This window comes from Brevundimonas sp. (genome assembly GCF_035626975.1).
In the GTDB taxonomy this organism is placed as follows: domain Bacteria; phylum Pseudomonadota; class Alphaproteobacteria; order Caulobacterales; family Caulobacteraceae; genus Brevundimonas.
Window position 1 is genome coordinate 1 of record NZ_DASPMQ010000004.1, and the last position, 57,671, is coordinate 57,671.

The following is a 57,671-nucleotide window of genomic DNA, read 5'->3' on the forward strand; positions in this document are numbered from 1 at the left end:
GGCCAAGGAGATCAAGGTGCTGATCTCGGCCTCGACCAGCCAGGTGAACACCGGCGTCAGCCTGGTGGGCCAGACCGGCGAGGCGCTGCAGCGCATCGTCAGCCGGGTCGCCGAGATCGACGGCCTGGTGTCGGAGATCGCCGCCTCGGCCCAGGAGCAGGCCACCGGCCTTCAGCAGGTCAACACCGCCGTCAACCAGATGGACCAGGTCACCCAGCAGAACGCGGCCATGGTCGAGCAATCGACCGCCGCCAGCCATTCGCTGTCGCAGGAGGCCGAGACGCTGGCCGGATCGGTGGCGCGCTTCCAGACCGGCGTGGCGGAGGTCCGGCCGCTGCGCCCGGCCCCGCGTCCGTCCAGCCGCACCGTCACCGCCATGAAGACGGTCGGACGCGGCGGCGCCGCCCGCAGGCTCGATCCCGTGGCCGCCGAAGACGGCTGGGAGGAGTTCTGATGCCGACGCTCATCGCCTTGCCCGCCGTGCTGGACATCCAGTCGGCCGAGGCCCTCAGGGTCCAGTTGCTGGGCGCCCGCGGCCGGCCGCTTGTGCTCGACGGTTCGGCCGTCGAGCGTCTGGGCGGGCTGTGCCTCCAGGTTCTCCTGTCGGCGCGGCAGACCTGGGCGGCGGACGGCCATGGCCTGGTCGTCAACCCGGCGTCCAAAGCCTTCACCGACCAATGGAACGCGTTCGGAGCGCCCGCGATGGCGGCCGGACAGCCGGGAGATCCCGCGTGACCAAGACCGTACTGACCATCGATGATTCACGCACAATGCGGGACATGCTCCAGCTGGCCCTGGTCGAGGCGGGCTATCGGGTGATCCAGGCCGTGGACGGGATCGACGGGCTGGAAACCCTGTCGGCCGAAGGCGCCGACGTCGTCATCACAGACATCAACATGCCCCGCCTCGACGGCTTCGGCTTCATCGAGGGCATGCGCGCCGATCCCAACCACCGGTCGACGCCGGTGCTGGTGCTGACCACCGAAAGCGACGCGGCCAAGAAGCAGCGGGCCCGCGACGCCGGCGCGACCGGCTGGATCGTCAAGCCATTCGACCCGGTCAAGCTGGTCGACGCCGTCCGGCGCGTGGCGGCCTGACCATGACCGACGATCCGTTCGAGGCGATCAAGGTCACCTTCTTCCAGGAGTGTGACGAGCTGCTGAGCGATCTCGAAGCCGGGCTGCTGGCGATCGAAACCGGCGCGGCCGACGACGAGACTGTCAACGCCGTGTTCCGCGCCGTCCACTCGGTCAAGGGCGGGGCCGGTGCGTTCGGACTGGATGACCTGGTCCGTTTCGCCCATGTCTTCGAGACCCTGCTGGATGAAATCCGCTCGGGCCGGAAGCCGTGCGACGATGCCACGGTGAAGACCCTGTTGCGCGCGGCCGACCTGCTGGCCGACCACATCGCGGCGGCGCGCGGCCAGGCCCCCGCCGTCGACGAAACGCGGTCCGCCGCGCTGGTGGCCGAGCTTGAGGTGCTCACTCATGGAGAGGCGAGCCCCGTCGTGGCCGTCCTGCCAGACGCGATCGCCGAGGAAGACGAATTCGGCTTCCGCCCCGTGGCCTTCGACCTGTCCGCGCTGGACGCGCCGGCCGCCCCGTCCGAGGCCGCCGGCACGGTCTGGCGGGTGGTGTTCCGCCCGCACGCCCGGATGTACGCCAACGCCAACGAGACCGGGCTGCTGCTGCGTGAACTCGCACGGCTGGGGTCCGTCACCGTCGCACTGGACCATTCAGCGCTCCCCGGCCTCGCCGATCTGGCCGCCGAGGAGAGCTACCTGACCTGGACGGTCGACATCGAGACCGCGGCCGGCGAAGCCGCCATTCGCGAGGTGTTCGATTTCGTCGAGTCCGATTGCGACCTGAGCGTGACGCCAGTCCCGGCGTCCGACCGCGCCGCCGCGCCGGAGCCCGCCGACGATTTCGACATCGCGGCCCTGTTGGCCAAGGCGATGGCCGACACGCCCGCCGCGCCGCCCGAAGCGGTCGTGATCCCGCCGCCGGCCGCCGCCCTCGCCTCTCCCGCCCCGACTCCCGTCAGCCCGGCGGCCCAGCCGGCCAACCAGGCGGCCCCGGCGGTCACCATCCGGGTCGATCTGGATCGGGTCGACCGTCTGATCAACGTGGTCGGCGAACTGGTCATCCAGCAGGCCATGCTGGCCCAGCGCGTGGTCGAAAGCGGCCTCGCCCGGTCGTCCGGCGTCTCGGTCGGCCTCGAGGACCTGGAGCTGCTGACGCGGGAAATCCAGGACAGCGTCATGGCCATCCGTGCGCAGCCCGTGAAGTCCGTGTTCCAGCGGATGCCGCGTCTGGTTCGTGAAGTCGCCGAGATGACCGGCAAGCGCGTGCGGCTGGTCACCGAGGGCGAGGCCACCGAGGTCGACAAGACCGTCGTCGAGCGGCTGGCCGAACCCATCACCCACATGCTGCGCAACGCCATCGATCATGGCCTGGAAGGTCCCGACGACCGGATCGCCGCCGGCAAGCCGGCCGAGGGCACGGTCCGGATGGTGGCGCTGCACCGGTCCGGACGTATCGTCATCGAGATCAGCGATGACGGCCGCGGCATCAACCGCGACCGGGTGCGGGGCATCGCCGTTTCGCGGGGCCTGATCGCCGACGACGCCATCCTGACCGACGAAGAGATCGACAACCTGATCTTCCTGCCAGGCTTCTCGACCGCCGATGCGGTTTCCGACATCTCGGGTCGCGGCGTGGGCATGGACGTGGTGCGCCGCTCCATCCAGGCCCTGGGCGGCCGCATCACGATCGCCTCGACGCCTGGCAAGGGATCGACCTTCACCCTCAGCCTGCCGCTCACCCTGGCCGTGCTGGACGGCATGGTCGTCACCGCCGCCGGCCAGACCCTGGTCGCCCCGCTGACCGCGATCGTCGAAAGCCTGACCCCCAGGGCCGCCGACATCCACCACGTGGGCGGGCACGACGCGGTGATCCGCTTCCGCGAAGAGTTCGTTCCGCTCATCGACGTGGGGCACGTCATGGGCTTCCGCGCCGCGCCGACGAACCCGTCGTCCGGCGTCGCGGTCGTCATCGAGACCGAAGCCGGGGCGCGGGCGGCCCTGTTTGTCGACGCGATTCAGGGCCAGCGCCAGGTCGTCATCAAAAGCCTCGAGACCAACTACCAGCAGGTCGAGGGCGTCGCCGCCGCGACCATCCTGGGCGACGGTCGGGTCGCCCTCATCCTCGACGTCGACGCCATCGTAGCCAACGCCCGCCGCCGGTCGGGGCGCCCTGATCTCAAACTCGCGAGCTGATCATGTCAGATGCTTTTTCCGCCGCCGCCGTCTCCACCTCCCGGGAGCTGATCGCCTTCAGGATCGGCGAGCAGGAATTCTGCGTCGACATCATGGCGGTGCGCGAAATCCGCGGCTGGACCCCGGCGACGCCGCTGCCGAGAGCGCCCGGCTATATGAAGGGGGTCATCAACCTTCGAGGGGCGGTCCTGCCGATCATCGACCTTGGCGTCCGGTTCGGACTGAACACGTCCGAGCCGACCGCCCGCCACGTCATCATGGTGGCCCGGATCGGCGGCCGCACCGTCGGCCTGCTGGTCGACGCGGTGTCCGACATCATCCAGCTGACCGACGAACAGGTGCAGCCGACGCCCGACGTCGCCAGCGATCACGTGAAGACCTTCGTCAAGGGCATTTTCGCCATCGACGGACGGATGATCAGCCTGATCGAACTGGACCGGATCGTGCCCGAGAATGAAGCCGAGGCCGCATGACCACCGTCGCCGGGCGGGCCGCGCTGGTTGAAGGCGAGTTCGTCTTCACCGCCGAGGATTTCCGCCACATCGCCCAGATCCTGCACAGCCATGCCGGCATCGCCCTCAACGAGGGCAAGGCCGCGCTGGTCTACTCCCGGCTGGCCAAGCGGCTGCGCCTGCTCGGACTCCGCAGCTTCAGGGACTATTGCGCCTTGATCCAGGGCGTCGACGGCGTCGACGAGCGGCAGGCCATGACGGCCGCCCTGACCACCAATGTGACCCGCTTCTATCGCGAGCCGCACCACTTCGATCATCTGCGCGACGAAGTCATGCCGGCGCTGGCCGAACGCGCCCGGGCCGGCGGACGGGTGCGACTCTGGTCGGCCGCCTGCTCGAACGGGCAGGAGCCCTATTCGATGGCCATGACCGTCCTGTCCGTGCTGCCGGAGGCGGCCGATCTGGACGTGCGCATTCTCGCCACCGACATCGATCCGAACATGATCGCCGAGGGTGCGGCGGGGGTCTATTCCGAGGAGGCGCTGGAGGCGGCGCCCGCGATCTTGCGTCACCGCTATTTCGACAAGGCTCCGACCCAGGGACGCGGTCAGTTGAGCGCCAATGCGACGCTGCGGCGACTGGTGTCCTTCAAGGAGTTGAACCTGATCGGCGACTGGCCGATGCGCGGCAAGTTCGATGTCATCTTCTGCCGCAACGTCGTCATCTATTTCGACGACGCCACCCAGGAGCGGGTCTGGAGCCGGTTCACCCCGCTGATGGCCCCGGGCGCCACGCTCTACATCGGCCATTCCGAGCGCGTCAGCGGCCCGGCCGCCGCCCGGCTGCAGACCAGCGGCCTGACCGCCTACAGGCTGGCGCCATGACCGTCACCGTACTCGTCGTCGACGACTCCCCGACCATGCGCGGCCTGATTACGGCCGCCCTGCGCCGCGATCCGGAGATCGAGGTGGTCGGCTCGGCCGCCGATCCGCTGGAGGCCCGCGAGGCGATCAAGCGGCTCAACCCCGACGTCATCACGCTCGACATCGAGATGCCGAACATGAACGGGCTTGAGTTCCTCGAGAAGATCATGCGGCTCCGGCCGATGCCGGTGGTCATGGTCTCGACCCTGACACAGGCGGGGGCCGACATCACCCTGGCGGCGCTCGAACTCGGCGCCATTGACGCGGTTGGCAAGCCCTCGGCCGGGATCACCGTCATGGAGGCCTTCGCGGACCTGGCCGCCAAGGTCAAGGTGGCGGCCCGCTCACGCGTCAGGGCCGGCGGAACCGCGCCGGCGCCGCGGCCGGACGCGAACTATCGCGTGAACAAGAATCTGGTGCTGGCGATCGGCGCCTCCACCGGCGGCGTCGAGGCCTTGCTGACGATCCTGTCTTCCTTCCCGGCCGACTGCCCCGCGACGGTCGTGACCCAGCACATGCCGGCCACCTTCACCGGCAGCTTCGCGGCGCGGCTGGACAAGGCGTCGGCGGCGACGGTCACGGAGGCCACGGACGGGGCCTTGCTGGAGCCGGGACGCATCTACATCGCGCCGGGCGGAGAGGCGCACCTGGAAGTTTCGGGGACCACGCCCCGCTGCCGGCTGGTGAAGGCCGACACGGTCAGCGGACACCGTCCGTCCGTCGATGTCCTGTTCCGGTCCGTGACGCGCCTGCGCCGGCCAATGGCGGGCGTCATTCTCACCGGCATGGGGCGCGATGGCGCGCAGGGTCTGCTGGAAATACGCCAGGGCGGCGGCCGCACCCTGGGCCAGGATGAGTCCAGCTGCGTCGTCTACGGCATGCCCAGGGCCGCATTCGAGATCGGCGCCGTCGAGCGCCAACTGCCCCTGAGCCGCCTGTCCGCCGCCATTCTGGATGTCTGCGCCGACCAGCCGCGCGACGCCGCCACTGTTTCTGTCTGAGGATTTGTTCGCATGCCCGCCGCCGCCGCCATCCATACCCTCATCGTCGACGATCAGGCCTCGATGCGCGCCCTCATCCGCACCAGCATGCAGCAGCTCGGATTCCGCGAATTCCGCGAAGCCGGCGACGGCGAGGCGGGCCTGCGCCAGATGATCACCCAGCCGGCGCACCTGATCATTTCCGACTTCAACATGCCGAACCTGGACGGCCTTGGCTTGCTGCGCGCGGTCCGGGCCCACCCGCCGACCGCGGGCGCCGCCTTCATCATGCTGACCGGCCGGGCCGACCGGGAGCTGGTCGCACGCGCGGTCCAGTTCGGGGTCAACAACTATCTGGTCAAGCCGTTCACCGTCGCCCAGCTGAAGGAGAAGGTCGAAACGGTCTTCGGCCCCCTGACATGACGGCGGCCCTGCGAGAGGCGACCGCCCCCCTTCGTGTCCACGTCGGGCAGGGCGAGCATTACGTAACGACCGATCCGGGCGTCATGCTGACCACGATCCTGGGCAGCTGTGTCGCCATGTGCCTGCGCGATCCCGTCGCCGGGGTCGGCGGGATGAACCACTTCCTGCTGCCGGAAGGGTCGGGCTCCGGTCCCGACGCCGGCCGCCGCTACGGCGCCTACGCCATGGAAGTTCTGATCAACGACTGCCTCAAGAGCGGCGCGCGCCGGGACCGCCTCGAGGCCAAGCTTTTCGGCGGCGGGCGCATGTTCGACTCGCTTCAGGACGTCGGCGGCGCCAACGCGGATTTCGCCGAGCGCTTCCTGCGTGACGAAGGGATCGTCGTGGCGGGCGGCAGCCTCAGGGGAACCGGCGGACGCCGCGTGCAGTACTGGCCCGTCAGTGGTCGGGCGCTCCAGCGTCCCGTCACCGACCACAGCCCGCCGCCGCCGGCGGTCCGCCCGGTCATCGCCCCCGACGCCGGCGCCGTGGAGCTGTTCTGATGACCCCCTCGCAGACCCGCGCCCTGTTTTCCGGCCTGTCGGCCGAACTCGCCGCGATGATGGAGACGGTGGACGGCCTGTCGTCGCTCGTCGCGGATCATGCCCGGCAGACCCCGGCCGACCGCCGCTCGGACGTGCTGGTCAAGGCGCAGGCGGTCGACGATCTTCACCAGACGCTGGACTCCCTTCGCGCGCTGGCGGGAGCGCTTGCCGGCGGGGTGGCGGTCGAGAACGCCCTGGCTGTCATTCCGTTGTCGGCGCTGGCGGGTCGCCTGCGCGCCGCTTCCCTGCCGGCCGCGCCTGACCGGGAGGTGGCCACGCAGCCCGGCGACCTCGTTCTGTTCGACTGATCCGATGACCCGCATCCCCCGCCAGTCCGACAGGGTCAATCTCGAGCACATCACGGTGCTTCTGATCGATGACAACCTTCAGGCTCTCGATATCCTGAGCTCGGTCATCCAGGGATTTGGCGTCAAGGAGCAGATCCGGTGCAGCTCGGCGGTCGAGGCCACCGAGGTGATCCGGCGGCGACCGGTGGATCTGGTTCTCGTCGACTGCGCCATGCCCGAGATGGACGGCTACGACTTCATCCGCTGGCTGCGCCGCGAAACACCTGCCCCCGCGCGGCAGACCCCGGTGATCATGCTGACCGGGCACGCCGCCGCTTCCGGAGTGCGCAAGAGCCGCGACTGCGGCGCCAGTTTCATCGTCACGAAGCCGCTCACCCCGACCGTCCTGCTCCAGCGAATTGTCTGGCTGTCGACCGACGAGCGCGAGTTCATCCAGTCCGAAACCTATGTCGGTCCGGATCGCCGCGTGCGGAACATGGGGCCGCCCCTGAACGTCGCCGGCCGCCGCAAGGGCGACCTCTCGACCCATGTCGGCGTCGCCCTTGAGGCCAATATGGATCAGTCGGACATCGACAGCCTGTTTAAACCGCGCCGGGTGGCCCTGTGACTGCAGTTCGAAATTCCGGCACCAGAAGCAGCCTGGCGAACAAGATGGCAAGGCCCGGAGGGCGCACCACGGCCGAGGCTGTGCGGGAGGCGGAAGCCGGCCTGGACAGCCATCGTGAGGACGGCATGCGATCGCTGGCTGCGACTCTCGCCAGGCTCGAAGCCGTCTGCGCGGCCCGCGAGGAGGGAGCCGAGGCCCAGGTCTATGAGCTCGCCTCGGCCTTTGCCGATATGGCGGGATTCTTCGACACCGGTCCTCTCTACGCCGCCGCCTTCAGCCTGTGCGAAACCAGCGATCGGATGATCGCCGGGGCGTGCTGGCAGTGGCCCTCGGTGGAGGTTCACCTCCGGGCCGTGCGGCTGATCCTGGCCGCCGGTTGTGACGCCAACGAAACGTCGCGCCTCCTTCTGGGCGGCCTCGCGACGATCGTCGCGCGACTTCCGAAGCAGCCCGGGTGACGGCTCGGGACAGAGCTGGCGAGACGCCCGATCCCTGGCGCTCCCCATTGTCTGCTGACGGGCCGGCGCCAACCCCTTCTGGCGCGAAACGGGCCGCCATCGGACCCTTTGGCGCAAGGCGGATCTCCGGGGATTCCCGAGGACCGCTCGACCTGCCGGATCAGGACGCGGCGCCCGCGGCGATCGTCCGGCTATCGGGGTTGATCAGAAATGGCTTCGGTCAGCGACAGGCTACTGAAGAGGATGGTGCGGAAACAGGTCCGGGGGCGCCCGATTTGTTCACCCATCCATCCTAATATTCTGCGTATCGGGTTTGGCCGGGGGAATCGGGGTGCGGGGTCGGTGGCGTTTATTCAGGCATGAAGGGGGCCGTGTCGCGGGCCCGCCAGCCTGGGCGTATGTGCTGCTGTTCGCCCTTTCGCAAGTGATCGGCCACTGGAGCGTGGCCACCTTCGGCGCGGTCGCGATCTGGCTGTCGAACGGCGTCCTGGTGGCGGCCCTGCTGCAGTTGCACCGCCGGCCCGCCGTGGCCGTGCTGACGGCCTGTTTCGCGATCAATCTGTTCAGCAACATCCTGCGGGGCGACGACGCCGTCTTCCTGTGGGTCAACGCCCTGATGAACCTCGTCCAGGCGGGCGTCGCCGCCGTGCTGGCCCGCAGGGTCTGCGGGGCCGCCCTCGACATGCGCCGACCCCGTCGCCTGGCCAATTTCGCGCTGCTGGCCGCCGCCCCCGCCGTCGGCCTGGTGACCCTGATGGCCGTCGGCCTGATGGGGGTGATCCGCCATCCGCCGCTGAACATGTGGCTGTTCTATCTGCAGTCCTACTTCATGGTGGAGTTGCTGGGCCTGATGCTTGTGACGCCGGTCCTGTTGCTGTTCGCGCGCAATCATCGGTTCCAGAGGCTGGCCCGGGCCCGACGGCCGGAAGCTGTCGGCCTGTTCGTTCTTACCGTCGCGGTGACCTCGGCCGTATTCTGGCAGGACCAGGCCCCGCTTCTGTTCGTGGCCCTCCTGCCAATGATGCTGATCGGTCTGCGCCTGTCGCCCAGCTGGACGGCCGCAGCCTTGATCGTGGTGGCGACGGTATCCGGGGTGGCGACCCTGACCGGACACGGACCCGTGCAACTGACCCGGCTGTCCACAACGCCGGGCATGGAGGCTGTCCCGGCCACGATCCAGCGGCTCGGGATCTATAATTTCTTCATGCTGGCCATGGTGTTGACGGTGCTGCCGATCAGCACGGTGATGACCGAACGGCGCCGGCTGGAAACGCGGTTGAAAGCGCGTACCCTGGCCGCCCAGGAGGCCCGCAGACTGGCCGAGGACGCCGGCGCGGCGCGCTCGCGCTTCCTGGCCATGATGAGCCACGAGATGCGCACGCCCCTGAACGGCGTGGCGGGCTTCGCCGACCTGCTGGCCGGCCGGACAGGTCTGGACGCCGAGGCCCTGCACCATGTCCGCCAGATCCGCGACTCCAGCGACGGCCTGCTGATGCTGGTCGAGGACATCCTCGACTTCGCGCGCGGCGACGACGCCCTGACGAACGAGCCCCTCGACCTTGCCGCGGTGGCGCGCGAGGCGGTCACGCCCAGCTTCGCCGCCGCGGAGGCGCGCGGCCTGAAGCTGGGCATCGACGACCGGCTGCCGCGCGAGGCCCGTTTCACCGCCGACCGGCGGGCGCTGCGACAGGCTCTGCATCCCCTGGTCGCCAATGCGGTCAAATTCACCGAACAAGGCGAGGTCGCGGTGCGGCTGGATCGCTCCGGCGAAGGCGTCTGCATCCGCGTTTCGGACACCGGCTGTGGCATCGAGCCATCGGTTTTGCCGGACCTGTTCGAAGCCTTCGCCCAGGGCGACGCCTCGATCCGCCGCAACCATGCGGGCCTCGGTCTGGGCCTGGCGTTGGCCGCGCGGCACGTCCGGCGTCTGGGCGGGCGTATCGACGTCGAAAGCCGGCTCGGCGAGGGCTCGACCTTCATCCTGCATCTGCCCTTCGAACGCGCCGCCGACGCCGTCGAGGATGTCCGCCAGGTGGAGGACGTCGCCGCCCCTGCCAGGGAGGACTCCGGGCGCGCCCCCTGCGTGCTGGTCGTCGATGACCATTCGGTCAACCGCGAGGTCGCCCGCATCATGCTGGAGGCCTTCGGCTGCGACGTCGTGGAAGTCTGCGATGGCCAGCAGGCCCTGGACGCGGTGGCGCGGCGGCCCTTCGATCTGGTGCTGATGGATGTGCGGATGCCGCAGATGGACGGGCTGGAGGCCACGCGTCGCATCCGGGCCATGCCGGGCACGGGGGAGGCCCTGTCCATCGTCGCCATGACGGCCGACGCCATGCCCGAGGATGTGACCCGCTGCCTGGCCGCCGGCATGAACGCCCACATGGCCAAGCCGATCAATCAGACCGGCCTGGCGTCAATGGTGCACCGGGCCCTGACCGGAGACCTCCCCGGCGCGCGGGTGACCGTCGAGACCGAGGCGGCCTGACCCGGCTTCCCGCAGCGGCCGTTCGGCCCCAAAGCCGCCTGACCTCGCCCATGCGCGGGGCGATCTGACCAACGCTCCCGAAAAACCTCGCCGGACGCGGTCCCGGGCTTGCTGGGCGTACGCGGCTCGGGGAGGTCAGGCGCCGGACGCGGGGCCCTTCGGACGGAAGCCGGCCATGACGATTGTGCCGTCTTCATCAAGCAGGATGCTCCAGAGCCAGACGCCCCGGGCGAACTTCACCTCATAGACGTCGTCACCCATCGGCCCGACCTCAATGAAGTCGACGCTTTCCACCGCACCGAACTGGACGATATCGGCGTGGATGTAAGGCAGATCGGCGCGCGTCCTCTCGGCCAGAAACGGGCTCAGCAGGTCGTAGCGGGGCGTTCCGGCCTGGAATTCCGCAATACTGCGCCTGATCGCCGCCTCGCTGCCGGGTTGGGCCGTCGTGCGCAGCATGAGCAGGCGTTCGCTGAGGACATCATCGGGCCCGGAGAGCGGGGTGTCGGCCAGGGAGGTCTTTCCCGCGGCCCGTTGCGCGGTCCGGTAGGCCGACGCGAACGCCTCGGCCGGAGGCGAAGGAAGGTCCGGCTGGACGCCCGCCCCCTCCCAACTCGTGCGCGTGACCGGATTCTCCGCTCGACCGGTCGGCAGGAAGATGGCCAAACCCGCCTGCAGAGGCTGCATGTCGCCCGGATTGGCTCCGCCCCCCGTACTCTCGCCCACCAGCGTCGCACGCTTCAGGGCCTGCATGTCGTAGGCGAACTCCTCCCCTCCGGAAAAGGTCCGCGGCCCCGTCAGGAGGACGACGGGCTTGTCGAGATAGCTGAGCGGCGTCGCCTCCGTCCGGAACACTTCACGCCGGTATTCAGCCGTCCCGGCTTCGCGCCACAGCAGATCGTTGAGATGGACCGGCTCCTTCGCGTCGAAGAAGAAGCTTGCCAGATAGGCGACCGCGGCCGGATCGCCTCCCCTGTTTCCGCGCAGATCGATGACGAGGGCGTCGGTCCCGGCCAACAGCCGCATGGCCTTGTCCGCGGCCGGCCTGAACAGGCCTGCGGGTACGAACCCGGTAAGCTCCACATAGCCGACGTTTCCATCGAGCACGTCCACGCGGGCGAAGCCGAGTTCACTGCGTGGCGGCGGTCCATTGTCCCCGTCCCGTTCAGGGCCCTGCCCTTCGGCGAAGACCCGCAGATGCTTGTCGTGGGCGACATCGTTCAGATCCTCGCTCAGGCGCCGGGCGAAGGCGCCGGGCTCGGTGATCGCGTCATATTCGCCGGCCGCAAGATTCCTGGAAATCACAGTCGCGGCCTGACGTCCCGCGTCCGGATAGACGTAGGCCTCGGTCAGCAGCCTGACGGCCGCCTCCACGACGCCTCGCCTCGCGGTCGCATCGAGCCCCTGCCGGGCTTGCACTGCGCTTTCGGCCCCATCCGCCGGCGCCGATTGTGCGAGCGCCGTCTCGCCGACCGCCAGGGTCGCCGCAAGCGCCAATGCAACTGCATGTCTTCTCATTCCGCCTATCCTTCTCGGGCTGTTCAGTTGGGCGTTGACGTGGGACCTCGGCCTGAAGTCACGTGGGAGGGCGGGCCTCGGCGAGGCGATCTGCGAACGATTTCCGTTCCAGCGCAGTGATCGCATCGGCCAGCACCTGCGACAGGGGGCAACACAGCTCCGCATCGAGGTCGCCCGCCGCCGCGGCCGTTGCGCGCCAGCACGCCTGCAGGCCCGGCAGAAGGTCCCGTCCCGCCGCCGTCAACCGGATCATCCGCTGGCGGGCGTCCGGGCCAGGTTCAGACGACACCAGCCCGTCGCGGATCATGAGACTCACGGTCTGTGTGGCCGCGGGTTGCGAGATCCCCGCGACCTCGGCGATCTGGCTGATGGCGCGGGGCTCGGATGCGATCAGCGCGCGCATGACTGGCGTATAGCGCGGGCGATAGCGCAGGGACTCACGCGCATAGGCCTCAGCGACCGCACCATCGAGCAGTTCAAGCAAATGGCGGAGCTGGGTGCCGAGGCCCTGGTTCATGCTCACTCCATAAGTGCTTATGGAATCGATGTCCCATTAATTGTCGGTAAGGCCGGGCCTGGCGGACGGTCGACAGAACGGGATCCCCCCGACAGAGTCAGGGCTCGATCCAGTCGGAGACGGCGCCTGTGACGGCCAGGCCGAATCCCTGCGGGCCCCTGAAGGTGTTCCGGGCGTGGACCTGAACTCGCCACTCTCCGGTTTCCGGGTCATCCACCCGGACCTTCTCGACATTGTTCGACCGGTCAGTGCCTTGCCAGGCAGGCCGCACGATGCCGGCATTGCCGATGTAGCTCTTCCGGCTCGGACTGATCACCACCAGATCCAGTTCGTGCGAGAGACCGGGGCCGGGCGGGTCGGTCCACGCCATGGTGATGGACAGGGGTTCGGCGGCGTCCTGCACGAGAATCCGTCCGGTCCAGTTCGAGGGCCCAGTCTTCAGATAGGCGGCCACGAGGGCCCTGGGATCGTCGTCGGCGATGTCGACGACCCGCAGCTGCATCGGAGACGCCTGGTCGAGCGGGAAGACGCGCGACAGGACGAGACGGCCGAAGCCCTGATGGAAATTCGGCGAACCGATCCGGTCGTCCTCGCCCGAAACGCCGGTCATCCAGACCGCGCCGTTGACGAGCGCGGCCCGCATCAGGGCGGCGCTGGGCGCGGGTACGGCCTGCTTCGCCAGATACTCACGCAGCAGGGCCGCCGCCCCCGCCACCAGCGGCGCGGCCATGCTGGTGCCGCTCCGGAAGGCATAGAGGTCGGGCTGCGCCGGATAGGGATGTCGGGGGTCGGGGGAGTCGGCGCTCCGGGCGGCGGCGATGCCGACGCCGGGCGCCACCAGATCGGGCTTGATCCGGCTTTCCCCGGTCGGGCCCCGGCTGGACAGCGCGGCCACGATATTCGGGTCTCCCGTCAGGGGCAGGCTCGAATAGGGATCGAGGGTCGGAGGGTTCGAACCGTCGTAGGCGCCCCACGTCTGTCCGGCGTACGGGCCGTCGGCGCGGGGCGAACAACAGGCGCCGACCGTGAGACAGTTCTTGGCGCTGGCGGGAGCGTACAGCGACTCCAGTTGCATCCGGTTCGGCTCGTCGCTGCTCTGACGTCCCGAATTGCCGGCGGCAACGATGACGAGATGATCCGGGTTCGCGCGAACGAATTCGTCCAGTTCGAGCGAGTTGAAGACATAGTTGCTGGCGACCGGCGAACCCCACGAGAGATTGTGGATTCGCGCGCCCTTGTCATACGCCTTCTGCAACAGGTGTTTGATGCCGATGCCGACGCCTTCCAGCGCCCCTTTCGGCCCGCCAAGGCTCTGCAGACAGAGCCGCGCGCCGGGGGCCATTCCGGCCAGCCTGCCGTCGCTCGCCGCTCCGCTTCCGGCGATGATCGACGCGACATGGGTGCCGTGCCCGTCAGGATCGCGGGCGCTCTCGGGCGTGGCGATCAGCTCCAGATCGAACCTGTCTTCGAAGTCCGGATGCTGAACGTCGAAGCCGGTGTCGGCCACCGCGACCAGCTGGCCGGCGCCGGAGAGGCCGACGATCCCGCGGTCGACCGGCTCCGTGTCCCAGGTCGATGCGGTCGCGAACTCCAGCAAGGGTTCGGGCGGCACGTAGCGCTCCATCCTGCTGGTCTTGTTCAAGGCGCCGAGCCTCGCGATGATGCTGTTCATCGTGGCCTCGTCGGCCTGGATCCAGAAGCGGATGCGGTCCGCGGAGAACTGGACGTCGGTCACGCCCTCCATGTCCCCGATCGACCGGGCGACGGCGGGCAGTTCCCGGGCGTCATGGCAGCGGACGTCGTAGGCTTCCGGCTCAGGCTGCGTGACCGCCGCGGCCTCCATCCCCGAGCCCGAACTCGCGGGACCGCGGTCGAGACCGGGCGGGACGGCGGACCGGGACCCGAGGCTCGTCATCTCAGCCCGGACGCCCGGGTCGAACGGCCCGTCCGCCGGACCGCTGAAATCGTCCAGTACGGTGGTGGACAGGAGCGCGTCGTCGAATGCGTCACCCGAGACCAGTCCCGCATGGACCTGTTCGTAAAGGCAATCGCAGAGCGTCTCGCGCATTCCGTAGGGCCTGACCCGACCCGGGAGGGCCTGCTCGAGGTCGGCGGACTGGGCGCCGGTCGCCTTCAGGACATAGGCCAGATTCGACAGGCGGCTTTCCAGCGTCAGGCCCGCATCATCCAGAACCTTACGATCCTGGCTGGTCAATGGCCGCTCCAGCGTGAGGATGACCGGCCCGGCCGTGTCCGCGCCCCCCGCCATGTCGTCGAGCGTCATGGTGTCTTCGTACGCCGCGGCCTCCTCCCCGGCGTCCCGGGATGCGGGATCATTTCGAGTGAGAATAAGGCCCGCGTTGATCAGCTCGGTCTCGACCTCCGACTCGACGAGACCGAGCAGGTAATCGCCCTCCTCGATCGGAACCACGCCCTTGGCGAACCCGCTCCGGGCGAGTTTCGCCTGGTCCTCGTCGAGCGGCAGTATGGTGACCATATGCAACGTCATGGAGCATAGAACCTCCGCAAACCGGCCGCTCCCTTGAGAGCGTCGGGAAGATGTTCGATGGCGTCGAGACGGGCCCAGAAGTCCGGGTCGTCGATCAGGGTCAGGGGATCCAGCGGCACGGATCCGGGCAGCACCGGGTCGGCGAGGGGTTCGAATTCGCCGACCATGTCGGCCTCCAGTTCCTCGAGCGGCAATTCGATCCCGATGCCTTCGCCGTCCGCGAGCGGCTCGAACGCCGCGGCTTCACGCGCGGCATGGAGGTCGGAAAGGGCGGCGGACAGGCGTTGGGTGGCGGTCGCGAGGCTCAGGTCGTTGAGCGGCGACGCGGGATGGCTGAGCTTGATCAGCTTTTCGCCGCCCCCGACCGCGACGCTCTCGAGGTCCCGGGCGGGGTAGAAGCCCCGCATCAGGTCCGCGTCGCCCGACCGCGGATGACCGGCGACGACGACGAGCCGGATATCGGCCTCGGTCGCCGCCAGCAGGCTGCCATAGGGATCGGCCTCCTCGCGGTCGCGGACGACGACGATGTCCGCGAACTTGCCGGCTTCCAGCGTCCCCAGCCGGTCGCCCCAGCCGGCCATGACCAGGGCGTCGCAAGTCACAGCCCTGGTCAGATCCTCCGCGGACAGCGGATGACCCTGCGACCGGGCCGTCAGCCAGGCGACCTTCATCTCGCAGAGCGGGTTGCGGCTCCCCGACGGGGTCCAGTCGCTGCCGAGAGCGAACGCGGCGCCCGACGCCTTGAGATCGGCCACGTTCAGGGTGCGGCCGTACAGGATCGAATTGCTGAAGGGCGACCAGACCACCGAGGCGCCGGCGACGCCAAGGGCGCCCAGGTCGGCGGCCGTGAGGCCGAGGCTGTGGATTCCGACCAGGTTGGGCGCGAGGAGGTCGTTCTCGACCAGCATCCTGAACTGGGCGTTGGCGGCGTCGTTGGTGCCTTCCGCCAGGTGAAAGAAGTATCGGGCCCCGGACTGGATCACCTCCCGGACTTCGGCGATCTCGGTGGGCTTCAGATCCGTGATCTTGTGACGGATGCTGGCGAGGTCGAGGTCATCGGACTGTTCGAAATTACGCACGATGCCGCGGAAGTCGGCGCGCCCGCCGTATTTGGTCACCATGCCCTGTCCGGAGGTGACGCCGCCCAGCAGCAGCTTGGCCTCGACATAGCGGACGAGCGCCTGCCGCAGGCTCTCCTGTTTCGCGACCACGTCCATGACCTGGCCGACCTTGCTCCTGTAGTCGATGTTCCGGAGCCACTGGCTGCGATTCACCAGCGCCCGGTCCGGGGCCCACAGGCTGAGTATGTTGTAGGCCAGATGGTTGTGGAGGTCGGCCAGGCCCGGAAAGATGACCCCGCCCGTCCCGACCCTGGCGACCGCCTCGAAGCCCGGGGGCGGCAGAGCGTCCGAAGGCTGGACCGCAACGATCACGCCGGCGTGGGTGTAGACGCAGCCGTCCGGAATGACCGCGCCATCCTTCATCGTGACCACCCGGCCGCGCAACGCCAGCCGGGGCGCCGACGGCGCCGCGGCGTCGAGCGGCACGATCGCCGGTTCGTCGCTGACCGGCCGGTCGACGTTCATGAAGTCCGACAGGAGGCGCAGATGCTCCTCGCGGTCCGGCGCGTCGGCGGAGCCGGTGTCGTCGAGCGGCTGCATCGCGGCCGGATCGACGAGCGGATTCAGCTCGGCCCGGTAGGCGCAATCGCCGATCTTGTAGAGGGCGTTGTCGCAAAACCGGCATTCGCCCCGGCGCCTCGCCAGATGCCCTGTCCGCGGGTTCAGGGTCAGGGCGCCGCGTTCGACCTCGTCGCGCAGGTGCCCGATGATGCGTTCGCGCTGCTCGCCGAACTGCGCCGGATTGGCGGAGGCGTGAGGCGAGAAAATCACCCGCGCGTCGATCTCCTCGCCCTCGCGGGTTCGCCCGAGGCGCATCCGGATCTCCCGGCGCAGCAGGCTGTTCACGCCCTCGCCGACGACCGGTTCGCCCTTGGTGAAGTGGCGCCCCAACCGCGAGATGAAGGCGTCGGCGGTCGTGTTGCTGAACACAATCACCACCGCCGGAAGGCTCTGGAGCAGCTGGCGCGGGAAATGGGCGCGCTTGTTGAAGCATTCGTCGACGATCGCCCGCGCCCGGTCCTCGCCCATCAGCGGCATATCCTGTTCGCCGGGGCGCAGGCTGGTGGTCCATCGCGCGGATCCGCAGGCGACCATATTGGCGTAGGCGATGTCCTCGCCCACCGCGAGGTTATGGTCCTCCCACCCCATGGACTCCGCCAGGCCATCCAGAAGCGTCTGGTACTGGCGGTACATCATCACCGGGGCCGGAGTGACGTCGATCGGCCCGCCGACCCGGGTCAACGGTCGGCCGGACTGCGGCGTGTCGTCGTCCCGCCCGTCGAGCAGCCGGTCGTACGCGCCTATCGGGATGTCGAGCTTGTCCAGCGCCCGCCAGCGGAAATAGTGGGCGTACTGGAGGTAGTCGTCGAAATAGGGGTGGATGGCGTTCCGGTCGCCGTCCCGCCAGCCCGGCAGGTTGGGGTTTATCCCGACGGCCAGGATGGGCGCCTTGCGGCAGCCGGACAGGATTTCGGGGACCACATGCCGCTTGCCGGCGTACCGGGCCGGCTGCACCACGCCCGGCACGGCGGGCGGACCGTCGTCGGCGTAGTCATAGCTGTGCAGCAGGCCCCATTCGGCGAAATGCGAGCAGGCGTGGGCGTCCTCGGCGCCGTCGTACGATCGCCGCATCGCCTGGCAGGGCATGACGTCGAACAGAAGCTCGACCTCAACCGGGAGGTTGCTGGTCGCCGCGGCCATCTCAGACCACCATCGCCCAGACCGCGATCGCGCTGTTCACGCTGGTCCAGTAGCCATAGGTTTCGTAGTACCAGACCGCCCAGTGCGCCTGCATGTCCAGCTGACGCCGCAACTCCCGCGGGACGCCCGGGGTGGCGTGGTTCGGCAGGTCGCCGTTGATCTGGGGATCGGACGCGTTGCGGATGACCAGCCAGTGCGGGGTGGCGAGTCCCTCCGCCTTCATCTCTTCGACGACCAGGCCCAGCACCGCGTCCCCCATCTCGACCCCGCAGCCCTCGTGCTCGAGGCCGTTGGTCGAGGTCCCGAACTCGAAGAAGTCGGTGGTCAGGATTGGATGGAATTCGGGGAAGTCCCGGCCGTCGATCTTGAGGTCGGGGGCATTGGCGAAGCCCGGCGCCGGCGCCGCCCCGTCATAGCCGGTGTGGGGCGGACCAAAGGCCGGCTCGGCGAGCATGCCGGCGTTCACCTTCAGCAGGTCCCGGGCCGCCTCGAGCCTGTCTCCCGGAATGGCGAACCCGTCACAGCGGTAGCCGGCGCGGGCGAAGGCCTCGTTGGCGAATTCGCGTTGAAGCCGGAATTTGGCGCCGCGCGTGATGATGATGTCGCCCAGTTCATGGGGCGAGCAGGTCGTTCCGGCCACCACCGTCTCGCGTTTGGGCGGGAAGGTCGCCCCCGCGGTCCCGACGGTGATGACCAGCCGGGGACGCACCTCTTCGATCATTTGCCGGAACAGGTCCTTGACCGGCAGGGTGGCTGTGCCGTCGCCGGTCGGCTTGCCGTCCTGGTTGAGGTGCAGTTCGGACTTGAAGCAGACCAGGGTCGTATCGCCGATCGACGTGCGGAAGTAGGACCCCAGCCGGTTCGCTTTCAGGGCCGGCGCCCCCTCGCGGATCTGGTCGCGATAGTCCGACTCGAAGCCCCTGCGGTAATGCTGCCAGCTTCGCGACGGATACCCCGGCGTCAGGACATCCGCCAGCGCCCGGTGCTCAGCGACGGTCCATGTCACAACGAGAATATCGGCGTTCGGAAGCGGATCGTGGGCGTCGGGGCGTTCGGCGTCCGGCCACGGTTGGGGACGGGGCGCCTGCCCCGCCGGCCAGCGCAGGCCCAGCCCCTCGTCCGCGAGGAGGCCCAGGTCCTCGATGCCGACCGGCTCGTCGGCGGCGGTTCCGTAGTCGATGATGTAGCGGGCCAGATCAACGGGCTGGGGCATGGTCAGTCTCCATCCGGAGTTGGAAAGCGGGTGATCGACAGATCGCGGAACGAGATCCGGTTGGGGATGACGGGCTCATAGAGGTGCGGATCGTCGGCCTTTTCCTGCCGCCAGCGCTTGCCCACGCAACGCAGGAAGACCTTCGAATTCAGGGACTCGTTCTGGCTCACTCCGACGCAGACCCAGTCGCGCGGGGGCAGCGCGCCGCCCACGACGTCGACCGGCCGGCGATAGTAGGCGGCGAAGAAGGCGCCCCGCCGCTCCAGCCTCAGCGTCGCGCCGCGCGGAGCCGCGCCGTCTCCGACGGGACCGCCGTACTGGTTGTTGTCGTACTCGGCGCCCAGGTTCCAGTTGATGCGGAACCCGTCGTCCTCGTCGTGCTCCACCCCGACGAAGGGGGGCGCCCCGTGCGGGTCGAAGAAGCTGTCCTTGTCCCGGAAGGTGACGGGCGGCGCGTCACGGTGCGCGCCCGGATCGACGTTGACGACCGCCATCTCCAGCGTCGTGGCCTGACCGACCCTGGCCACCGCGTAGGTGACCTCCGCGGCGAAATCGCCGCTGACGCCGAGCTTGGCCCCCAGGCCGCCGCCGGAATAGTACGGCCATTCCTTGCCGATGTTGATGACGTCCCAGCGCAGCTCCTCCAGACGCCGCGCGACCGGGTCCGGGGGCCGGGACGGGAAGTCGCCGTCATACGGCGCGATGTCGACATGGACGCCGTCGTTCCACGTCACGTGCGCATAGGGGTTCGCCTTGGCGTAGCCGAGCGCGAAGCGGGCGCGGTTCGCGGTTTGCCCGGCGAACGTCTCGTGAAGCTGGACATAGGCCGGGCGCCAGGCGGCGACGTCGAACATGGAATCGACCGCCACCGTGGAAATCCAGTCGGCCGCCTCCACCGCGTCCAGCAGTCCGGGCGGCAGCGCGCCCCCGGCCACAAGGTAGGCCATGCCGGGCCAGCGACCGCCGGCGAGCAGGCTCCGGATCTCGTCGGCCCGCGCGGACCAGCCCCCGTCCCGCCAGAGCTCGGCCGCCGTGACGATCAGCATATCCGCCGCCGGCGGCGGCGGTCCGTCCAGAATGGCCGCCGTTCGCGCCCTCGGGCAGCGGGCCTTCAGGGCGGACAGGATTTCGGCCGAGGTCGAGGCGAAGACCACCCTCCGCTGCACGCCTCGCTGGGCGATCAGCTGGCCGAGGACCTGGGCGGCGGTCGCGTCCCTCGCGGGGTCGTCCGGGTCGCCGCGTAGTTCCAGCACCCAGTCCACGTCGCCGGGCAGCTCGTCGATGATCTCGTCGAGCGCGTCGATCAGGTGACGGCGGCCCGGAACCGCCGGGTTGAGGAAGTGAAACTCGGGATCGCCCGCCTCGACGCCCCGGGGACGGAAAGCGTGCGAGAAATCGCGCTGGCGCAACTCCGACACCGTCAGGGCGCCCACCCTGCCCGGCGTTCCCGTGGCGGCTTCGGTATCGGCGTCCGCGGCGAGGACGATCCGGCCGCTGCCGGACAGCCTCAGCGCCAGGTGCAGGGCGTGGCAGCCGCCGGTGTATCCGCTGATCAGGGCCAACCTGCAGTTCTCGGGAGCGTGGGCCCGGTTGCCCAGATAGGCGGCGAATTTCACGTCGAATCTCCCCGCCCTACCAATCCACCGGGCGCGCGGTCATGGCCTCGAGAGCCGCGTTCACGCGCGCCAGGGGATTGGGATGTTGGAAGTAGCCCGGAGCGTTGGGATGCGGATGGTCGACACGCATCACCCGCACGCCCCAGGCCCCGTCACGGCGGGCGGCGACCTCGACCCCGCTCGCATCGAACAGGTCCTGGGCGAATTTGCCGAGGAGCAGGTAGACGCATGCCGCGTCCGGCCTCTCGGCGAGGCCGCGCAGGAGCCGCGTCATGACCGGGCGCCACATGGCGATATGGGCGACCTGCTCCGGGCCGCCGCCGCTTCTGAACCGGGTCAGGGTCCAGCCGGCGTTGACGAACTGCACGCCGTTGCCGAGCTGCAGCCGGTCGAAATGTTCGGCGATGCCCTCAAGCGACAGCCGGCCGGCCTGCACGTCCTGCCTGACGACGGCCCAGGCGGCGTCGTTCGCCGCCAGCTCGGGCCGGTTCAACCGCAGGGCCAGGGCCGATTGCATCAGATGCTTCAGGCTGACGGCGACCGACCCGGACCAGCTGGTGAGCGCCCCGTCCTCGAAGGCGCGGCCAGTGGCCCGGGTCCGGTTCGGATAGGGATCCTGACCGACCACCAGAACCCGGACGTCGCGCGGGGCCAGGCCGTCGAACGCGCGGAAGATGTGGGCCCCGACCGGAGCCCCGTCGAGGGGGGCGCCCTTGCGGGGCGGGATCACCGGGCCGTCATCGTCATAGGTCAGGGCGGCGGGCACGGCGTCGAAGTCCGGCTCCGCCTCGCCAAAGAAGGTCCGCCATTCCGGCGAGAGGTCGTCGCGCCAGTTGCCCAGCGCCCGCTGCATCTGGTGGCGCAACAGGGCCGTCATCGCGCGACATCCGGGTCGGGCCCGTCCGGCGTCTCGATGTCGAGCACGGCGCACCGGTCGTAGAAGCCGTCTCGGGTTTCGATCCCGAGAGCGTCATGCACGGGATGGGCGATGTAGGCGGCCAGCACGGCCGGGTCGCGAAGGCGGACCACGGCGGCGTACTGCCAGTCCCGCGCGAAGGCCGAGCGGCTGACATTCGGACCGATGCACACCAGCTCGGCGCCGTCGACGGCGTCCGTCAGCGCCGCGAAGCCGTCGCGGACCCGCGCGATCTTCTCGTCCGTGACCCCGGCGGCCAGCGTATAGCCGACGAAATGTATCAGGCTGGCCATTCGGTCAGTCCTTCGGGATGCCGTCGCAGACGCGGTAGGCGTTCGCGATCATCGTCAGGGAAGGGTTGCTGGCGCCGGCCGTCGGCATGAAGGCCGCGTCGACCACCCACAGGCCCTCGACCTGATGGAACTGGCAGTCGGCGTCGAGCACCGAGGCGGCGCGATCCACGCCGGCCCGCAGGGTGCCGTGGTTGTGGCCGTAGCCCGGATTGGCGCGGGTCTGGGGCCGATCGACCCGCAGCACCCCGCCCCCGTCGCCGACCACCGCCTTGACCCTGTCCAGGCAGTAGCGGCTGAGCGCGAGGTCATAGTCGTGGTGCTGGTAGAAGGTCAGGGCGACAGGCTGGCCGAACGGATCACGGCGGTCGGGACGCCCCTGCCTGCCGTCCGCGATCTCCACGCGGTTGTCGTAGATCGACATGGTCTCGCCGGTGAACGAGAACGACACGCCGCCCTCCTCCCGCAACTCCACCATCCGGTCGAGCAGATGCTTGCCCCACAGGTTGCCGGACTTCGCCTCGCCCATCGCCGTCCGGTAGAGCGCCTTCAGCGGCGGATTGATGGTCACCGGGTCGTAGATCGAGAACTTGCCGCCCTTGGTCAGACGCCCGCCGGACCAGGTCGCCTCCGGGTCGTTGATGACATAGAGGTCGCGCAGCTGGAGGCTGCCCAGCGCGGTGCTGGGCTGGAAGGGAAAGTCGGGATCCATGGACCCCCAGTGCGGCTGGCCGGGGAAGGTGAACTCGAGGTCGCCCTTGGTGTGGTAGGTCAGGTAACGGCCGATCAACCCGTTCTCGTTGGGAATCTCCGAGTTCAGCATCAGGCGCGCGGACTCGATCGCCTGGATCGATACGATGACCTTGGCGGCCTTGATCGTCCGGACCGGTCCGCCCGGTTCCGTCACATACTCCACACCCGTGACGCGATGGCCGCGCGAGGTTCCCGGCGCCGGCTCGTGCAGCACCCGCAGGACATTGTGCCCGATGCGCAGATCGCAGCGGCCGGTCGACAGCGCCTTGCGCAGGACCGTGTCGGCAGCCCCCGAGCGGCAGTTGGAGGCGCAGCCGAAGCCCTGGCAGAAGCCGCAGAAGGGGCAGCCGGGTCGGCTGTCGTTGGTGCGGGAATTGATCCCGCGCGGGCTGCGATAGGGGTACATCTCCGCGCGATTGAAGATGGCGCGGATGAAGTTCGACGACCCGTGCTCCCGGATCGGCGGCATGGGGTAATCGTATCCCGGCCGGGTCGGCTCCTGGGCCGGCGTCTGATTGGCCTCGCCCGACACGCCCCAGTCCCATTCGGCGCGCTCGAAATAGGGCTGGAAGGACTCATAGGTCCACGGCCAGTCGACCATGCTTGCGCCGGCCGGTTCGCCGTCGAGGTACTTGGTCACCGCCATATCGGCGTCGGTGTAGCGGGGAAGGTTGGCTTCCCACTGGTTGGTGGAACCGCCGACCATGTTGGTGATCCACCAGCGCTTGCTTTCGACCGGCGCCGCGTCGGGCTTCGAGGTATCGATGTAGAGCTGGGGATCCTCGTCCTGCTTGGGGATCAGGGCCTCGTGATCGAGGAAATGCAGTTCATCCAGCGGGATGAAATCCTCTGCGTTGCTGTGCCCGCCGCGCTCGAGGATGACGACGGAAAAGCCACGCTGCGTCAGCACATGGGCGGCGGTGGCGCCGCCCGCCCCGGAGCCGACGATCAGGACATCGGGGTTCTCAATGGTCGGCATGATGGCCTCCGGCAAATCCGACCGCCACGTCCTGGGGATCGTAGAGGTGGCCGAGCCAGCGCCACATGATGCGGTCGCGGTTGCCGCCCCAGCGGGGGTCCGACCAGCAGCCCTGCAGGCAGTGGCGCCAGATCGTGACGAAGACGCCGCGCTGGTCTCCGTCGAAGCCCGCGAGGCGTCCCTCCTCCAGCGCGGAGACGAGATCGGTCGCCTGGGCCGGCGTCACATCCGCGAGCGGTACGCCGAAGGACGTCCGGGCGATCCGGTCGAACTGCGCCAGCCAACCGGGATACCGGTCCGCCCATTTGGGAAGATCTGTATGAATGTGAATCCCGTCGCTCTCATGCACCCGCGCCAGCAGGCGATCGAGAAAGTCCGCCGCGCCGCTGTCGTCCGCGCCCGGGATGCCACGCTCGACATCCGTCGGCTGGATCGCCCGAAAGAGCGCCCGCAGCCCCGCCAGCTGGTCCGGCGTAAAGAAGCCGGTCTGCGGCAGTCGAAAGCCGACATCCCAGGCCATCAGACGCCCACCTTCGGCAGCAGGATGTCTTCGAGCACGTCCTGGATCTGCGCTTCCAGGATCGGGAAGCTGAAATACTGGGGCCCACGCTCTTCGAAGATGGCGTCGCCATAGGCCGGATAGGTGTCCCAGCCCATGCCCATGAAGGTCCCGACCTCGCGGCCGAAATAGTTGGCGATCATGGCCACGGTGCTGCCGTGGACGCCGCTGCCGCCGGCGGAGGTCCAGATCGTCCCCTCCTTCGCGCCGGCCCACATGGTCCGCGGCTGCAGGACATTGGCGCCCTCCGCCAGTAGCCGGCGGGACACGGTGGCGGCCGAGGTCACGGGCGTGTCGCCCAGGATGCCGGCCCGGTGCAGGATCGAGATTCCGGAGCAGTTGGTGGCGACCACCTTGCCCGCGGCGTGATGACGGCGGACGAGGTCGAGCAGACCCTGGTCCTTGCTCGCCTCGCCGCTGCCCAGCCCTCCCGGAATGAACAGCAGATCGAACATCTCCCCGTCGGCCACGGCGCCGTCCGTCATCACCCGGGTGCCCATCTGCATTTCGACGAGCTCGGGGTCGGCGGCGTTCTGGCGCAGCAGCCGGACGCCCAGCGAGCGCGTCGGCGTCTGTTGTCCCAGCACCATCGATGCGTGCTTGAGGATCTCGTAAGGGACGAGCGTGTCCTGCTCGCCGCAGCGGTGATAGGCGATCACGCCAATCGTCTTGATGTCCGGCACCGTTCTCTCCTCCAGCTGGATTCCCAGCTCCTTTTCGAGCGTTGCGATCAGCATGAGCCAGGGACCGAGGTCGCCCGGTCCGAACCGTTCCATGAGTTCGACCAGCAGCGCGTCGTCGCTCCCGTCGAGCAGCGCGCCGATGCGGGGCAGCGTCTCGTCGTTCTCGCGTCGGGCATGGGCGCGGTAGAGCGAGACGAAGCCGTCCAGCTCGGCGCGGAAGTCGGCGTAGGCGCCGGTTTCGCCGTCCCTGATGCGTTCAAGCGAAGCGCTCATCGCGCGGAAATGCGCGCGGCCGCGATCGTGGTCGTCGAAGACATATTCGGCGTCGCGGCGTGGCAGTCCGAACGCGAAGGCCAGCGGCAGCAGGACACGTTCCTCGACCTTGTGGTGATAGCCGTCGATGAATTCGTGGAGCAGAAAGGTCAGGATCCCCATTGCCTTCAGCGGGGCCTCGCCGGTGTCGGCGATCCGTTTCGACAGGACCGCCGCGGCCACCACCAGTCGCCGGCCGATCAGGTGATCGTCCTCCATGATCGTCTCGGCCAGCCGGCCGCTGGCGACGCCGGTGACGGGGCCGGCGGCGACCGGCTTGAACATGAACTCCCGACCGGGGGGACAGGGCTTCAGCACCGCCTTCATCCCGGCCGTCTGGGCGCCCAGCACCTCCGCGAAATTCTCGCCGACGAACAGGCACTCCGCCGGTTCCAGCCCCATCTGCCGGGCGGCGTAGACGAAGATCGCGGGATCCGGCTTGCTGACCCCGGCGTCGTGGTTGATCACCAGCCCCTGGGGATCGACGAACTTCAGGATGCCGGCCTCTTCGATCATCCGCCGGCCGTCCGCCGCGCTCACCTCCTTCGGCAGGTTGGTGATGAGGCCGATGCGGGCGCCGATCGGCCCCTGCACCGTCTGCAAAAGGTCCATCGTCGATGGCTTGTAGGGGACCAGATGACCCGGTCGGTCGACGTAGCCGAGCGTGTCCCTCACATCGAAGAAGATCGCCTTGATCACGGGATCAGACATGACGCCGCCCGCGAATGGCGGGGTGGGCGGATCGAAGGTGAACCCGGTGGTCCATATTCCGCTCGCGGTCCCTGAAGGTTGGCCTGCTTGGTCCGCGGGTCATACGGCCGGGGTGTCCGGCCGCCGTGACGGAAGCGTCGGAAAAGCGTGAAAAATACGCGCGCGCCGGTGGGCTGCGTGGTAGAAACCACCATCTGGGGTGGGGACCGTGGACAAGGCTCGATCGGCAGTCAGATATCGTCTCGACCTGCTGGGTCCGTTCGGCCTGTTCGGGCCGGACGGCGCCCGTGTCGAAATCCCGAGCAAGAAGGGCATGGCCCTGCTTGCCCTGCTCGCGACCGGACGCGACGGCGTGCGATCCCGCGGATGGCTGCAGGACATGCTGTGGGGTTCGCGCGAGCCGGCCCAGGCCCAGGCCAGTCTTCGGCGCGAACTGTCGAACCTGCGCGGCCGGCTCGACGGCGCGAAAGGCGAACTCCTGACCACCGGCCCCGGCCGCATCGGCCTGACCCTCGACCGGGTGGACGTCGATCTGCTCGCCGCCCCTCCGTCGTCGTCGACCGGCTCCGGCATCTTCCTTGAAGGCCTCGACATCTCCGGGGAGGAGGGTTTCGAGGACTGGCTGCGCACCCAGCGAAGCGCCCACGGTTCGGGAAACCGCCCATCCGGCGTCGCCGAGCCTCCAGCGAACCTCGGAGCCGCGCTGGCCCCCGCGGGCGTCCGGAGCCGTCCGCCGTCGGACAACGGATTCCTCGACCGCCCCGCCGTGGCGGTCCTGCGATTCGAGAACCTGACCGGTGACCCGGGCGCCGACTATCTGGCGGAGGGCATCGCCGAGGACCTGATCGAACAGCTTTCAAGGCTGCGCTGGGCGCCGATCATCGCCCGCGGGGCCAGCTTCAGCTACTCGACCCAGACCTCGACCCTCGGCGAGATCGGATCAGCCCTCGGCGCCCGCTATGTGGTCGAGGGCCGGCTGCGGGGTCAGGACAACAGTTTCGGGCTCGCGGCGAGCATTTCCAACGCCGAAGACGGCCGCATGCTGTGGGCGCGCCGGACAGACTTCCCGGCTGGCTGCACGACGGCGGAACTCGGAGACCTGGTGCGCGAGATCGTCGGCGCCCTCTCCACCCGCATCGACGACGCCGAGATGGCGCGCGCGCTCGCCCGTCCGTCCGGGGACCGGGGTGTGAGCGATCTGATCTGGCGCGCGCGCTGGCATCACAATCAGTACACGCCCGAGAACACCCGTATCGCCGAGGCGCTGCTCAACGAGGCCCTGGAAATCGAGCCCCATTCCCCCGAGGGCATCATCCAGCTGGCCTATTTCCGTCAGCGGCAGATCTGGCTCAATCGCGGCGACACCGAACAGATACTGGGGCTTCGGCGCCTGGCGCAGCGCGCCATTCACGCGGATCACTGGGACGGCCGCGGTTATCTGTTCGCCGGCATCGCCGAGGTCTGGCTGCGGCACACCAGGGCCGCGATCGATCTGCTGGAGCGGGCCATCTCGCTCAACCCCAGCCTCGCCTACGCCTATTCCCAGCTCGGCGCGGCCTACTACCTCAACGACGAGCCCGAGAAGGCCCTCGGCATGCTGGGCCAGGCGATCCGGCTCGATATGGGCGAGCAGTACATCTATTATGTGCTTACCGAGATCGGAATGGCGCGCGCCATGCTCGAGCAATGGGACGCCGCGATCGAAGCCGTGGAACAGTCGACCGTCCGGCGGCCTGCTTACTGGTACGCGGGCGTGGTGAAGATCTACGCCCACTATCGCCGGGGCGACATGGCCGCGGCGGCGGCGGCTCTGACGGCGCTGCGGGCCGCCAAGCCCAGCTTCCGACCGGAATTTATTGACTGGCTGCCGTTCGTCGAACGTAAATGGCCCGACCGGCTGAAGACGAGCCTGTCGATGGCGGCAAACTACCTTAGTGAGAATCCTCCGCAGGCTCAGCGGAGCGCGTAACGCGCCGCCCCGGCCAGGACGAGGTGGCCCGGATCACCACATCGTCCTGGACCCGGGGGGGCTGACATGACGAAATACTACGCCAAGATTGAAGCCGATCAGGCCGATGACGCCAATGCGCCGGTCAGCGGCTTCCCCGATTTCGACTTCGAGTCCTATCCCCCGGTCGGCGGCTGGCCGAAGCTGCAGGGACGTCTGATCGCCTCGGCCATGCCCTTGCTACTCTGGGTGTTGCGCGAGTTCTTCCCGGTCGCCCGCTTTACCGGCTTCTACTGGATCACGCGCAAGCAGGATGTCGTCGACGCCCTCGAGCGGCCCGACGACTTCAATGTCCCCTACGGACGCGAGATGCGGGAACTGTCTCGGGTTGGTCGGGGAAGAGGCGCGACCGAGGCCGACTTCGTGCTCGGCCTGGACGGCCCTCCGCAGGCCCGTCAGAACGAGATCATCCGCAAGGTGGTGCTGCCGGGCGACGTCGATCGGACCTCGCAATGGAGCGCCGCGTTCGCCGAATCCCTTGTGGAAGGCGGCGAGGGTCGACTCGACGTCATCGGCGACTTCGCCGTTCGCATTCCGACCGAGATTTGCCGGCGCTATTTCGGCCTCAGCTTCCCGGACCCCGGCGCCTTCGCCGACTGGTGCATGGCCCTGTCCGGACTGCTTTTCGCGGACCCCGGCGGCGACCGGAAAAAGCGCGATCTGGCCAAGGCGGCGGCGGTCCGGCTGTGCCATGTGATCGACCTCGCCATCGGTCGCGCCCAACGCCGGCTGGAGAACATTCGCCATCGGAAGTTCGCCGACCTGACCCTCGTTGACCGGCTGGTCCGCCTGCGACGGGACGAACCGGACCTCGGTCTCGAGAACCCGGAGATTCGCGCCATTCTGCTTGGCCTGGCCGTCGGTTTCATACCGACCAACGGACTTGCCGCCGCCAATATGATCGAGGGCCTGCTGAAGCGCCCCGGGGCCATGCGCGCGGCCCGGGCGGCGGCGGAGCGACGCGATCACGAGGCCATGCGCCGCGTGGTGAAGGAAGCCGGCCGGCTCTATCCGGCGCTGGCCCCCGGTCAGTGGCGCTACGCGGCCCGGGACCTGGTGGTCGGCGAGGGACGTCCCTACGCCCGCACGATTCCGGCGGGTTCCACGGTGATGGTTTCCACGATGTCGGCCCTTCGCGACAAAAGGGCCTACCGCGCGCCGGAAAGGTTCGATCCCGAGGCCGGCAACGACGCGGAACTGATGTTCGGCCACGCCACCCACAAATGCCTCGGCCAACACCTCGCCCTCGGCATCATCACCGCCATGTTCCTGGTTCTCTTCCGCCAGCCCGATCTGCGCCCGGTGCGCGGGCGCCTCGGCCGGATGCAGCGCGCCGGCTATTTCCCCCGCCGGCTGGACATGCGGTACGAGTCCGCCGCGTCGATCCAGACCATGGTGCTCGTCTGCGTGCCCATCGACCCCGCGGTGGACGCCGCCGAAATCGAGGCGCGGGTAAGGCGACTGGGCAACCCGGCGACGGACGCCGTGGCCCGGAGTCTGAAGGATACCGGGATCGTCCATTTCGCGTCTGCGTCCGTGGTCAGCGCGGCGGTCCGCAAGAAGAATGACGCCGGAAAGGATCCGGGGCCGTTCAACCTCATCATCGAACTCAACGTCGACGGCCCCCGCGATCCCGCCGTCGAACTCATCGCCCGCCACGGAGACGACTGGCTGAGGCCGTTGCTGCGGGCCGCCCGACCGCGCGACACGCGACCGCCCGTCGAGATCCTGCGTCGCCACTATGTGAACCTGACCTTCAGCCCGTGGGGCCCCACCGGGCTGAATTTCTTCGGCACCGGCGGCCTCTCGGTCGAGCGGATCGAGAAGCAGAAGCGACTCCGGACGGCCGTCGACACCGAGCTTGGGAAGTATCTCAAGCACGACGATCCCGATTGCGGACTGGGCAACCGCGCGCTCGTGGTTCTCGCGGCGGTCCGTCGTGGCCTGCGCACCGGGCCGTGGGACCGGGATCTCGACGCCTTTGTCGTCCAGCCGGAGCGCAAGACCTTCGCCCCCTCGGGCTGGCGCAAGCCCGAGGGATTCTGGGCGCCCGCCGAGAAGATCGTCCGGTCATGGTTCGGGTTGAAACTGGTCCTGCTGTTCCTGATCAGCACCCTGGCGACAGCCGTTCCAATCCACTTCGCGCTGGACCGCGGACTGCCGGCGCCGCCCGATGGCGGACTGTATCTCACGGTGAGCCACTGGGCCGTGGTGACGGTGGCCGCCGTGATCGCCACGCTCGCGATCTGGTCCGCCCTCGCCTGGCTCGCCTTCGCCATCTTCCAGGAGGTCGAGAAACGGGAGGCCGTCGAGGACGCCGCGCCCGACGCCGACAGTCTGCGAGACATCGTCGCCCGCGAGAACGCGCCCGACTACCGGCAGAACCACATCATCGCCGTCACGCCGTTCAAGCGGGGTCTCGTCCGTCGCCTGTCGTTCGCCTTCGCCATGTGGGGCATCCGGCAGAGCCTGCACTGGTTCCGGCCGGGGTTCGTGGTGACCATGGGCACGATCCATTTCGCCAAATGGTTCCGCATGCCGGGAAGCCGCAAGATGATCTTCCAGTCGAATTACGACGGCAGCTGGGAGAGCTATCTCGAGGACTTCATCACCCGCGCTCACGAGGGTCAGACGGCGGCGTGGAGCAATGCCGAAGGCTTCCCCCGGTCGCGCAATCTGATCGGCAAGGGCGCGGAGGACGGCGACCGGTTCAAGCGCTGGGTCCGCCGGCATCAAATCCCGACCGCCTTCTGGTACAGCCGCTTCCCTGACCTCACGACCCGTGAGATGCGCCTCAACGCCCTGGTGCACCAGGGCATCGCGCGGGCCCGGACCGATACAGCCGCCCGGTCGTGGCTGGACCTGCTGGGGTCGGCGCAGCGCCAGCCTTGGGAGCTGGAAAGCCTGGAGATCCAGTCGCTGCTGTTCCGCGGCCTGAAAGGCGCCCGCTTCACCGCCTGCATGCCCCTGCAGCTGCCGCCCCATCAGCGGAAGCGGGGGGAGTGGCTCGATGCGGTCAGCCGGGAGCTGTCATTCGGCAAATTCCCGCAAGACTGCGGCGCGATGTACCTGGCCCTGTCCGCCGCCGGACTGCGGAAATTCACGCCGGAAGACTCCGATCCGAACGGGCCGCTGGACCTCGCCGCCGCCTTCCCGTCGCCGTTCAACGTCGGCATGGCCGACCGCCACGCCATCCTCGGCGATGCGCCTCCCGGCGGTCCCGGCGACCGGACGCAGTGGCGGGACGGCGGCCCGTCCGCCGAGACCGTGGCCGACGCGGTGCTGATGATCTACCGACCGACGACCGAGCGCCTGACCGCCGAAATCAGGCGCCAGACGGAGGCCCTGGAAAAGCTGGGCGGCCGGGTCGTTCACGGCCCGATCCTGACCGTTCAGCTCGATGAGAAGGGCGAGGTGCATCCGGACGGGTCCGTCGGCGACGACCGGCGCCGGAGCCGGGCGAGCTACGAACATTTCGGGTTCCGGGACGGCGTCGCCGCCCCCATCATCCGGGGAACGGAGCAGTTCTCGCCGCGCGGCGGCGAGCGGGAGACGGTCGAACCCGGCGAGTTCATCCTGGGGTATCGGAACAACCAGGGCTATTTCGCGCCCAGCGTCATCGTGCCGTCGCTCAGCGACCAGGCCGAGCATCTGCCGGTCGCGGCGGACGCCATGGCCTTCGGTTTCGCGGACTTCAAGGGCGCCGACGAACAGTTCGCCAACCGGGATTTCGGCCGCAACGGCGCCTTCCTGGTCATTCGCCAGCTGAACCAGGACGTGGAAGGATTCAACCGGTTCGCGGCGGAGAAGGCGGACGAGTTGAACAGGGAGTACGGCTCCGCCCGCCTGCACGAGGTGACGGGCTCCAGGGTGACCGGCGACTGGGTCAAGGCCAAGATGATGGGCCGCTGGCGGGATGGTCGTCCGCTGATCGGTAATCCGACCGAAGACAGCCCGGGCGGCGACCGGAGCCCCGACAACAACTTCAGCTACGGCCGTGACGATCCGCGGGGTCACGCCTGCCCTCTGGGCGCCCACATCCGCCGCGCCAATCCGCGCGACAGCCTTGAGCCGGATGATCCGCAGGAGCAGGTCATCACGCGCCGGCACGCCCTGCTCCGCCGGGGCCGCGTCTACTTCTATGACCGCCGGCGCAAGGCCTATGCGATGCGCCGGCCGCCGGCCCGGAACGCGGAGCACGGCCTGTTGTTCGTGGCCCTCTGCGCCGACCTCGAACGCCAGTTCGAACTGGTCCAGCAGACCTGGATCAACAACCCTTCCTTCCACGGACTGACCCGGGAGCCGGACCCGATATCGTCTCCGGCCACGTCCGGTGGCGATCGCTGCTTCACCATCCCGACGGCGGCCGGGCCGCTGACTCTGAAGAATATGCAGAGTTTCATCGAGCTGCGGGGCGGCGGCTATTTCTTCCTGCCCAGCCGCTCGGCGATCGCCTATCTCGCGAACTTCACCATCCGCGATCCCACCGAGCTTTCCCCCTTTCTGACGCTCGGTTCCCTGTCGGAGGCGGTGACGTAGGGAGATGGCCCCGGGCTGTCCGCGGATCGGCCGTGCCGCAAGAGTGGGACAGGGCGGTCCCGCTATCGCTCCCGCACGATGCTCACAAGCAGCGCCGCCAGCATGGCGAGGCCCGCGAGGAGCGCCATCAAGGGGCGAAACCCGCCCGCCTCCACGGTCGCATAGGCCAGGCCCGGCCCGAGGATCGACGGCAGGGTGTTGGTCAGATTGAGGACGCCGAGATCCCGCCCCCTGTGGTCCGGCGACGGCAGGAGCTGCATCGCATAGGTCGACTGCAGGGCCAGGAAGATGGCGCTGCTGATCGCGAACAGGCCGTAACCCCAGGCCGCGACGGCCCAATCCGGAAAGAGCGCCATCAGGACAAGACCGGCCGCGGAGGCCACGGCGGCGCCCTGCAGGAACGGCTTGCGCGCCCGCACGACGTCGGAAAGCCGTCCCAGCAGGATCGACAGCGGGACCGTCACGGCTGCGGCGAGGCCGCACAGCCACGCCACGCGAACCGCCATCCGGTCGGCCGCGAGCCTCTCCCCTGCGACCTCGACGGTCTCGAAATAGTAGAGGAGGTAGGCGAACAGGATGGCGCCGGCGACCTGGACAAGCAGGCGCGCGCCCCAGATGGCGGCGAGGTCGCGGGCCTTGCGGGCCCGGACGGCTGGCGCGGGGGCGATGAGCGGAGGCGCCGCCGCGCGGACACGGAAAACCAGCAGAAAGGGCGCTGCCAGGATCGCGACGAGCGCGACCGTCACGGCCAGCCGCGCCTCATGTGAAGGGGCGGTCATGACGAGCACGCCGCTGAGCGCGCCCAGCGGATAGGCGGCGCCCATCAGCCCGCCCAGCAGCCCCTTCTGCGAGTCCGGAACCTCGTCGGCGGCCAGCGCCGCCAACGGCGCCAGCATCAGGTTCAGACCGGTCTGGAACAGGGCGATCGCGGCGAGGATTCCGGTCAGGGAGTCGACCACGCCCAACAGGCCATACGAAGCGGCGGTGGCGACGAGACCCGCGACGATCCAGGGTCGGCGCCCGCCCGGGCCGCGGGCGTACCGGTCGCTGAGGGCGCCGGCCGCGATGTTGGCGATGCTGGCCGTCACGGCCCCGACGAGGACGGCCAGCGAGAGGGCGCCGACCTTGTCCCCAGGGCCAAGGGCGGCGATGCGCAGGGGCAGGAGCAGCGTCAGCAGCGGCGTATAGGCCACTACGCCGCCGCCCCAGGCCAGGGCGTAAAGCAGCAACCAGGCGGGCGGCCGTGGCGGATCGACCGGACCGCCGGCGCCGGTCACCGGCGTGGCCGGCCGGTCGAGCCCCGAACGGCGAAACCGAACGGCGTCACCATCTGCCCGGGCAAGTCCTCCGCCTTGGACTTGGCGCGGATCAGGAGGTCGGCCGCCGCCGCCGTCATCGCGGCGATCGGCTGGACGACCGCCGTCAGCGGCGGGTGGCTGAAACGCACGATCGGCGTGTCGTCGAAGCTGACGATCGAGAGATCCCCGGGCACGGCGAGGCCCGAGGCCTTGGCGACGGCGAGGGTGGCCAGCGCCATCTGGTCGTTGCTGGCCACGATGCCGGTGGGGGGTTCGGCCAGGGCCAGCATCTCTCTCGCGGCGGCCTCGCCGGAGCCATAGGTGAAGTCTCCGCGTCCGATCAGCGCCTCGTCGATCTCGAAGCCGCGGGACGTCAGCGCCGATCGATAACCGGCGAGGCGGGCGCTGCTGAGCGCGTATTCGTCGCTTCCGGTGATGAAACCGACGCGGCGATGGCCGAGGTCCAGCAGGTGGCTGGTCGCCGTTTCCGCCGCGCCGGCGTCGTTCATCGATATGGCGAAACCGGGACCCGGCGTCTCCGACCCGATCCGGGCGAAGGGCAGGCCCTGCCGGACGAGCAGTTCGGTGATCAGCGGATTGTCGGAATGCGGCGGCGTCAGGATCACCCCGTCCGGATGCAGGGCCGACAGCGCCGCCTGGACCTCCCGCTCGACCTGCGACGAGTGGGTGTCGATCAGCTCGAAGATCATCCGGTAGCCGGACTCGGCGCATCTCAGCATGCCGCCCAGAAGCATCTGGTCGACCCAGTCCGTCCCCTCCCCCGAGCGCCAGGCGTCGATGGTCCGGTCCCGGTCGTTCAGCGCCATCAGCAGATAGGAGCGCGACCCCCCCATGCGCCTCGCGGCGATGCTCGGGACATAGCCGAGCTTGGCGACCGCGGCATGGACCCGCTCTTTCACCTGCGGCCGGACGTTCGGGCCGTTGTTGATGACGCGCGAGACGGTCTGCAACGACACGCCCGCCTCGGCAGCCACATGCTTGATGGTGACGGCGCGGCGCAACGGTTCAGCCCCCAACCCTTACGGTCCCCGGTATTGTGTCAGGCTTCGCGGTGGCCCGGCAAGGGCGGGCCTCACGCCGACCGGACCGCCGGCTGCGGCGGCTCCGCGGCGCAATGGGCGGCGAGGAACTCGGCGTGGGTCGGCAGCCGGGACACCAGCCGCGCCAGCCCCTCCCGCGCGCCCTCCAGTTCGGCCGGGACGCGCGCGAACGGGATGCGGTCGACCAGCGGATGCCAGCTGCGCGGGACCACTCCCATGCCGTCCAGGATCGACTGCCAATTGACGTCCCGGAACAGCTCGTCGAGCCCCTCGGACAGCGCGCCGTTGACCTTGAACAGATCGATCCTGCGCTGGAGCGACGCCGGCAGCTCCATGGTCCGGCATTCCCGCCAGAAGGCCGTGTCGTCCCGCCGGGTCGTGCAATAGTGCAGGATGACGAAGTCGCGGATCTCCTCGTAGTCCGCCGTCATCCGCCGATTGTATTCGTCGATCAGATTCTGGTCGCAGTCGGCGTCGGGCAGGTAGCGGAAGAAGAAGTCCATGCCGCGATAGATCAGATGGATCGCGGTCGACTCCAGCGGCTCGATGAAGCCGCCGGCGAGGCCGAGCGACAGAACGTTCCGGCTCCAGATCTGTTTGCGCACGCCGGTCCGGAACGGCACCACCATGGGCGGGGCGACCGGCTCCCCCTCGACCTGGGCCATCAGGACGGCGGTCGCCTCGTCGTCGCTGAGGTGACGGCTGGAGAAGACGTGGCCGTTGCCGGTGCGGTGCTGCAGGGGAATGCGCCAGCGCCAGCCGTGATCCTGGGCATGCACCAGGGTGTAGGGCGCCGGCGGGCCGACGTTCTCGGTCTGGACGGCGATGGCGCGGTCGCACAACAGCCAGTGCGACCAGTCCTCGTGCTCGACCCCCAGGGCCTTGCCGATCAGCAGGGCGCGGAAGCCGGAGCAGTCGATGAAGAAGTCGGCCTCGACCGAACGGCCGTCCTTCAGTCGCAGCCGCTCCACGAAGCCGTCCGGCCGCGTCACCACGTCCTCGACCATGCCCTCGGTGCGCTTGACCCCGCGCGCCTCCGCGAAATCGCGCAGGTAGCGCGCGACCCGGGTGGCGTCGACGTGCAGGGCGTAGCTGGCCCCGGCGATCGGCGTGTTCGGGACCCGGAACGGCAGGGTGAACCGGCCTTCGCGGGCCATGACGCTGGCCGGGGCGAAGTCCTGCAGCCCGGCGGCGTAGCCGTGGCGCTTCGCCTTCAGCCACACCTGGTAGAAGTCGCTCAGTCCGACCGGCGCCCCGATCCCGCCGAAGGGATGGAAATAGCGCTCGCCCTTCTGCGACCAGTCACGGAACTCGATGCCCAGCTTGAAGCTGGCGCCCACGTCCCGGACGAATTCCTGCTCGTTGATCCCCAGCCGGGCCAGCAGCTGCAGGAACGGCGGCACGGTGGATTCGCCCACGCCGATCGTGCCGATGGCCTCGGACTCGACCAGTTCGATGTCGAACAGCTTGCCCTTGAAATGCTCGGCCATGACCGCCGCCGCGATCCAGCCGGCCGTGCCTCCGCCGACGATGCACACCTTCCTCAGCGGGCGACGGTTCGACGGATCCATGGGCGTGCTCATGCGGCGACCGGGGGCTGGAGGGACGACAGGAAGTCGGCGTGGGCGGGCGCCCCGGCCACGGTCTCGGCCACGGCTCGCCGCATCTCCGAGAGACTGCGCGACAGCTGGTCCGGATCGGCGGCGTCGACGGCCGGGTCGTAGCCGTCCGGCCAGACTCCGAAGCCGGCGTAGATGGCCAGCCAGCTGGCCGGGTGGAACATCTCCCAGCGGTAGCGGACGAACTGTCCGCGCGCCTTCCACAGGTCGAGCTTTCGCTGCAGCGTCCCGGGAATGGCGGCCTCTCGGCAGTCCCGCCAGAACGGCTCGTCGCGGCCGTTCAACTTGTAGTGCAGGACGATGAAATCGCGGGTCCGCTCCATCTCGCGCGCCGTCTGGTCGTTGAACTCCTCGAGCACGGGTGAGGCGAAGCGGCGATCGGGAAAGAAGGTCTTCAACCGGTCGATCGCGGTCTCGATCAGGGCGATGGAGGTGCTCTCAAGCGGCTCGAGGAAGCCCGACGACAGCCCGATCGAGACGCAGTTCTTCACCCAGGCGCGGCGACGGCGGCCCGGCCGGAAACCGATCCGCCGCGGCTCGGTCAGCGGACGCCCCATCAGGTTTGGCGTCAGGTCGGCGAGGGCCTGTTCGTCGGTGAGGTGGCGGCTGGAAAAGACGATGCCGTTGCCGGCCCGGTGGCGCAACGGGATGCCCCACTGCCAGCCCGACGGCCGGGCGGTCACCCGGGTGAAGGGCGCCGGGGCCTCGCCCGGGGCGTTCTCGCTCTGCACCGCGAAGGCGGCGTCGCAGAACAGCCACTGGCTCCAGTCCTCATAGGGTTCGGCCAGCGCCTCGCCGACCAGCAAAGCCCGGAAGCCGGAGCAGTCGACGAACAGATCGCCCTCGACCCGCCGGTCGTCGTCCAGGACCACGCCGCCGATGAAGCCGTCCTCCGGCCGCAGGTCGACGCCCCGGATGCGGGCGTCGATCCGCTCGCATCCGCCCGCCTCCGCATAGGCCCGCAGGTGCTGGGCGAAGGCGGTGGCGTCCAGGTGCAGGGCCCAGTCGAACACCGACAGGCTGGACGGCGGACGCGGCGACGGCGTGACGAACCGGCCCGCCTCCGCCAGCGACGCGCCCAGCGAATAGGCGCCCAGGGGCGCGGTCTGGCCCCGCGCCCGGTCGGCCAGCCAGAAATGGTGGAAGCCGATCCCCTTCAGGTCCTGGCCGTAGAGGCCGAACGGATGGATGAAGTCGGATCCCGGACCGGACCAGTCGCAAAAGCGGATTCCGAGCTTGCAGGTCGCCCCGGTCGCCCGCATCACCTCCGCGTCGCCCAGACCCAGCTGGGCGTAGAAGCGGCGGATCGTCGGGATGGTCGCCTCGCCGACGCCGATGGTCCCGATCCCGGAGGACTCCACCACCGTGATCTTCAGGGCCGTCCCGCGAAAATGCTGGACGAGCGCGGCCGCCGTCATCCAGCCGGCCGTGCCGCCGCCGACGATGACCACGCTCCGGATGCGGTGATCTGGATCCATCGGGGAAGCTTGCACCCAAAAGGCCGTCTGAAAAGTCGGCCGGCGACGTCTCCGTCGCCGGCCAGTCCTTCAGGGGACGCTAGAACCGGGCGCGAAGGCCCACGGAGTACCGCGGTTCGAACTGGTTGCGCGAATGGAACTGCTGCGCCCCCTCCTCGAACTCGAGATAATACTCCTCGATCTCGCCGAGGACGTTCGACCCGTTCAGATAGACGCTGATGATGTCGTTCACCTCGTAGGTGACGTTCACATCGACGTACTGCGCCGTGTCCTGGTAGATCGGGATCTGGCCGAAGGTGCCCGACAGCCGCGGGGTGCGGTAGTTGTAGGCGACCCGGGCCTGGAGCCGGTCGTCCTGGTACCAGACGGCGGCGTTCAGCTGGTATTTTGAGTTGTCCGGGAACGGCAGATCCTCGCCCGACAGATTGGTCGCGTTCTGCGAACTGTCGGAGTAGGTGACGCTGCCGTCGAAGCCGAAGTTCGACAGGAGCCCGCCGTCGGGCATGAAGTCGCTCATCGCGAGCTTGGCCCCGAGCTCGATCCCCTGCAGTTCCCCGCCCTCGCCCTGGACCGGGCGGTTGACCGGCACGATGCGGCGGATGACGCCGTCCTGGTCCGGGAACTGCCCGTCGTTGACGGTGGCGCGGGTGACGAAGCTCTCGATGTTCAGCTTGAACAGGGCGACGTTGAACAGCGTCCCGCGGCCCAGATAGTACTCAAGCGTCAGGTCGTAGTTGTCCGAGCGCCACGGATTGAGGTCGGGGTTGCCGTTGGCGCTCGCGCCGGTGACCCGGCGCACCCCGACCGGTGGAGCGGTCGGATCGGCCGGCGTGGGGCCCAGCGAATCGGCGGTCTGGATGGTGACGCCGCCGCCGTAGTTGCCCAGATCCAGCGGGATCATGGTCTTGTTGAAGGCCGCCCGCAGCCTCAGCCGGTCGTTGAAGTCCCAGGCCAGATTCACCGACGGCAGGACGTCGAAATAGTTGCGGCTGGAGAAGGTGTCGCCGACATCCAGATTGGTGTCGCCGTAGTTGCGCGTTTCCCCGGTCAGGTTCTGCCGCACGTCCATCTCGGTGCGGATCACCTTCAGGCCGACGTCGCCGTGCAGCGCGCCCAATTCGATGCCGGAGGTCAGATAGATGCTCTTCTCGACCAGGGCGACATCATAGCTGTTGCCCGGGATGATGACCGGATAGGCGCTGCCGAAGACCCGCTGCTGGAAGGCGGTGACATCGTCGAAGTCCCTCGGGTCGACGACCCAGACGCCGGGCAGGCCCTGGGTGATCGAGCCGTAGTCGTCGAGGAAGTAGACGTTGTTGTGCTCGTCCAGCTGCGTCGGCCGGTTGACGGTATAGCCCTGGAAGCAGGTCGGGGTGTTCGGCGCATTGCCGTCGCCGCAGTTCCCGGGCGTGGCGCCGACGGGCAGTGCCGGGTTGAAGGCCGGGTTGGGCACCATCTCCCCCGCCTGGCACTGGTTCTGGTTCATGACCACGTCGATGGCCTTCCACTGCGCCGAGCATCCGTTCGGATTGCTGGCCCCGTTCCCGGCGTAGAAGTCCGAGAACAGGTGGAAATTCTCGATCTCGACCTCGCGCTCCGAGAATCGTCCCCCGACGTCGATGCGGGTGACGAAGCCGAACAGGGGCGCTTCGTAGTCGTAGGAGCTGTCAACGCGGACCACGTCGAGCGTCGACTCGTTGCGCTGGTTGCCTTCGGACGAGAAGGCGGCGACCGCGTAGCTGTCGAGGTTCGACATATAGTCGGTCAGCGTGTGCCCGGCGCCCAGGCCGCCCGTGATCGGCTGGTCGAACTGGCTCCAGACCGTGTTCGAGCCTCCGATGTTCAGGTGGACCAGCGGATCCTGGCCGATGCCCAGCGGATTCGGATTGATGTAGCGGCCGCCGTTGGCGCCCACGACCCCGTTCGAATACTGCGAGGCCGGGTACAGGGCGGCGATCGACGCCGGGAAGAAGGGCCCGCGCGTCCGGTCGTTCGGGTCGCGGAACAGGGTGAACTGCCGGTCGGGCGAATACTGCCAGTTCGACAGGTCGCCCTGCACCTGGCCGTTCATGCTGAGCAGCGAGGCGTCGGCGTGGATCACGCGGCCCGAGACGCGCAGCGGCCCGCCGTTGTCGTAGTCGAGCTCCAGGTTGAGGTTCGTCGACTCGGTCTCGGTGACCCGGTTCACGGTGAACGAGTTCAGCCACCAGACGTCGAGGTCGTATTCCTCCACGTCGAGCCAGGGCTGGCCGTTCCCGCCGGTGACGCCGGTGGTTTCGAAGTCCGTCGGCGTGGTCCAGCCCAGCGCGCTCCAGCGGTTGGAGATGTTGAGGCCGGCCGCCCGGTTGTACTCCTTCTGATTGGTGTAGAAGGCCTCGCCGGTCAGGGTCAGGCCCTCCCCGATCTCCCACTGCAGGGCGCCGTTGAGGCTGTAGCGGTCGCGCTCGACCACGCGCCGGAAGCTGTCGTAGCCGTGGGGGGCGATCCAGTTGTCGCCGCCGCCGCCCCAGTCGTTGTTGCCGAACACGCCGCCGCTGACGCCGGAGTAGTTGTTGCCGAGATTGGACTGGCTCACGACCCCCGACAGCATCACGCCGAAGCCGTCGGTGCGCCAGTTGACCAGGCCGTTGAACAGGTAGTCGTCCTCGCCGGTGTCCTCGCCGGTGGCGTACTCCTGGGTCAGGGCGAAGGTGGTCCCGTAATCGAAGTCGAACGGCCGACGCGTGCGCAGGTCGATGGTGCCCGAGATGCCGGACAGGGCGTTGCGCGGGTCCATCGACTTGAAGACGACGATCGAGCTCATCAGCTGCGCCGGCACGTCGTTGAGGTTGGGCTGGGCGCTGCCGAGGTTGCCGGCGCTCAGATACTGCTCGCCGTTCAGCAGGGTGACCACCTGCGGCAGGCCGCGGATGTTCACCGTCGAGCCTTCGCCGGCGTTGCGCTGCACCTGGATTCCCGCGATGCGCTGAAGGGCGTCGGCCACGGTGACGTCCGGAAGCTTGCCGATATCCTCGGCGGAGATGGCGTCGACGATGGCGGTCGAGTCCCGCTTGATGTCGATCGACTGTTCCTGCGATCGGCGGATGCCGGTGACGATGACCTCTTCGACCTCGGTCGCCGTCGGATCGCCGGCGTCCTGCGCCAGGACCGGCCCCGAAAGCGCGCTGCTGGCCATCAACGCGCCCAGCCAGATAGTACGGTTCACTCGCATCGAACTTCCCCCTCTTCGCCGCCAAAAACCCTCGTTGCCGAAACGGGGCCGCCGGGGCAGGCACAGGGGACCGACGACCGCGGACACAGCCGCCATCGCAGCGCCGCAGTAATGGCGGCGCGGGGTTTCACGCCCGGTCAGGGGCGCGCTCCTGGGTTTCCTACCTCGAAGGTCTCCGCCTTCTGATATCAAACTAAGCACAGGTTGAGAGCGTTCACAACGCCTCGTTTTGATACATCGAATGCTTGGATTTCCAACCGTTTCGATCGTTGTTGCTATGCCACAGGGCAGTTCGCCGGGCCGACGTCCGGGCTCAGCCGAATCTCCGATACGGACACTGTCGCCGGGCCGGTGCTGGCCAGCACGAACGGGGTTTCCACCGCCTCGGCGCGAGGCTCCACGAAGCAGGACAGCCGCACCTTCCAGGTGCGCCACTCGCCCGCCGGCGCGGCAGCGAGTTCGTCCGTCAGATCCACCAGGACGCCCCCGAACCCGACCGACAGGGTCCCGGCGGGCGCGGCATCGATGCGATAGCGGAAGCTCAGGGCCAGGTCGCCGTTCACTTCGCGGCGAAGGTCGACCGGCGGGCCCCAGATCAGGGCGCGGGCGGGACCGGTGAAGGTCAGCCGCCGGCCGCTTTCCTGGGCGAGATCGTCGACGGCCCGCACGGACACTCCGCCGCGCGGACTCTCGGCGGCGGCCTCGCCGCCCAGCCGGGTCTGGCCGCCGGAATCCTCGAGGATCAGTGACCATGGCGGGTTGATCCGCCCATTGACCAGATACTGGTCCGCGCCGCCGGCGGCCGACGTCACGCCCGACTCCTCGGACAGGGTCGACGCCTCGGCGGGCCGGCCGTAGCTCAGTCCATAGCCGTAGGGGAACAGCGGATCGTAGCCCGGCTCGCCGCGGTTCAGGGGCCGGCCGGTCGCATCGCGGGGCCAGCTGAACGACAGCACGCCGGAGAAGTCGTGCCGGGCGGCGCCGGCCGCGTCCCCGACCAGGACGTCGGCGACCCCGCCGCCTTCCGTTCCCGGCAGCCAGGCGGCGACGAAGGCGTCCGAGGCGTTGATCTCGGGATTGACCCACATCGGCCGGCCCGAGAGGAAGACCGAGACCGTGGGCACGCCCGCGGCCTTGAGCCGCCGCAGAATGGCCAGCGGCTCCTCCGGGACGAAATCCAGGGTGCGCAGGTCGCCCAGGAACTCGGCATAGGGCGTCTCGCCGAACACCACGATGGCCACGTCGGGCTTCTCATCGAAGGCCCCGTCCGCGCTCAGGGTCGCCGAGCCGCCCGCCGCCGTCACCGCCTCGTTCAGTCCGGCCCAGATCGACTGGCCGCCGGGAAAATGATCATTGGTGTTGCCCGTCCCCTGCCAGCTCAGGGTCCAGCCGCCCGCCGCCTGGCCGATGTCGTCGGCCGCCGTTCCGGCCACCAGCACGCGCGCGCCGGCTGCGATCGGCAGGACGCCGCCCTCGTTCTTCAGCAGGACCAGCGACTCGCGCACCGCCTGCCGGGCCAGCGCCCGGTGGGCCGGCGAGCCGAGATGCTGAAGCTGCCCCTCGACCGGACGTTCCTCGCGGAACACCCCGGCCTTGACCTTGGCCCGGAGGATGCGCCGCACGGCCTCGTCGAGCCGGGCCATGGGGATCTCGCCCGACCGCACCTGGGCCAGGGTGTTCTGGTACAGCGGCCGCCAGCTGTCCGGTGCCATGAACATGTCGATGCCGGCGTTGAAGGCGGCGGCGCAGCTCTCGTTGGAGCAGCCCGGCAGCTGGCCGTGGGCGTTCCAGTCCGAGACGACGAAACCGTCGAAGCCGAGCGGTCCGCGCAGCACGTCGGTCAGCAGCGTCGCGTTGCCGGAGTGCTTGACCCCGTTCCAGCCGGAGAAGCTGGCCATGACCGACAGCACGCCGGCGTCGATCGCCTGCACATAGCCGCCGAGGTGGATGTCGATCAGCTGCTGCTCGGAACCGGAGAAATCGCCCTGGTCCCGCCCGCCGTCGGTGCCGCCGTCTGCCAGGAAATGCTTGGCCGAACCGGCGATCCGGCCCGGCTGCAGCGGACCGTCGGGGCTCAGCGCCCCCTGCAGGCCGAGCGTCAGGGGGCCGGCGTAGGCGCGCTGCACCTCCGGATCCTCCGAATAGCCCTCATAGGCGCGGCCCCAGCGGTCGTCGCGCGGCACGGCCAGGGTCGGGCCGAAGGTCCAGTCGGCGCCGGTGACGGCGACTTCCAGCGCCGTCGCCTCGCCGATCCGGCCGATCAGCTCCGGATTGCGGGTCGCGCCCAGGCCGATGTTGTGCGGGAAGATGGTGGCGCCGACCACATTGTTGTGCCCGTGCACGGCGTCGATGCCGAAGATCAGCGGCACGCGGGCCCCCGGCCGCTCCGCCGCGGCCGCCCGGAACGCTCTCGCCAGATCGACCCATCCTTGCGGATCGCCCCGCTCCTCGCCCCCCGGCCCGGAATTGCCGCCGGCCAGGATGGAGCCCAGCGGATAGTCGCGCAGGTCTTCCGGGCGGATCGATCCGATGTCGGCCTGGATGGTCTGGCCGACCTTCTCTTCGACCGTCATCCGGCCCATCAATTCCGTGACGAACGCCTCGGTGGCCGCATCGCTCATGGCCTCCGGGGAGCCGGCCCGGGGCCAGAGCGCCGGCGTCGCCCGGGCGGCCGCCGCCGTGTCCGGTGACGGGGTGGGAGACGGGGCGGCGGACTGGGCCGCGGCGGGCGATCCGAGGGCGAGGCCCGCTGCCGCCACAAGGGCCAGGGCCGAGACTGAACTGCGCATTTCGTTCTCCGATCCGACAGCGAGCCCGCGACGGGTGTCGGCAGCGGCGAACGCGACATAGCCGTGGTTTCCCCGGCGACGCGCCCCTGCCTGCCTGCGTTTCTCCCCGAGGACTCCGCCTCCTGACGCCAAGGAGAGCACAGATTGTGAGCGTTCACAATCGGGGCCGGACCGGGCCGGAAAGGTCGCCATCGCGCCCGGGATGGTCGCTGGGGGCCGGACGGAAGGTTGCCGTTGGACGGACCGCCCCGCACCCGGCTATTTGCATGGCTCAAGCATGGCCCTGCCGGGCTCAACCCGCCGGAGCGATCCCATGAGTGCGCCCTCGATCCTCGCTCGCGACGGCTGGCGCTTCTGGATCGACCGCGGCGGCACCTTCACCGACATCGTGGCGCGTGCGCCCGACGGGCGGCTCGAGACCCGCAAGCTGCTGTCCGACAACCCGGAACAATACGCCGACGCCGCCGTGGAGGGCGTGCGCCGCATCCTGGGCGCCGACCCGGGGCCGTTGCCGGCGGGCCGGGTGGACAGCATCCGCATGGGTACGACGGTGGCGACCAACGCCCTGCTGGAACGCAAGGGCGAGCCGACCCTGCTGGCGATCACCCGCGGCTTCGGCGACGCGCTGCGCATCGGCTGGCAGAGCCGCCCCGACATCTTCGCCCGCCACATCGTTCTGAACGACCAGTTGTACGATCGGGTGGCCGAGATCGGCGAACGCGTCCGCGCCGACGGTACGGTCGAACAGCCGCTCGACGAGGACCGGGCCCGCGCCGACCTGACCGCCGCCCACGCCGCCGGCCTGCGCGCCGTCGCCATTGTCCTGATGCACGGCTGGCGTTTCACCGCGCATGAGAGACGCCTGGCCGAAATCGCCCGCGAGGTCGGCTTCGAACAGATCTCGGTCAGCCATGAGGTCGGGGCCCTGATCAAGCTGATCGGGCGCGGCGACACCACGGTGGCTGACGCGTATCTGTCACCGGTCCTGCGCGCCTATGTCGACCGTGTCGGCGCCGACCTGGGGGAGGCGACGCCCCTGCTGTTCATGCAGTCCAGCGGCGGCCTGACGGCGGCCGGAGCCTTCCGGGGCAAGGACGCCATCCTGTCGGGACCGGCGGGCGGCGTGGTCGGCATGGCGCAGACCGCGCGGGCGGCCGGGTTCGACCGCGTCATCGGCTTCGACATGGGCGGCACCTCCACCGACGTCTCCCATTTCGCCGGCGACTATGAGCGGACCTCTGACGCCGTCGTGGCCGGGGTCCGGCTGCGCGCGCCGATGCTCAGCATCCATACGGTGGCCGCGGGCGGCGGCTCGATCTGCCGCTTCGACGGCTCGCGCCTCCGCGTCGGCCCCGAGTCCGCCGGCGCCGTGCCGGGACCGGCCGCCTATCGCCGCGGCGGGCCCCTGACCGTCACCGACTGCAATGTCATGCTCGGCAAGCTGCGGCCCGACCAGTTCCCCGCCGTCTTCGGCCCCCACGGCGATCAGCCGCTGGACGCCGACGCCGTGCGCGAGCGGTTCGAGGCCCTCGCCGCCGAGGTGGCCCGCGCCACGGGCCGCGAGACGACGCCCCAGGCGCTCGCCGAAGGCTTCGTCACCATCGCGGTCCAGCACATGGCCGAGGCGATCAAGTCGGTCTCGATCCAGCGGGGCTACGACGTGACCCGCTATGTGCTGAACTGTTTCGGCGGGGCCGGGGGGCAGCACGCCTGCCTCGTCGCCGACGCCCTCGGCATGACCCGGGTGATGCTGCACCCCTTCGCCGGCGTCCTGTCGGCATACGGCATGGGGCTGGCGGACGTCCGGGCCATCCGGCAGGCCACCGTCGCTGCGCCGCTCGAAACCGCCGGCGACGGGGCCCTGGGCCGACGGGCCGACGCCCTGACCGCCGAGGCGCGGGGCCTGTTGAGGGCCCAGGGATTCGCCGCGAGTTCGATCGCCACCCTCATCCGCGCCGAGATCAAGTTCGCCGGCTCGGACACCCCCCTGACCGTGCCGTTCGGCCCGGCCGACGCCATGCGGGCGGCGTTCGAGACCTTGCACCGCCGGCGTTTCGGCTTCTTCGCCGGGGACAGGAAGCTGGTGGTGGAAACCCTCGAAGCCGAAGCCGTGGCCGCCTCGGACCAGGCCGCGTCCCCGCCCTTCACGGACGAAGCCGCCGGAGAGCCCGCCGCCGTCGCCCGCGTTCCGGTGCGGATGGCGGGCGTCGACCACGACACGCCCGTCTATCGCCGTGACGCCTTCGGTCCCGGCGCCGCCGTCGACGGGCCCGCCGTCATCCTCGAAGACACCGGCACCACCGTGCTGGAACCGGGCTGGCGCGCCACGGCCGACGACGCTCTCAACCTGATCCTCGTCCGCACCACCGCCCTCCCCCCGCGCACGGCGCTGGGCACGGACGCGGACCCGATCATGCTGGAGGTGTTCAACAGCCGCTTCATGGCCGCGGCCGAACAGATGGGCGAGGCCCTCCAGGCCACGGCCTGGTCGGTCAACATCAAGGAGCGGCTCGACTTCTCCTGCGCCGTCTTCGACGCCACCGGTGCCCTGATCGCCAACGCGCCCCACATCCCGGTGCATCTGGGCTCGATGGGCGAGAGCATCCGCACCGTGATCCGCTCGCGCGGCGGCGGCGCGGACGGCCGGGGCATGAAGCGCGGTGACGTCTACATGCTGAACGCGCCGTACAACGGCGGCACCCACCTGCCCGACATCACGGTCATCATGCCGGTCTTCCTCGAAGCCGACGAGACGCCCGCCTTCTTCGTCGCCGCCCGGGGCCACCATGCCGACGTCGGCGGGATCACGCCCGGATCGATGCCGCCGTCGTCGAGGACGGTCGAGGAGGAAGGCGTGCTGATCGACGACTTCCTGCTCATCGACGCCGGGCGGCTGAGGGATGCGGAAACCCGGGCCCTGTTCGCCTCGGGCCGCTATCCGTCCCGCAACGTCGATCAGAACCTGGCCGACCTCAAGGCCCAGGTCGCCTCCTGCGCGCGCGGCGCCGACGAACTGGCCCGGATGATCGCCGAGTTCGGGCGCGACGTGGTCGCCGCCTACATGGGCCATGTCCAGAACAACGCCGAGGAGGCCGTGCGCCGCGCCATCGCGGCCCTGAAGCCCGGCGCCTTCGCACTGGAGATGGATGACGGCGCGGTCATCCGGGTCCGGATCGACGTGGACGCCGGGGCCCGCAGCGCCGTCGTCGACTTCACCGGGACCAGCGACCAGCGCCCCAACAATTTCAACGCGCCCCTGTCGATCACCCGGGCCGCGACCCTTTATGTGTTCCGCACCCTGGTGGACGACGCCATCCCGCTGAACGAAGGCTGTCTGAAGCCGATCCGGCTGATCGTGCCGGAGGGCTCGATGCTCAACCCCCGCTATCCGGCCGCTGTCGTCGCCGGCAACGTCGAGACCAGCCAGGCCGTGGTCGACGGCCTGTACGGCGCGCTGGGCGTGCTGGCCGCCAGCCAGGGCACGATGAACAACTTCACCTTCGGCGACGACGCCCGCCAGTACTACGAGACCATCGCCGGCGGCTCGGGCGCGGGCCCCGGCTTCGACGGCGCCGCAGCGGTCCAGACTCACATGACCAACAGCCGCCTGACCGACCCCGAGGTTCTGGAAACCCGCTTCCCGGTCCTGCTCGAGGAATTCTCGATCCGGCGGGGCTCGGGCGGAGACGGGGCCAGCCGGGGCGGCGACGGCGCGATCCGGCGGGTGCGCTTCCTCGAACCCCTGACGGCGGCCATCCTGTCCAACCGTCGGCGCGTTCCGCCGTTCGGAGCCGCCGGGGGCGAAGACGGGGCGGTCGGGGTCAACCGCGTCGAGCGGGCCGACGGGTCGCGCGAGGCCCTCGGTTCGACGGCCGAGATCCGGATGGCGCCCGGCGACGTCTTCGTCATCGAGACGCCGGGCGGCGGCGGTTTCGGAAAGGCCTGAAGCTTGGCCTGACTGGTCAGCCGCGTCCGCCTGCGGTAATTCTGCGGCGGCTCAGGTTCCGGGAAATACCTTCATGCCCCCTGCGATGCTTCCGCAGCTCGACAGGCCGTTTCTAACCGACGGCGGCCTCGAGACCGACATCCTCTTCAACCGCGGCATCGACCTGCCGCATTTCGCGTCGATCACCCTGCTCCAGAGCGAGGAAGGCCGGCGCGCGCTCGACGACTACTTCCGCGGCTTCCTGGAGTTGGCCAGGCGTACGGGAACCGGCTTCATCCTCGAGAGCGCCACCTGGAGGGCCAGTCGTGATTGGGCCGAGCCGCTCGGGATGTCCCCGGACGAGCTGGACGCGCTCAACCGCGAAGCCATCGCCATGTTGCTTCGGCTGCGGCAGGCGCACGGTTCGGCGGCGACCCCGGTCGTCGTCAGCGGCTGCATCGGCCCGCGCGGCGACGGCTACGAACCCGGCCGCGTCATGAGCGTCAACGAGGCCGAGACCTACCATGCCCGTCAGGCCGGCGTGCTGACCGATGCTGGTGCGGACATGCTCACGGCCATCACCATGACCAACGTCCCGGAAGCGGTCGGGGTGACGCGCGCGGCGCAGGCGCTCGGGGCGCCGGTGGCGATCAGCTTCACCGTCGAGACGGACGGCCGGCTTCCGGCCGGCGACCGGCTCGCCGACGCCGTCGCGGCCATCGACCGGGCCACCGGAACCTATCCGGCCTACTACATGATCAACTGCGCGCACCCGACCCACTTCGCCTCGTCGCTTGAGGATGGCGCCGAATGGACCTCGCGTGTTCGGGGCGTGCGCGCCAACGCCTCGCGTTGCAGCCATGCGGAACTGGACGCCATGACTGAGCTCGACGCCGGCGATCCGGCGGAGCTGGCGGCGCAGCATCGCGAGCTGCGTCGGCGGTTTCCAGGCCTGACGGTCCTGGGAGGCTGCTGCGGCACGGACCTTCGTCATGTCACCGCGATCGCGGAGGCCTGCCTGACAGGCTAGCGGACGGCTCACAGCCCCTTCGCCGGAATACGAACCGCGCAACTCTCTGCGCCGAACTGAGGGGACGGCCGAGATCGGATGGCGCTCGGCGAGCCCTTCCTCATCGAGACGCCGGGCGGCGGCGGTTTCGGAAAAGGCTGAAGCGCCCACTTTGTCATCCGGTACGCCGGGCAACGACCCATTGTTCACTGGACCTCCCCTTCCCCGGGACGCCAAACCGCGCAACTCTTGCCCTCAAACGGGGGAGACCAATCCATGTGGGTGTTGCTGGGCATAGCGGTGCTGGTCGCCGGCTTCGTGGCGCGGCTCAATCCGCTGGCGGTGATCCTGGTCGCGGCGGTCGTCACCGGAACGGCGGCGGCGATCGCCCCGGGCGTCGGGCTCGCCGAACTGGGAGCGGCGGCCCTCGACACCGTCGCCGCCTTCGGCAAGGCCTTCAACGATTACCGCTACATCAGCGTCATCTGGCTGGTGCTGCCGCTCATCGGCCTGCTGGAACGCTTCGGCCTGCAGGAGCAGGCCCGCGCCCTCGTCGGCAAGGTCCGCTCCGCCACCACCGGGCGCATCCTGCTGGCCTATTTCGTCCTGCGCCAGATCAGCGCCGCGGCCGGGCTGACCAAGCTGGGCGGCCATCCCCAGATGGTCCGGCCGCTGATCGCGCCCATGGCCGAGGCGGCGGCCGAGGCCCGCTACGGCGATCTGCCCGACGCCCTGCGCTGGCGCATCCGGGCCCACGCCGCCGCGGTCGACAACATCGCGCTGTTCTTCGGCGAGGACATCTTCTTCGCCATCGCCTCGATCCTGCTGATCAAGGGCTTCCTCGAGGCCAACGGCATCCTGCTCGAGCCGTGGCAGCTGGCCGTCTGGGCCATCCCGACCGCCGTCTGCGCCCTCGTCATCCACGGAGCGCGGCTGATCCGGCTCGACCGCTCGATCGCCCATGAGGCCGGACAGGAGAGCGGCCAATGATCACGCTCGACTGGGTCTACATCTTCGCCGGCCTGACCTTCGCCGCCTTCTCGGTCCTGACCGTGCTCGACCGCGAGCACCCCCGGCGGTTCGGCACGGCCGCCTTCTGGGGCCTGCTCGCCGTCAGCTTCCTGTTCGGGTCGTATCTGGGAGACCTCGGCAACGGTGTGCTGGTGCTGGCCCTCGCCGCCCTGGCCGGCTTTCGCCTGCTGGGCCAGAGCCGGCCGCACACCACCACGCCTGAAGAGCGCGCCGCCAGCGCCGGACGGCGCGGCAACTGGCTGTTCGTTCCGGCCCTGATGATCCCGGCCGTCGCCATCCTGGGCGTTCTGGTGCTCGAGAAGATCTCGATCCTGGGCGTCCCCCTGTTCGGGGCCGAGCAGCCGACGATCATCGCCCTGGGACTGGCGGTGGCCATCGCCCTGGCCATCGCCATGGTCTGGTTGCGGCCGCCGCTGCTGGCCCCCTTGCGGGAGGGGCGGCGGCTGATGGACTCGGTCGGCTGGGCCGGCATCCTGCCCCAGGCGCTGGCGGCGCTGGGGGCGGTGTTCGTCATCGCCGGGGTCGGCGACCGCATCGGCGAGCTGTTCGCCAGCTACCTGCCGCTGGACACGCGCCTGCTGGCGGTGGTCGCCTACTGCGGGGGCATGGCGCTGTTCACCTTCATCATGGGCAACGCCTTCGCGGCCTTTCCGGTGATGACCGCCGCCGTCGGCCTGCCGCTGGTGGTGATGCAGTTCGGCGGCAATCCGGCGATCGTCTGCGCCATCGGCATGCTGTCGGGCTTCTGCGGCACCCTGACCACGCCCATGGCGGCCAATTTCAACGTGGTGCCCGCCGCCCTGCTCGACCTGCCGGACCGCGACGCGGCGTTCAACGGAGTCATCCGGGCGCAGTTGCCGACCGCCGCCGCCCTGCTCGTGATCAACATCGTCCTGATGTACCTCCTGGCCTTCCGGTTCTGAGCATGAGCGAACGCCTCACCCCGGAGATCGCCGCCCGCTTCGCCCGCACCGCGCTGGGCCATGTCGCCCGCGAGTATCCGAACAAGATGGATCACGTCCTCGCCGGCCCCGGCGACGTACAGGGACCGCGCGCCCTGCACCCGATCTTCTTCGGCAGCTTCGACTGGCATTCCTGCGTCCACGGATGGTGGACGCTGTTCACCCTGGCGCGCCTGTATCCCGATATGCCCGAGGCCGGGCGGATCCGCATGCTGGCCGACGACCTGTTCACGCCGGAGAACGTCGCCGCCGAGACCGCCTACCTCGCCCGTCCCGAAAGCCGGGGGTTCGAGCGGCCCTACGGCTGGGCCTGGCTGCTGATGCTCGCGGCCGAGCTGGAGCGGCACGGCGACGGCCGGGCCGACACGCTGCGCCCCCTGACGCTGGCCTTCGCGGGGCGGTTCACGGACTTCCTGCCCCTGGCCGACTATCCGGTCCGGGTCGGCACCCACTACAACACCGCCTTCGCCCTGCGGCTCGCGCTCGACTACGCCGAAGGCGCCCGGGGCGAGGCCCTCGGCGCCCTGTGCCGGGACCGCGCCCTGCGCTGGCATGCGGCCGACCGCGACTGCCCGGCGTGGGAGCCGTCGCAGGACGAGTTCCTGTCGCCGTCCCTGATGGAGGCCGTGCTGATGCGGCGGGTGATGGCGCCGGACGCCTTCGCCCAGTGGTTCGACGCCTTCCTGCCCCGGCTGGACCGGCGCCAGCCCGCGACCCTGTTCCAGCCGGCCGGCGTCAGCGACCGCTCGGACGGCAAGATCGCGCATCTCGACGGGCTGAACCTGAGCCGGGCGTGGTGCTGGCGGGAGATCGCCTCGGCCCTGGCTCCGGACGATCGGCGCCGCGCCATCGCGCTGGAGGCCGCACAGGTGCATCTGGACGCCGCCCTGCCCCATGTGACCGGCGACTATATGGGCGAGCACTGGCTGGCCAGCTTCGCCCTGCTGGCGTTTCTGGCCGGGGCGTAGGAGGCGGTCAGGCGCCCGCCGCGCCGGCCCGGTTCCGCACCAGATCCTCGACCACGGCCGGATCGGCCAGGGTCGAGGTGTCGCCCAGGGCGTCGACCTCGTTCTCGGCGATCTTCCTCAGGATGCGCCGCATGATCTTGCCCGAGCGCGTCTTGGGCAGGCCCGGCGCCCACTGGATCACGTCCGGCGCCGCGATCGGGCCGATCTCGGAGCGGACCTGGGCGACCAGGTCCTTGCGCAGCGCCTCCGTCGGCTCGACGCCGGCGTTCAGCGTCACATAGGCGTAGATGCCCTGCCCCTTGATGTCGTGCGGGAAGCCGACCACCGCCGCCTCCGCCACCGCCTCGTGCAGCACCAGGGCGCTCTCGACCTCGGCGGTGCCCATGCGATGGCCCGAGACGTTGATGACGTCGTCCACCCGCCCCGTGATCCAGTAATAGCCGTCCTCGTCGCGGCGGCAGCCGTCGCCGGTGAAATACTTGCCGGGATAGGCGGCGAAATAGGTGTCGAAGAACCGGCCGTGGTCGCCCCAGACGGTGCGCATCTGGCCCGGCCAGCTGTCGGTGATGACCAGATTGCCCGAGGCGGCGCCCTCCAGCACCGCGCCGTCGGCGTCGACCAATTCCAGCTCCACGCCCGGCAGCGGCTTGGTCGCCGACCCCGGCTTCAGGTCGGTCGCGCCCGGCAGGGGCGACACCAGAATGCCCCCCGTCTCGGTCTGCCACCAGGTGTCGACGATAGGGCAGCGGCCCTCGCCGACCACCTCGTGATACCAGCGCCAGGCCTCCGGGTTGATCGGCTCGCCGACGCTGCCCAGCAGGCGCAGCGAGGCGCGCGACGTCGCCTTCACCGGTTCGTCCCCCTCGCGCATCAGGGCCCGCAGCGCCGTCGGCGCCGTGTAGAAGATCTCGACCCTGTGCTTGTCGATCACCCGCCAGAACCGGCCGTGGTCGGGATAGTTCGGCACGCCCTCGAACATCAGCGTCGTCGCGCCGTTGGCCAGCGGGCCATAGACGCAATAGCTGTGGCCGGTGACCCAGCCCACGTCGGCGGTGCACCAGAACACCTCGCCCGGGCGATAGTCGAACACCAGCTCGTGGGTCCACGCGGCCCAGAACAGATAGCCGCCCGTGGTGTGCAGCACCCCCTTGGGCTTTCCGGTCGAGCCCGAGGTGTAGAGGATGAACAGCGGGTCCTCGGCCTTCATCGGCTCGCAGGGGCAGTCGTCGCTGACGCCGCGCTTGGCCTCGCCGTAGCGCACGTCGCGGCCCTCGACGATCGGGATGTCGGCGTTGGTGTGCGAGACGATCAGCACCTTTTCGACGAGGACGCCGGCCTCCTTCCTGAGCGCGGCGTCGACATTGGCCTTGAGCGGCACCCGCTTGCCCCCGCGCAGGCCCTCGTCGGCGGTGATCACCACCTTCGAGCCGCAGTCCTCGATCCGGCCCGAGAGGCTGTCGGGCGAGAAGCCGCCGAACACCACCGAATGCACCGCCCCGATCCGCGCGCAGGCCAGCATGGCCACGGCCGCGGCCGGGATCATCGGCAGGTAGATCGTTACCCGGTCGCCCTTCGCGACGCCCAGCCCCTTGAGCACATTGGCCATGCGGCAGACTTCGCGGTGCAGCTCGCCATAGCTCAGCTTGCCGGACTGGTTGGGGTCGTCGCCTTCCCAGATGATCGCCGTTTCGTCGCCGCGCGCCTCCAGATGCCGGTCGAGGCAGTTCCACGCAACATTCAGCACCCCGTCCTCGAACCAGCGGATGCGGAAGTCGGCCCTGTCGAACGACACGTCCTTGATCCGGGTCGGCGGCGTCACCCAGTCCAGCCGCCGGGCCTGCTCGCTCCAGAAGGCGTCCGGCCGCTCGCGCGCTGCGGCCCGCGCCCCGTCATAGCCGGCGGCGTTCATGCGGGCGCGCTGCGCCCATTCGGAGGGAACGGGATAGACGTCGGGCTGGTCGGTCATGCGGCGGGATGCTGCCCCCGGAGCCTGCCCGGGTCAACGCACGGGCTGGACCGGTCAGGTTCCCGCCTTCGCCGCCGGGCGCGCGCGGCAGGCCTCGAGCCAGCGCGCCAGATGGACGAACTCCTCGGGCGGCCGGTAGCGGACCAGCCTCGCGAAATCCAGGCCGACCACGGCGACGATGTCGGCGATGGTGAAACGGTCCAGGGCGATGAACTCGCGCTCGGCCAGATGGCGGTCCAGCGTCTTCATGAAGCGCTCGGCCGCCACCCGGTTGTACTCGGCCACCTGCGGCAGCTGGGTCGCCTCCAGCGCCGCCAGGGCGGGATGGGAGTGGCGCACGCTGAGCATGATCGGATTGGCCAGATAGAACTCCGCCCGGCGGGTCCACATCTCGACGATGGCCTGCTCGCGCGCGTCATGGCCGAACAGGTTCGGCTCCGGATACAGCGCCTCCAGATAGCGGCCGATGGCCACCGACTCCGAGATCGCGGTGCCGTCGTCGAGCGTCAGCGACGGCAGGTGCGGCACGCCGACCCGGGCGCGGTATTCCGCCGTCCTGTGCTCGCCGGTCAGGATGTCGACCTCGACCAGCTCGACGTCCTCGATGCCCTTCTCGGCCATGACCCAGCGCACCCGCCTCGGGTTGGGGGCGCGGCGGGAGGTGTAGAGCTTCATCGGTCAGGTCTCCGGCGTCAGCGGAATATGGCGGGCGGCATCGCGCCCACAACCGCCGCCGCCATCAGGGTGGACAGAAAACCCGCGAACAGCGCCTTCCACACCAGACCCAGCACCTCCTCGCGCCGCTCGGGCATCAGCACGCTGAGCCCGGTCACGGTGATGCCGACCGAGCCGATGTTGGCGAAGCCGCACAGGGCGTAGGTCATCAGCATCCGCGTCCGCTCGCTCATCTCCCCCGCCGGGATCTTGCCCAGTTCGATGAAGGCGACGAACTCGGTCAGGGTCAGCTTGACGCCCAGCAGCCAGCCCGCGCGTCCGGCTTCGGACCATTCCACCCCGGTCAGCCACGCCACCGGCATGAACAGCCAGCCCAGCATCCGCTCCACCGTCACCGGGCCGTCGAACAGCCAGAGCCCGCCGAGCATGACGTTGACCAGCGCCACCAGCGCCACGAACACGATCAGCACCGCCGAGATGTTCAGCACCACCATCAGCCCGTCGGCCGTGCCCTTCACGATGGCGTCGATGGCGCTGTCGTACTTCAGGGCCGAGTCATAGTCGGCGTGGGCCCCGCCCTCGCCCGCCGTCTCGGGGATCATGATCCGGGCCAGAAGCACCCCGGCCGGCGCCGAGACGATCGAGGCCACCAGCACATGGCCCGCGGCGTTGGCCATAACCGGCGACAGGATCGCGGCGTAGGCCACCATGGTCGATCCGGCCACCGTCGCCAGACCGACCACCATCATCAGGAACAGTTCGGACCGGGTCAGCTTGTCCAGATAGGCCCGGATCACGATCGGGCTCTCGATCATGCCGAGGAAGATGTTGGCGGCCACCGCCAGCGCCGACGCCCCGCCCAGCCCCATGGTGCGCTGGAACAGGATGCCGAAGCCGTGGGTGATCCACTTCAGAATCTTCCAGTGCCACAGCAGCGCCGACAGGGCCGAGATCACCAGGATCAGCGGCAGCACCTGGAAGGCGAAGGTGAACAGAGCGCCCTCGTTGCCCACGACATACGGCTGGTCGCCCCCGGCCAGATAGCCGAACACGAACTGGGTGCCCCGGTTGGTCGCGACCGCCAGCCCATCCACCGCCCCGGTGATGGCCGCCAGCAGGACCTGCGATCCCGGAATCGCGAACAGCGCCAGCACCAGCGCCGCCTGCACCGCGATCGCCCCCAGCCCCAGCCGCCACGGGAAGGCCCGCCGGTTCTCGGACAGCCCCCAGCAGGCGGCGACGATGACGATCAGGCCCAGAAGGCTCTGCAGGTTCAGGACGCTGAACATGGACGCTTTCCCCCTCCGGCTCCCCCGCCGGCCCCTGCCCCGTTGAACGCCACGCGCCCCGGAATGGCAAGCCGCAGTCTGGCTTGTTTCCGGCCCTGAATCCGTCGCGATCCACGCGCGTCATCACGGAACCGTGATCAGCACGGACAGGAGACACGAGATGCGCAAGGCTCTGATGCTCGCCGCGGCGAGCGCGTTGGTGTTGTCCGCCTGCCAGCCGGCGGAGAGGACTGGAGAAGAGACGGCGTCGGCGCCCGCCGCGGACGCCGCGGCTCCCGTGGCGGAGGCCCGCATGGCGCTCCTCGAACGGCCGCCCGCCGTGGTCCAGCCGCCCGCGCCGATCGCGAAGATCGCCTATGCCTTCAACTACATCATGTCCGTCCCGAAAGACCGTGGCGCCGAACTGATGAGCCGGCACGAACTGGCCTGCGTCTCCGCGGGGGCGGGCTATTGCCAGGTCATCTCGGCCCAGGCCGACTGGACCTCGCGCGAGCCCGCCGGACGGCTGGAGCTGCGCGGCCAGCCCGACTGGATCAACCAGTTCCGCAGCACCCTGGCGCTCGACGCCCGGAACGCCGGCGGCCGCCTCGACGCGGCGGTGACCGAGGGCGAGGACGTCACGCGCGGCATCGACACCGCGGAGACGGGGGCGAAGACCACGGCCTCGCTCGCCGACCGCATCCGGGACCTGCAGGCGCGGCGCGGCGGCACGCTGGCCCAGCGGCTTGAGATAGAGCGGCAGCTCGCGGACCTTCAGCGCCAGTACGACGCCCAGCAGCTGGAGCTTCGGGCCCTCAACGACCGGGTGCAAAGCGCCCGCCTGACGCTGGACTACCGCCAGGGCGGCGTCATGGCCGCCGACAGCCCGACCCGCCCGGTCGCCCGCGCCCTGGCCGACGCGTTCGGCCTGTCCATGGGCATGCTGGCCGTGCTGATCACAGCGGGCTCGGTGCTGCTGCCGGTCGCGGTGATCGGCGGCGCGGTGTGGTGGGCGGTCGTGCGGCGGCGGAAGCCTGCGGCGGCCGCCTGAGGGTCCCGATCCACGCATAAGGAGGAGAAGCCCGGCCGGAAACGGCGGAGCTTCTCCTCCCTGCGCCGTCATCCTCGGGTCAAGCCCGAGGATGACGGGGAACCATATAGGAATTTATTCTCCCAGCAACCTTGACCGCCAGCCTCGCGGCCCCATGTCAGGTCGGCGCTTTACGGCGCTTCGGTCTTTGAAAATCTGCTGATCGACACGGCGCTGCAGCCGCGTCCGACAAGGTCAATTTCCGATAATCTGGCCGCTTGGGACAATTCCTCCGCCCCAAGTCTTTGTTTTCACTGACTCGAAATGACCGATTTGGCCGAACTGTCCCACGAATTTTCGGCGGCCATCTACCCCTGCCGCCGCACCAGCCGGCCGTAGTCTTCCATCAGGCCCAGGCTCAGGGCGCCGGGCGTGAAACGGTATTCGCCGATCTCGCTCACCGGCGTCACCTCGGCGGCCGTCCCGGTCAGGAAGCATTCGCTGAAGGTCGCCAGCTCCTCGGGACGGATGTGGCGCACGATGACCTCGATCCCCCTGGCCTTCGCCATCTCGATCACCGTTTGACGGGTGATGCCGTCCAGGATGGCGTCGATCGGCGGGGTGTGCAGCACGCCGTCCTGCACGAAGAACACATTGGCCCCCGTCGCCTCGGCGACATAGCCGCGCCAGTCCAGCATCATGGCGTCGGCGTAGCCGCGCCGCTCGGCCGCGGTCTTGGACATGGTGCAGATCATGTACAGGCCGGCCGCCTTGGCCGCCGACGGCGCCGTGGCCGGGTCGGGGCGGCGCCATTTCGACCACTCCAGCCGGATGCCGCGGGCCTTGGTCTCGGGGTCGAAATAGCTGGGCCACTCCCACACGGCGATGGCCACGCGGGGCTTGTTGTGGACGGCCGAGACGCTGACCGCCTCCGAGCC

General features: G+C 69.3%; 42 protein-coding genes (1 of these 42 running past the window's edge). 21 read left to right on the forward strand and 21 right to left on the reverse strand.

Going from position 1 to position 57,671, the window contains the following annotated elements:
- The 13 genes from VEB62_RS00445 to VEB62_RS00505 form a co-directional block, all read left to right on the forward strand.
- Positions 1 to 454 (forward strand): methyl-accepting chemotaxis protein (locus VEB62_RS00445; protein ID WP_324794395.1); only part of this gene is annotated, 454 nt, incomplete at its 5' end.
- Positions 454 to 735, forward strand: coding sequence for an STAS domain-containing protein (locus VEB62_RS00450; RefSeq protein WP_324794397.1), 282 nt, complete (start codon positions 454 to 456; stop codon positions 733 to 735). The genes VEB62_RS00445 and VEB62_RS00450, both read left to right, overlap by 1 nt.
- On the forward strand, positions 732 to 1,097 hold the full coding sequence (locus VEB62_RS00455; protein ID WP_324794399.1) for a response regulator: 366 nt from the start codon (positions 732 to 734) through the stop codon (positions 1,095 to 1,097). Before VEB62_RS00450 ends, VEB62_RS00455 begins: the two co-directional genes overlap by 4 nt.
- Before the next feature lie 2 nt (positions 1,098 to 1,099).
- The gene (locus VEB62_RS00460) at positions 1,100 to 3,277 is read left to right on the forward strand and encodes a chemotaxis protein CheA (protein ID WP_324794400.1); all 2,178 of its coding nucleotides are present in this window, start codon (positions 1,100 to 1,102) and stop codon (positions 3,275 to 3,277) included.
- 2 nt (positions 3,278 to 3,279) lie between these two features.
- A complete protein-coding gene (locus tag VEB62_RS00465; protein WP_324794401.1) occupies positions 3,280 to 3,750 on the forward strand; it encodes a chemotaxis protein CheW in 471 nt (156 codons plus the stop codon).
- On the forward strand, positions 3,747 to 4,613 hold the full coding sequence (locus VEB62_RS00470) for a CheR family methyltransferase (RefSeq protein WP_324794403.1): 867 nt from the start codon (positions 3,747 to 3,749) through the stop codon (positions 4,611 to 4,613). Before VEB62_RS00465 ends, VEB62_RS00470 begins: the two co-directional genes overlap by 4 nt.
- On the forward strand, positions 4,610 to 5,653 hold the full coding sequence (gene cheB, locus VEB62_RS00475; protein ID WP_324794405.1) for a protein-glutamate methylesterase/protein-glutamine glutaminase: 1,044 nt from the start codon (positions 4,610 to 4,612) through the stop codon (positions 5,651 to 5,653). The genes VEB62_RS00470 and cheB overlap by 4 nt, the downstream gene beginning before the upstream one ends.
- A gap of 12 nt (positions 5,654 to 5,665) precedes the next feature.
- Positions 5,666 to 6,055 carry a response regulator gene (locus VEB62_RS00480; RefSeq protein WP_324794406.1) on the forward strand — a complete coding sequence of 130 codons (390 nt, stop codon included), beginning with the start codon at positions 5,666 to 5,668 and terminating at the stop codon, positions 6,053 to 6,055.
- Entirely contained in the window at positions 6,052 to 6,597 is a 546-nt protein-coding gene (locus VEB62_RS00485; protein ID WP_324794407.1) for a chemotaxis protein CheD, read from the forward strand. The genes VEB62_RS00480 and VEB62_RS00485 overlap by 4 nt, the downstream gene beginning before the upstream one ends.
- Complete coding sequence (locus VEB62_RS00490) at positions 6,597 to 6,947, forward strand: DUF8776 family protein (RefSeq protein WP_324794408.1); 351 nt, start codon at positions 6,597 to 6,599, stop codon at positions 6,945 to 6,947. Before VEB62_RS00485 ends, VEB62_RS00490 begins: the two co-directional genes overlap by 1 nt.
- Positions 6,948 to 6,951: 4 nt before the next feature.
- Positions 6,952 to 7,554, forward strand: a complete 603-nt coding sequence (locus VEB62_RS00495) for a response regulator (RefSeq protein WP_324794410.1) — start codon at positions 6,952 to 6,954, stop codon at positions 7,552 to 7,554.
- 44 nt (positions 7,555 to 7,598) lie between these two features.
- On the forward strand, positions 7,599 to 8,012 hold the full coding sequence (locus VEB62_RS00500) for a chemotaxis protein CheE (protein WP_324794412.1): 414 nt from the start codon (positions 7,599 to 7,601) through the stop codon (positions 8,010 to 8,012).
- A 400-nt stretch (positions 8,013 to 8,412) separates the two neighbouring features.
- Positions 8,413 to 10,497, forward strand: coding sequence for a hybrid sensor histidine kinase/response regulator (locus VEB62_RS00505; protein ID WP_324794413.1), 2,085 nt, complete (start codon positions 8,413 to 8,415; stop codon positions 10,495 to 10,497).
- Between the two features lie 135 nt (positions 10,498 to 10,632).
- Here the strand turns inward: VEB62_RS00505 and VEB62_RS00510 are convergent, their stop codons facing one another.
- The 11 genes from VEB62_RS00510 to VEB62_RS00560 all read right to left on the reverse strand — a co-directional run bounded on the left by VEB62_RS00510 (position 10,633) and on the right by VEB62_RS00560 (position 25,895).
- Entirely contained in the window at positions 10,633 to 11,994 is a 1,362-nt protein-coding gene (locus VEB62_RS00510; RefSeq protein WP_324794415.1) for a S41 family peptidase, read from the reverse strand.
- Positions 11,995 to 12,073: 79 nt separating this feature from the next.
- The gene (locus tag VEB62_RS00515; protein ID WP_324794416.1) at positions 12,074 to 12,532 is read right to left on the reverse strand and encodes a MarR family winged helix-turn-helix transcriptional regulator; all 459 of its coding nucleotides are present in this window, start codon (positions 12,530 to 12,532) and stop codon (positions 12,074 to 12,076) included.
- A gap of 97 nt (positions 12,533 to 12,629) precedes the next feature.
- Positions 12,630 to 15,041 carry a S8 family serine peptidase gene (locus tag VEB62_RS00520; RefSeq protein WP_324794417.1) on the reverse strand — a complete coding sequence of 804 codons (2,412 nt, stop codon included), beginning with the start codon at positions 15,039 to 15,041 and terminating at the stop codon, positions 12,630 to 12,632.
- Positions 15,038 to 17,863 carry an amidohydrolase family protein gene (locus VEB62_RS00525; RefSeq protein WP_324794419.1) on the reverse strand — a complete coding sequence of 942 codons (2,826 nt, stop codon included), beginning with the start codon at positions 17,861 to 17,863 and terminating at the stop codon, positions 15,038 to 15,040. Before VEB62_RS00525 ends, VEB62_RS00520 begins: the two co-directional genes overlap by 4 nt.
- 1 nt (position 17,864) lies before the next feature.
- A complete protein-coding gene (locus tag VEB62_RS00530) occupies positions 17,865 to 19,076 on the reverse strand; it encodes a hypothetical protein (RefSeq protein ID WP_324794421.1) in 1,212 nt (403 codons plus the stop codon).
- A 2-nt stretch (positions 19,077 to 19,078) separates the two neighbouring features.
- Entirely contained in the window at positions 19,079 to 20,692 is a 1,614-nt protein-coding gene (locus VEB62_RS00535; protein WP_324794422.1) for a glycerophosphodiester phosphodiesterase, read from the reverse strand.
- Positions 20,693 to 20,708: 16 nt separating this feature from the next.
- Entirely contained in the window at positions 20,709 to 21,569 is an 861-nt protein-coding gene (locus tag VEB62_RS00540; protein WP_324794424.1) for a uracil-DNA glycosylase family protein, read from the reverse strand.
- The gene (locus VEB62_RS00545; RefSeq protein WP_324794426.1) at positions 21,566 to 21,901 is read right to left on the reverse strand and encodes a Dabb family protein; all 336 of its coding nucleotides are present in this window, start codon (positions 21,899 to 21,901) and stop codon (positions 21,566 to 21,568) included. Before VEB62_RS00545 ends, VEB62_RS00540 begins: the two co-directional genes overlap by 4 nt.
- A 4-nt stretch (positions 21,902 to 21,905) precedes the next feature.
- The gene (locus VEB62_RS00550; protein WP_324794428.1) at positions 21,906 to 23,630 is read right to left on the reverse strand and encodes a GMC oxidoreductase; all 1,725 of its coding nucleotides are present in this window, start codon (positions 23,628 to 23,630) and stop codon (positions 21,906 to 21,908) included.
- On the reverse strand, positions 23,617 to 24,150 hold the full coding sequence (locus tag VEB62_RS00555) for a gluconate 2-dehydrogenase subunit 3 family protein (RefSeq protein WP_324794430.1): 534 nt from the start codon (positions 24,148 to 24,150) through the stop codon (positions 23,617 to 23,619). Before VEB62_RS00555 ends, VEB62_RS00550 begins: the two co-directional genes overlap by 14 nt.
- Complete coding sequence (locus VEB62_RS00560) at positions 24,150 to 25,895, reverse strand: HAD-IA family hydrolase (protein WP_324794432.1); 1,746 nt, start codon at positions 25,893 to 25,895, stop codon at positions 24,150 to 24,152. The genes VEB62_RS00555 and VEB62_RS00560 overlap by 1 nt, the downstream gene beginning before the upstream one ends.
- A 208-nt stretch (positions 25,896 to 26,103) precedes the next feature.
- Between VEB62_RS00560 and VEB62_RS00565 the strand changes: the two genes are divergently transcribed.
- Both VEB62_RS00565 and VEB62_RS00570 read left to right on the forward strand, forming a co-directional pair.
- A complete protein-coding gene (locus VEB62_RS00565) occupies positions 26,104 to 27,864 on the forward strand; it encodes a hypothetical protein (protein WP_324794434.1) in 1,761 nt (586 codons plus the stop codon).
- A 66-nt stretch (positions 27,865 to 27,930) separates the two neighbouring features.
- Positions 27,931 to 32,442: a cytochrome P450 gene (locus VEB62_RS00570; protein ID WP_324794436.1), complete on the forward strand. Its 4,512-nt coding sequence runs from the start codon at positions 27,931 to 27,933 to the stop codon at positions 32,440 to 32,442.
- Between the two features lie 62 nt (positions 32,443 to 32,504).
- On the opposite strand, the gene VEB62_RS00575 is transcribed toward VEB62_RS00570, so the two are convergent.
- From VEB62_RS00575 to VEB62_RS00600, 6 genes are all read right to left on the reverse strand, one after another.
- Entirely contained in the window at positions 32,505 to 33,719 is a 1,215-nt protein-coding gene (locus VEB62_RS00575; protein WP_324794438.1) for an MFS transporter, read from the reverse strand.
- Positions 33,716 to 34,762 (reverse strand): LacI family DNA-binding transcriptional regulator, encoded by a 1,047-nt coding sequence (locus tag VEB62_RS00580; RefSeq protein ID WP_324794440.1) that lies wholly within the window; start codon positions 34,760 to 34,762, stop codon positions 33,716 to 33,718. Before VEB62_RS00580 ends, VEB62_RS00575 begins: the two co-directional genes overlap by 4 nt.
- Positions 34,763 to 34,833: 71 nt before the next feature.
- Positions 34,834 to 36,384 carry a tryptophan halogenase family protein gene (locus tag VEB62_RS00585; protein ID WP_324794441.1) on the reverse strand — a complete coding sequence of 517 codons (1,551 nt, stop codon included), beginning with the start codon at positions 36,382 to 36,384 and terminating at the stop codon, positions 34,834 to 34,836.
- A complete protein-coding gene (locus VEB62_RS00590) occupies positions 36,381 to 37,898 on the reverse strand; it encodes a tryptophan halogenase family protein (protein WP_324794443.1) in 1,518 nt (505 codons plus the stop codon). Before VEB62_RS00590 ends, VEB62_RS00585 begins: the two co-directional genes overlap by 4 nt.
- A gap of 79 nt (positions 37,899 to 37,977) precedes the next feature.
- Positions 37,978 to 41,109 carry a TonB-dependent receptor gene (locus tag VEB62_RS00595; protein ID WP_414641968.1) on the reverse strand — a complete coding sequence of 1,044 codons (3,132 nt, stop codon included), beginning with the start codon at positions 41,107 to 41,109 and terminating at the stop codon, positions 37,978 to 37,980.
- 275 nt (positions 41,110 to 41,384) lie between these two features.
- Positions 41,385 to 43,898 carry a glycoside hydrolase family 3 N-terminal domain-containing protein gene (locus VEB62_RS00600; protein WP_324794445.1) on the reverse strand — a complete coding sequence of 838 codons (2,514 nt, stop codon included), beginning with the start codon at positions 43,896 to 43,898 and terminating at the stop codon, positions 41,385 to 41,387.
- A gap of 313 nt (positions 43,899 to 44,211) precedes the next feature.
- Here VEB62_RS00600 and VEB62_RS00605 point away from each other — a divergent pair, with 313 nt between their 5' ends.
- The 5 genes from VEB62_RS00605 (at position 44,212) to VEB62_RS00625 (ending at position 51,794) form a co-directional block, all read left to right on the forward strand.
- Entirely contained in the window at positions 44,212 to 47,844 is a 3,633-nt protein-coding gene (locus tag VEB62_RS00605) for a hydantoinase B/oxoprolinase family protein (RefSeq protein ID WP_324794448.1), read from the forward strand.
- A gap of 73 nt (positions 47,845 to 47,917) precedes the next feature.
- Entirely contained in the window at positions 47,918 to 48,853 is a 936-nt protein-coding gene (locus tag VEB62_RS00610; RefSeq protein ID WP_324794450.1) for a homocysteine S-methyltransferase family protein, read from the forward strand.
- Positions 48,854 to 49,108: 255 nt separating this feature from the next.
- Positions 49,109 to 49,822 (forward strand): DUF969 domain-containing protein, encoded by a 714-nt coding sequence (locus tag VEB62_RS00615; protein ID WP_324794452.1) that lies wholly within the window; start codon positions 49,109 to 49,111, stop codon positions 49,820 to 49,822.
- Positions 49,819 to 50,787, forward strand: a complete 969-nt coding sequence (locus tag VEB62_RS00620; RefSeq protein WP_324794453.1) for a DUF979 domain-containing protein — start codon at positions 49,819 to 49,821, stop codon at positions 50,785 to 50,787. The genes VEB62_RS00615 and VEB62_RS00620 overlap by 4 nt, the downstream gene beginning before the upstream one ends.
- A 2-nt stretch (positions 50,788 to 50,789) precedes the next feature.
- A complete protein-coding gene (locus VEB62_RS00625) occupies positions 50,790 to 51,794 on the forward strand; it encodes a DUF2891 domain-containing protein (RefSeq protein WP_324794454.1) in 1,005 nt (334 codons plus the stop codon).
- A gap of 7 nt (positions 51,795 to 51,801) precedes the next feature.
- Here the strand turns inward: VEB62_RS00625 and acs are convergent, their stop codons facing one another.
- Genes acs through VEB62_RS00640 form a run of 3 tightly spaced genes read right to left on the reverse strand, consistent with a single transcriptional unit; the run spans position 51,802 to position 55,724 of the window.
- Positions 51,802 to 53,760, reverse strand: a complete 1,959-nt coding sequence (acs, locus tag VEB62_RS00630; RefSeq protein ID WP_324794455.1) for an acetate--CoA ligase — start codon at positions 53,758 to 53,760, stop codon at positions 51,802 to 51,804.
- Positions 53,761 to 53,814: 54 nt separating this feature from the next.
- Positions 53,815 to 54,435: a glutathione S-transferase family protein gene (locus VEB62_RS00635; protein ID WP_324794457.1), complete on the reverse strand. Its 621-nt coding sequence runs from the start codon at positions 54,433 to 54,435 to the stop codon at positions 53,815 to 53,817.
- A gap of 17 nt (positions 54,436 to 54,452) precedes the next feature.
- On the reverse strand, positions 54,453 to 55,724 hold the full coding sequence (locus VEB62_RS00640) for a NupC/NupG family nucleoside CNT transporter (protein ID WP_324794459.1): 1,272 nt from the start codon (positions 55,722 to 55,724) through the stop codon (positions 54,453 to 54,455).
- Between the two features lie 160 nt (positions 55,725 to 55,884).
- On the opposite strand from VEB62_RS00640, the gene VEB62_RS00645 reads away from it, so the two are divergent.
- Positions 55,885 to 56,754 carry a DUF4349 domain-containing protein gene (locus VEB62_RS00645; protein WP_324794461.1) on the forward strand — a complete coding sequence of 290 codons (870 nt, stop codon included), beginning with the start codon at positions 55,885 to 55,887 and terminating at the stop codon, positions 56,752 to 56,754.
- Between the two features lie 347 nt (positions 56,755 to 57,101).
- Here the strand turns inward: VEB62_RS00645 and VEB62_RS00650 are convergent, their stop codons facing one another.
- Positions 57,102 to 57,671, reverse strand: partial view of a branched-chain amino acid aminotransferase gene (locus VEB62_RS00650; protein ID WP_324794462.1) — the 3' portion only. 309 nt of this gene lie beyond the right edge of the window; the window shows 570 of its 879 coding nt (coding positions 310-879); its start codon lies off the right edge, out of view; it ends in the stop codon at positions 57,102 to 57,104.

Excerpts from the sequence above, each read along its gene's own strand:
- VEB62_RS00450 (WP_324794397.1), top strand. The coding sequence starts at position 454 with ATGCCGACGCTCATCGCCTTGCCCGCCGTGCTGGACATCCAGTCGGCC.
- VEB62_RS00460 (WP_324794400.1), top strand. The coding sequence starts at position 1,100 with ATGACCGACGATCCGTTCGAGGCGATCAAGGTCACCTTCTTCCAGGAG.
- VEB62_RS00465 (WP_324794401.1), top strand. The coding sequence starts at position 3,280 with ATGTCAGATGCTTTTTCCGCCGCCGCCGTCTCCACCTCCCGGGAGCTG.
- VEB62_RS00470 (WP_324794403.1), top strand. The coding sequence starts at position 3,747 with ATGACCACCGTCGCCGGGCGGGCCGCGCTGGTTGAAGGCGAGTTCGTC.
- cheB (WP_324794405.1), top strand. The coding sequence starts at position 4,610 with ATGACCGTCACCGTACTCGTCGTCGACGACTCCCCGACCATGCGCGGC.
- VEB62_RS00480 (WP_324794406.1), top strand. The coding sequence starts at position 5,666 with ATGCCCGCCGCCGCCGCCATCCATACCCTCATCGTCGACGATCAGGCC.
- VEB62_RS00485 (WP_324794407.1), top strand. The coding sequence starts at position 6,052 with ATGACGGCGGCCCTGCGAGAGGCGACCGCCCCCCTTCGTGTCCACGTC.
- VEB62_RS00490 (WP_324794408.1), top strand. The coding sequence starts at position 6,597 with ATGACCCCCTCGCAGACCCGCGCCCTGTTTTCCGGCCTGTCGGCCGAA.
- VEB62_RS00495 (WP_324794410.1), top strand. The coding sequence starts at position 6,952 with ATGACCCGCATCCCCCGCCAGTCCGACAGGGTCAATCTCGAGCACATC.
- VEB62_RS00500 (WP_324794412.1), top strand. The coding sequence starts at position 7,599 with ATGGCAAGGCCCGGAGGGCGCACCACGGCCGAGGCTGTGCGGGAGGCG.
- VEB62_RS00515 (WP_324794416.1), bottom strand. The coding sequence starts at position 12,532 with ATGAACCAGGGCCTCGGCACCCAGCTCCGCCATTTGCTTGAACTGCTC.
- VEB62_RS00520 (WP_324794417.1), bottom strand. The coding sequence starts at position 15,041 with ATGACGTTGCATATGGTCACCATACTGCCGCTCGACGAGGACCAGGCG.
- VEB62_RS00525 (WP_324794419.1), bottom strand. The coding sequence starts at position 17,863 with ATGGCCGCGGCGACCAGCAACCTCCCGGTTGAGGTCGAGCTTCTGTTC.
- VEB62_RS00530 (WP_324794421.1), bottom strand. The coding sequence starts at position 19,076 with ATGCCCCAGCCCGTTGATCTGGCCCGCTACATCATCGACTACGGAACC.
- VEB62_RS00540 (WP_324794424.1), bottom strand. The coding sequence starts at position 21,569 with ATGACGGCCCTGTTGCGCCACCAGATGCAGCGGGCGCTGGGCAACTGG.
- VEB62_RS00545 (WP_324794426.1), bottom strand. The coding sequence starts at position 21,901 with ATGGCCAGCCTGATACATTTCGTCGGCTATACGCTGGCCGCCGGGGTC.
- VEB62_RS00550 (WP_324794428.1), bottom strand. The coding sequence starts at position 23,630 with ATGCCGACCATTGAGAACCCCGATGTCCTGATCGTCGGCTCCGGGGCG.
- VEB62_RS00555 (WP_324794430.1), bottom strand. The coding sequence starts at position 24,150 with ATGGCCTGGGATGTCGGCTTTCGACTGCCGCAGACCGGCTTCTTTACG.
- VEB62_RS00560 (WP_324794432.1), bottom strand. The coding sequence starts at position 25,895 with ATGTCTGATCCCGTGATCAAGGCGATCTTCTTCGATGTGAGGGACACG.
- VEB62_RS00570 (WP_324794436.1), top strand. The coding sequence starts at position 27,931 with ATGACGAAATACTACGCCAAGATTGAAGCCGATCAGGCCGATGACGCC.
- VEB62_RS00585 (WP_324794441.1), bottom strand. The coding sequence starts at position 36,384 with ATGAGCACGCCCATGGATCCGTCGAACCGTCGCCCGCTGAGGAAGGTG.
- VEB62_RS00590 (WP_324794443.1), bottom strand. The coding sequence starts at position 37,898 with ATGGATCCAGATCACCGCATCCGGAGCGTGGTCATCGTCGGCGGCGGC.
- VEB62_RS00595 (WP_414641968.1), bottom strand. The coding sequence starts at position 41,109 with ATGCGAGTGAACCGTACTATCTGGCTGGGCGCGTTGATGGCCAGCAGC.
- VEB62_RS00600 (WP_324794445.1), bottom strand. The coding sequence starts at position 43,898 with ATGCGCAGTTCAGTCTCGGCCCTGGCCCTTGTGGCGGCAGCGGGCCTC.
- VEB62_RS00605 (WP_324794448.1), top strand. The coding sequence starts at position 44,212 with ATGAGTGCGCCCTCGATCCTCGCTCGCGACGGCTGGCGCTTCTGGATC.
- VEB62_RS00610 (WP_324794450.1), top strand. The coding sequence starts at position 47,918 with ATGCCCCCTGCGATGCTTCCGCAGCTCGACAGGCCGTTTCTAACCGAC.
- VEB62_RS00615 (WP_324794452.1), top strand. The coding sequence starts at position 49,109 with ATGTGGGTGTTGCTGGGCATAGCGGTGCTGGTCGCCGGCTTCGTGGCG.
- VEB62_RS00620 (WP_324794453.1), top strand. The coding sequence starts at position 49,819 with ATGATCACGCTCGACTGGGTCTACATCTTCGCCGGCCTGACCTTCGCC.
- VEB62_RS00625 (WP_324794454.1), top strand. The coding sequence starts at position 50,790 with ATGAGCGAACGCCTCACCCCGGAGATCGCCGCCCGCTTCGCCCGCACC.
- acs (WP_324794455.1), bottom strand. The coding sequence starts at position 53,760 with ATGACCGACCAGCCCGACGTCTATCCCGTTCCCTCCGAATGGGCGCAG.
- VEB62_RS00635 (WP_324794457.1), bottom strand. The coding sequence starts at position 54,435 with ATGAAGCTCTACACCTCCCGCCGCGCCCCCAACCCGAGGCGGGTGCGC.
- VEB62_RS00640 (WP_324794459.1), bottom strand. The coding sequence starts at position 55,724 with ATGTTCAGCGTCCTGAACCTGCAGAGCCTTCTGGGCCTGATCGTCATC.
- VEB62_RS00645 (WP_324794461.1), top strand. The coding sequence starts at position 55,885 with ATGCGCAAGGCTCTGATGCTCGCCGCGGCGAGCGCGTTGGTGTTGTCC.